The following is a 43,702-nucleotide window of genomic DNA, read 5'->3' as shown; positions in this document are numbered from 1 at the left end:
CGTCCAGAAATAAAAAACCTGTATCCGATAATAAGCCCCCGAATTTATCCGTGGGGTCAATGCTTCCATTCTTTAATTCTTTAATCTAAAATCTAAAATCTAAAATCGATTGACCGAAAGCATTCAGGATACAAGCCCCCGGATTCATCCGTCCAGAAATAAAAAACCTGTATCCGATAATAAGCCCCCGAATTTATCCGTGGGGTCAATGCTTCCATTCTTTAATCTCAAATCTCAAATCGATTGACCTAGGCAGCGACCGGAAACAAGATAAATCCTACAATTAAAACTGTAGGGGCAATTTCACAATTGCCCCTACCTTATTATATTAAGCTTTTTAAGCACCAGAATTTGATATAGCAATTGGCGATCATCCTACGGCAAAGAAGCGTTTTTCAAATCTACATTTGCCATATTGGCATTCTTTAAATTAGCACCTGTCAAGTCTGAACCGTTCAAATTCGCACCGTTCAAATTTGCATTGGTCAAATTTGCATCCCGCAAGTTGACTCCCTGTACGTCTATTCCCGACAAACTGCCACCTCTGAGGCTGACGTTAGATAAATTCGCTATAGACTGGCGAGCATTTCTCAGGTTCGCACCTGCCAAATTGGCACTTTCTAAATTTGCACCGATTAAATTAGCGCTGGTGAGGTTGGTATTTTTCAAAGTGGCAATCACTAAACCCGCCAGACTCAGATTAGCGCGGCTCAAATCAGCATCCTCCAAATTAGCCCCGTGCATTTTAGCCCCAATTAAACTCGCACCTTGCAATTTAGCTTGTTTCAGATTTGCTTCATTCAGTTTGGCTTCGTTCAAATTTGCACCGTTCAAATTTGCACCGCTCAGATTCGCACCACTCAAATCTGCGCCAGTCAAATTTATACCAGCAAGCTGCGCTCCTGTCAAGTCACATCGGCTACAATTTTTAGTTTCTAATAATTGCTTGACGTGTGATACGTTTTCTGCCTTTACTCCCGAGGCACAACCGATCGCAATCAGCAGCCCTGTTGTTGTTAAAATTCCAAGTTTCATATACCCACCCTCAGCAATATCTCTCTCTAATAATATGCCACATTATTAAAGAGGGTTGGGTGATCAGTCTCTTTGATAAACTGTGACAATCATCACCCTGTTGTGCACAAAATATGCAATAATTATTGACGTTTCACCTCCTGGAAATTCTTGTAAAGAATTATTGCTTTTTCAGGAACCAAAAAGGAAAAGATTGCGTCGGTTCGAGACGGACGCCGGTGATGCTGTTCTGAGCAAATGTATAGTCCTTATCCTGCCAAAGAGGGATGAAAGGTACATCTTTACCCAGTATGTCTTGAATTTCGGCAAATATGGCTTTGCGGGTTTCAGGATTTGTTTCTTTGCGCTGCTTGTCGATCAGTTGATTTACCCGATCGCTATAATAAAACGAACCCTGACCTTGACTTTGACCCTTGGAGCAGCCCTCAGCCTCGGAACCTGTCGCACAATCTAAAAACGGGTGAATGTAATTGTCAGCGTCAAAAAAGTCGGCAGACCAATCCACTAAAACCGCAGGATAAATTCCCTTCTCTATGTTTTGAAACAAAGTCGGAGATTCCACGCTGTTAATTTCTACCTTCATTATCCCGTCCATTTTGAGTTTAGCTTGCGCCTCCATCATGCTCAGCACTAAAGCTCGTTTTGTGGAAGCCGAAGCATACCAAATTGGCAGAACGAAAGGATTGGTGGCCGAGTATCCCGCTTTCGTTAAAAGTTCCTTAGCCTTTGTCGTGTTGGCATCACCGTAGAGTTCTTTAAAAATTGGTTTTTGAACGTCGAAGTTTGTGGGTATCAGACTGTAAAGCGGTTGTGCTTGTCCCCGCAGTACGCGCTCGTTAATCACCGGGCGATCCATCACTGCTGCGATAGCCTGTCTGACTTCTAACTTGTCCAACGGTTTAGACTTGGTATTCAGCGTTATGTAATTAACCGTACTGCTTTCCCCCGCGATTTCCTGCCATTTCCCTTTTTTTGCTCCCTGGTCCAAGCTTTGAACTTGATCTGCATCCAGAGACAAATAAGCCACATCAACGGCACCAGTCTGAAAAGTATTGAACAAATTTGAGGAACTAGAAAGCAGCAAAATGTCAATTCCTTGATTAACGGGCTTTTCCCCCCAATACTTGTCAAACACGTCAAACTTGAGAGAATCGCTGCCGTACTTCGCCAGCTTGTAACGTCCAGTTCCCACAAACGTATCGGGTTTAAATTTACCCTGTCCAATCTCGTATGCTTTCGGAGAAACAGCACACATACCGGAAAATGTCAACAGGGAAGGAAAAGCAGAAAAAGGCTTTTTGAGTTGAAAAGTTAATTCGTATTCGCCCGTGGCTTTTACCGATTCTACTGCATCGCTCAACAACATAGCCGGACTGCCACCATTTTTGATAAACCGCTGCAAGGAAAATTCCATTGCGGCGGCGTTAAACGGTGTGTCGTCGTGAAAAATAACGCCTTGACGCAAGGGGATTGTATATGTCAATCCGTCTTGGCTAACTTTTGGCATTGCTGTCGCTAAGTGGGGGATTAACTCTGTAGTTCCCGACTTGTAAGTGTAGAGAGTGTCGCCCAAATTTCGCAGCAATTGTCCTGATAAGGTTTCGTAACCGTCCGCAGGGTCGATCGTCCGCAATTTTAAGGTTGTGCCAATAGTAATCCGGTTATTAGCATTTTCGCCGCTCGCATTCACCGATCGACGTGATCCCTGTCCACAACTTGCAGTTAACAAGCAGCACAGAAAGAACAGAGCTATCGCTTTAATCACTGAAGGTTTTATATGTATTCTAGGCTGCTGCTTGTTGATTCCCATCGTCTTTTTCTGACACTCCAAATTACTGATTATATTATCAGGACTTACGCACTGTTAGACTAGAAACCGGATTTATTGATAGATTCTCCTGTAATACAAATATCGCTGCCTAACCAGAGCAACTTAAAAGCTGGGTGATGTTCGCTCGGTTTGAGATCCTTCGGCTCAATTTTTATAGCTTGCTGGGCGATGACTGTTATTGCTAAGAAGTGCGGCGATCGTCTTAATTAATTTATCCGGTTCGATCGGCTTTGCCAGATGTCGGTGAAATCCAGCTTGCAAAGCTTGCTGTTGATTAAACTCGCCCGCATAGGCAGTCAGGGCGATCGCGGGAATCAACCCACCCCGTTCTGGCGGCAGAGCTCGCACTTGCCGCAACAGCATATAGCCATCCATCCCCGGCATTCCAATGTCGCTCAACAGGACATCTGGCTGAAAATTAGTCAACGCTGTGAGGGCTTCTTGAGGAACAGCAACAGTCAGTACCTCTGCACCTGCATCTTCTAGCAAAAAGGAAATCAACTCTCGCATATCCGGCTCATCATCTACCACAAGTATCCGCATCCCGGATAACGGTTCATCCGCAGTCGATCGTTCCGAAAGTCCTGCAAGAGAGTTTTCGTGTCTTACCTTCGGTGATAGAGGCAGTCTTACGGTAAAGGTAGCTCCTAACCCTTCACCGCGGCTATCTGCCCCAACGGTGCCACCGTGCAGTTCGACTAGATGCCGCACGATCGCCAGCCCCAATCCCAAGCCACCAAACTTGCGGGTTGTCGCACCATCTTTTTGCCGGAAGTGGTCAAACACGTAGGGTAAAAACTCCCGTGCGATGCCCATCCCTGTATCCGCCACCGTAATTTGAGCGTGATTGCCAACACGAGTCAAATTCACCTCAACGCGCCCGCCGGCTGAAGTGAATTTGACCGCATTGGAAACAAGATTCCAGACAATCTGCTGCAAACGGCCCGAATCCCCCAAAATTTGTCCGATCTGAGGATCTAACACAGTCCGAATATCAATGGATTTGGCAACTGCCGCCAAATTGACAGTTTCGATCGCCGATTCCACAGTTAAAGCTAAATCGACTGGACGAATATTAAGACTGAGCTTGCCTTGGAGAATTTTCGAGACATCAAGCAAATCTTCAATCAGTTCACTTTGCAGCTTGGCATTGCGTTCGATCGTTGCTAACGCCTGTGCAGTTTTCGCAGCATCCAGCTTGCCAGTTTGCAGCAGCTTTGTCCACCCCAAAATGGGATTGAGGGGCGATCGCAATTCATGGGACAGTACAGCTAAAAACTCATCCTTGATGCGATTTGCCTGTCTTAGCTGTTCCGCTTGCTGCTGGAGTGAAGCGTTCAGGTTTGCCCGTTCCAGAGCGATCGCGATCTGGTCACAGATAGATCCCAGCAGATCGATTTCTGCAGGCGTAAAGTGCGTCCGAGTCAGACTGGCAAATGAGAGCGTTCCTAATAACTGCCCTTGAGCGATTAACGGTTGACCCGCGTAAGCCGTGATGCCCATTTCACTGGCGGCTTTACCATTCGGATGAGTGGAGAGTTCGGCTTGATTCAAGACAAGTTGCTGCTGCGTTTGGGCAACCAGTCCACAGAGATATTCCCCTAATTCGATCCATGCGCTCGCCTGCGCTGTTTCTTCAGAGATGCCATCGTAGTTTCTCAAATGCAACATCCGGCGGTTGTCTTTTTCTTCCACCATGAAGTTGTAGTAAGAGTGCAGATCGAGTTGCGCTGCAAGTTTGCCGAATAGCGTGTCCATCAAAGCCAGAGGCTTTTCTGTCTGCATCAGATCGCGGGTAGTTTCATACAGCAATTGCAGTCGCTCACTTGCTTGCCGTTGTGGGGTCTTGTCCTGCATGATTTTGACAAATCCCTGCGGACAATCCGCCTCATTAAGCAGGGGCATCATCAATCCACTGGCCCAAAAGCGATTCCCATCTTTGCGGACGTGCCAGCGTTCGTCTTCGGCCCGTCCTTGCAGTAGAGCCGTTTGCCTCTCGTACTCGGCTTGTCCTTGTTCGTTATCTTCGGGTGTGAAGATCATCCGAATCGAGCAACCAATTACTTCTGTCTCGGTATAGCCCAACAACCTTTCTGCCCCTGAGTTCCAACTGGCAACGGTGCCGTTAAGGTCGAGGGTGAAGATGGCATAATCTTTGGCGCTTTCAATGATCAGACGGAGGCGGGATTCACTCTCGCCCAGGGCTTCCTCAGCTTGTTTGTGGTCTTCAATATCAACACAGGAGCCGATGTAGCCCAAGAACTCACCTTCCAATCCGTAGCGAGGAACACCTTCATCCATAACCCAACGGTATATGCCATCACAGCGTTTCAAGCGATATTCCATCTTGAACGGTTGACGGGCATCAAAGGCAGTCACATACGTTTCTAAACATTGATCGAGGTCGTCGGGGTGGACTCCTTCTGCCCAACCATTGCCCCTTTCTTGCTCGATCGTCCGTCCCGTAAAGTTTAGCCACGGGAGGTTGAAGTAATTACAGAGTTTATCGGTGCCCGACATCCAAATCAGCACAGGGGCGGCATCTGCCATCAGCCGGAACCGTGCCTCACTCTCCCGTAGTGTGGCTTCGGCTTGTTTGCGATCGGTGATATCGTTGACCAGTGTTACAAACCCTTCAACTTTTCCCTGGCTATTGAAGCGGGGAACATAGGCCGCATTGATATAACGGGTTTCACCATCTTTGTAGGTAACTTGGGTTTCAAAGGTTACTTCCTGTCCTGCCAAGACTTGCTCAACATAAGGACGAATCCCTTCATAGGCAGTTTCGCCTAAAACCTCTTGAAGGTGCTTGCCATAGATTTGCGCTGCCGGATGTCCAAACCATTCTTCATATGCTCGATTGTGGAAGCGGTAGCGTTGGTCTGAGTCTACAAAGGAGATCAAGGCAGGCACGGCATTGGTAACTAAACGAAGTTCTGTTTCTCGTTGTTGCAATACCTCCTCAGCAAGTTTTCGATCGGTAACATTTCGGAAATAAATGGTAATCCCGTTCGCGGCAGGGTAGGTGCGAACGTCATACCACCGATCGTGATCCGGATAAAACGCCGTCACTGAAAAAGCCACGCGCTCGTTTGCCACGCGCCGATGAACCCGCTCAAACTCGCTGCCCTCGAGTCCTGGGAATTCTTCCCAAAAATTCTTCCCAATCAGATTGCCCGGAGTGCAATCTAGCAGAATTTCCGCTGACCGATTCACGTAAGTGAAACGCCAATTCTCATCAAGGGCAAAGAATCCATCATCAATACTCTCCAGAATGTTCCGACTCTGCTCTTCGCTTTGACGCAACGCTTCTTCGGCTTGTTTGCGATCGCTGATGTCGATTAATACGCCGCGCGTCGAAATAATTATGCCCTCAGAGTTGTAGGCGCAATCACCCTTTGCCAAAATCCAACGAACGGTGCCATCTGCCCAAAGCGTCCGATATTCTATTTCAGTATGCGGTTGATTCGCTTTGATCTCACTGAGGACGGTGTGAACGAATGGGCGATCGTCGTGATGCACCGCTTCTAAAAACACCTGCACCGACATTGCCGTATCCACGGGTAAACCAAACATCGCTTTGGCTATGTCCGTAAAACTCAGCGTGTCAGTTTCTATATCCCAATACCACAAACCCAAATTGCCGCCTTCGGAAGCCAGTCGGAGCTGTTCTTCGCTCTCACGCAACGCCTGGAACGATCGATCGCGCTCGAAGGCGATGCTGGCAACTTGGGTGCCGAACTCCGCGAGTTTATGTTCCCAATCCGTCGGCCTCCGCGCCTCGCTAAAGCAAAGCATCAGCGACCCCAGAGGTAGATTGTCCTGCATGAACACGGGCTGAGAATGACAGGCTAGAATGCCATGAGCCACGCATAAATTTCGCCATGCTTGCGACCAGCGATCGTCCTTGGCAATGTCGGCGCAGGTCACGGGCTGACCGCTATACACTGCTTCGCCGCAGGTTCCAATGCACAAATCGTTAATCGGAGCATCTTGGAGTCCTTCACCAAAAGACGGTGGAAAGTCTGGAGTAATGGATCTCTTAAAAGTCAGCCGCTGAGCATCCGCTAGCACGAAGCCCGCGCGGGTACCCGGATTCAGCCTTGATAGTGAGTCACACACGGCTGCCAGACAGTCGTCGAGTGGCTGCCCGAATGCGATCGACTCCAGCAGTCGTTTCTGCTCGATTAGGAGGAGTTCCGCCTGTTTGCGATCGGTAATGTCAGCAATTAAAACGGTCAGTCCACGGGGCGAAGGGTAAATTCGATAGTCATGCCAACTCTTTCCAGGTGAGTAGAGATAATCAAACTGGAGCAGCGTTTGTGCGCGCATTGCCCGATGAAACTGCACGTAAGTATCGGTGTCAACAGCAGCCGGAAATAGCTCCCAAACGTTCTGACCCAGAATCGCTGACCGCGGCATTCCAACCATTTCACAGTAGCGATCGTTGGCATAGGTGTAGCGCCAATCGCGAGCGAGGATGTAACACCCATCGTTGATGCTAGAAAGTACCGTTTCTAGCTGTTCTTTTGCCTCCGTCGCCGCAGCTTGTGCTGCTTCGCCCTGGACCTTTTGTTCTAGTTCCATTGCCTCCTGTAAAGTTTGCAAGGCTGCTTTCGCGTTTTTTATAGCAGTGCGCCATGATAGATTGAATGAAGCGATCAATCCTGTCGCGATCAAAAACATACCCAGCCGAAAAATTGTCTCTACATTAACTATCTGTAAGGAATAGAACGGCTCAATAAAAAAATAGTTGATTGCCAGCGTGGATAAAATTGTTGCCAGAAACCCAGCCCCGAAACTGCCATACCACGCACTCACCATCACCGCGATGAAAAACAGCGGCGTCGTGGTTGGGTAGAGCCACGGTAAAAGCGATCGGGTTAGCGCCAGTGCCAGAGCCACGGAGAGGGTCGCGACACCATAGGGAAGTAGTCGAACATCTCTGAAAATGCTGTTGATTTCCTCTACACTCACCCTTTGTACTCCTTATCCGAAAAATATCTTGCTCGCAGCGCCTTACTGCATTCGCGAAGCGTTGCATCTGACGAATTACCTAACTCATCCAGCCATATCTAAATTTGCTTGAGTGCCAAGCGAGAAGGCGTAGCGTGTCCATTTTCCCAACGATTAATCGTGGGAAAGGTCATCCTTAATTCATCCGCCAACTTTTTCTGAGACAGGTTCAGCCCTGGCCACCGTTCTCGCACCAAATTACCGATCGCTGGTTTTTGCGCCCTAAGCCGTTCTATTTTGAGAACCCTCAGAAGTAACAGGTATAAAGCTGTTTATATTTTACACTTTTGATAGGCCCTGGAGGTCAATCATCTCTCTCAAGATAGGTTTTAGTTGTCGCGGCTTGAACATATAGAGGCTTCAGCTTACCAACGCGTGTCCATTACCGGGGACAATTCGGCTTTTCTTGAAAGTCTCTGACTTGTACCCAAAAGCTCGATTGTCGATCGTGCTGTGGCTGATTTTAAACACGGGACAGGCTTCGGTTTTTTTCATCGCAGAAAGCTCTATGGCCTGGGATGACTTTGTGACATAGTAGATCGTAACTGTATGGTTTGGTCGTGAGGGGAGTGAACGCTATTAAGACGAGGGACTATCTATAGTATCTTTCCTAACAGCCTTGGCGACTGTTATATTATTTCGATTTAACCGGATTTGATATGAATCATGATTCATGACTCCGCTCAAAAATGGATACTTGCTTTCCGACAGGAGTCGTAAGCCGCTCAAAATGTTAGACCAAACTTTAATCTCCCAGATTCATCTGTGGAGTAAATCTAAAATCTACAATCTACAATCAACTAAATGCCTTTGAGTAGCGATCGCCAATCCCTACACCGTTTCAGGTAAATGCGAGCTACATGATCGCTGGAATTTGTTCGCAAACACTCTTCAAATAATTTTCCCGCTTCTCGGAATTCCTTGCGCTCGCACAGTAACATAGCTTCATTATATAGAGCCAAATTTGCTAGCTTTGCCGACAGAATTTCCGGGGGATCAGCATCAAATACCTCATAGACTACGACATATTGAGATTTTCCTTTTACCTGTACTTTATCCACAATCCTAATAGCATAATCGTTCGGATTTCGCAACCGTTCCAAAGTCTGCTGAGAAATTAGCAGAGGAACGCCGTAATCTTTGGTTAATCCTTCAATGCGAGATGCTAAATTAACAGCATCGCTAATCACAGTGCTATCCATTCGGCTTTTACCCCCAACTGTCCCCAGCATCAAAGAACCAGAATTGATGCCAATTCCAATTTGAATCGGGACGTAGCCGACGCCTTGACGGTATTCGTTGTAATTTTTCAGGATATTTAGCATTGCAATACCCGCTTTCACTGCATCATCGGCAAAGTCGCTAAACAAAGCCATAATTGCATCGCCGATGTATTTATCAATAAACCCGTTATTGCTAGTAATGGCAGGCTCCATCCGCGAAAGGTAAGCATTGATAAATTTAAAATTTTCTTGGGGAGTCATAGTTTCGGAAAGCGTTGTGAAGTCGCGAATATCCGCAAAGAGCACGGACATTTCCTGCTGCACTTGGTCGCCTAAATGGACATCTATAATACTTTCATATCCCAACAAATTTAGAAATTGGTGAGGCACAAATCTACCGTAGGCATCAGTTAACTCTGATTCGGCATCCAGGGATTTTTCTAAATTTTGGTTGAGGTCAAATAGTTTCTTAATAAATAAATGGCGATCGGCTTCAGCTTCTTTGCGTTCCGTAACATCTTGAAAAACAGCGATCGCAAAAGCAACTTTGCCACCCTCGTCAAAAATTGGCGTTCCCCAAATCTCTAGGGGAACTTTCTTGTCTGGTCGATGAATTTCCAGATCATCAGCCGTCGCGTTTTCGCCCCTCAAAGCTCGGACGATCGGCAACTTCTCGAAAGGGTAAATAGTCTCAGTTCCCGCGATATAAATTTGATAACTTTCTGACAAATCCTCCACTGAATTTAAGGACAAAACTCCTTGACAGAGTAACTGCTGTCCGGCGTGATTTACGTAGTAAGGTTTGCCTTCAGAATCCAGCACGAGCACACCTATGGGAATCGCTTCGAGAAATTGAGCCAGCTTGATTTCGCCTTCGCGGACCGCCTCGAATGCGCGAGAGCGTAACTCAGTTTCAACCGTATCGGAATGTTCAGCAGTAGTTTCCAGCAAGATTTCCAGATCCGCTTTTTCCTCCTTCAAGTCTTCCACTTGCTGGCGCAATCTTTCTATCTCTAAAAGTAGCTGTTCTCTAGATGGTTGTTCTTCCAGCATAACTCGAGAATTTGCGCCTCGACTAACAAAAAATTGCTTAACATCTCGCACCCTAAAAGTAATCGTGTTTTTATAGAAAATCCAACTGCAAACCAGGCATCAGGCGCTGAAAATTCCTCAAAGATTTACCGTGCCAAGCTATGCTTTGAGAGCCTTGTACCGCCATTTGCACCCTAGCTGTTTTGCGGATCTCGATAATAAACTTCGATAGCATATTGATGCCAGAACTGTTCAAAAATTCTAACTGCTGCAAATTGAGGGTAATTTTCGTCGGTTCCAAGTCGGCAACCTTCGTCAGAAACTGCGCTATCGGCGCGTACTCTGCAGGCCCGCTCAGCCTTAGAGATCCAATAAAACTCACTGTTGTCGTTGTTGGATCGTAACAGATCTGGTAATCTTCTGTATTAATTTCCATAGCCACAAAAAAAACTTCCTTAGATATTATCGATCGCCAGCGTTGCTTATACTGTTAATTGCACCATAGTTGTCACCGCAATTACTTCCGGGTCTTGCTGCACAGTCTGGAATTTCCAGCCAAGTTTGGCGGTATAATCGGTGAGCATGGTCAACAAACCCAATCCAGAATTGGTACAGTTGTCGTCAGCAGCATTTTTTTCCAGCCGCTCAATGTAAAGTTCGCTGGGTTCGGAGGTCAGCAACTGCTGAATATAAGCCTGAAACTTGTCCACAGCTTGCGGAGAGATGCTGTTAGCAACTGAGAAAATCACTCCGTCGCTCTCTAATTGCAGTTTAATATCGATCGGGTACTCCGAGGTTTCATCATTAAACTTCATGGCATTTTCCAATAACTCGTTGGCAATGTAGCTAACAGCGCTTTTTATTTCAGCTTGTCTTTCAATTGTCGAGGGTTCATCTTGGTTGCCCGGGAAAAAAGTTGTCATGTAGTCAGCCAGAAAATCCGCCGACAAACCGTTGTTACGCCACCGCTGCTTGAGAGGAACCGAACTCGGAGAAAATCCAATTATTAAGTATTCTTGGCTAGCGGGCTGCTCGATGAAATCGCCGAAAATCTGAGTCATATCGATGTGATAGCTAAAGTTTGAGATGAGGGGCATCACTGAACATATTTTAAACTTTAGAAGGGATATCCAAGTAGTTATTTTTGTTTGAGAACCAGCAACGTGATGTCGTCAAAAACTTTTTCTTCGCCGATGTGCGATCGCACGTCCTTAATTACAGCGTCCCTGATTTCGGCAGCCGAACGCTGCCAATTCATCTCTATTACCTGAATTAACCTCTCTAAACCATAAAGCCCTTTCTCCATATTTTTAGCTTCCGTAATGCCGTCAGTGTACAGCACTACCACATCTCCTGAATACAACTGCACACTTTTTTCAGCAACAAATTCAGCAATATCTGCATCCAGCCCGATCGGGAAACCTAAATCGATCGTATCAAACCTCTGTGCACAACCATTACACCGCACAACAATCATTTCTTCGTGCTGGCCGCTCAACTTCAGCATCCCCTCCTCATAGTCTAGCAAGGCAAGGCTAGCATTTTTGTCGGATTTCATGCGCTGCACATTATCGTAAATTACACTGTTAATAGCACTTAAAAATCTTACTGGGTCTGGTTCATTGTAGGCGAGCAAAGTTCGCACTGCCGTTTGAACCATAATCATTAAAACACCACTCTCCAATCCGTGTCCCGTCACATCGCCAATGCCAATTTTTATTCTACCTTTGTGCTGGAGTACGTCGTAATAGTCGCCGCCTACTTCCTCTGCAGCCTCCATAAATCCCGCAATATCTAAGCCGATAACTTCCTTAAGTTCTCGCTCTTTCGGCAGCAGCATCTGCTGAATTTTGCGAGTAACCTCTAGTTCGGCGCTCATTCGCATATTTTCAGCTTTTAGGCGATCGTTGAGAACGGTAATTTTTTGATTTGCACCAACTAAGGCATCCGCAATCTTGTTAAACGCACCCACAACTTGCCCCAGTTCATCTCTATTATCCAAAATAATTTTCTGGTCGAAATTGCCAGTTGCCATCTTTTTTGACGTTTCGTCAAGAACAAATACAGTTTGCATAACTGCCCTGTAAAAAGACACAAATAGATAAATAACGAGAGCTAATATTATTAACACTAAAATAAAAATTAATGCTCTCCTATTAACAAAAGCATCAATCCGGTGCTGAAGAAGAAAATCTAACTCATTTACAGTTTTGTCCCCGAGTTGAAAACTTGCATTTAAAGCCAAATTGCTTCCAGTGATATAGGCGTAATATTTTAGAGATACAGTTTGATATATTGTTTTATCTAGTTGCTTAGTTAGCTGCTTAACCAAAGAGTTAAACCTTATTAAATCCTGTGTTAATGCCGAGCGCAGATTCCCCTGACGATTATTGCTAAATGCTACCTCCATATTAATTGCCAAATCATCATTGATTTCTCTCAATCTGGTCGAAAGAGTAATTAGTTGCGCTCTTTCCTCTGGTGTGGCATCGGAACTGAGGCTAATTTTTTGAGAAACAAGCCTAATATCTGACAAAATTTTTTCCATTTCTGGAAGCTGACGCCAAGTAGCATTTATTAAATAATAGGTATCCAAATCTGGGTCGGAAATCAGATTGGAAGTATCGCCGACGCGAGCACTCAGCCTATCAATGTCTGTAGCTAAACGTTGATATACAAAATCGTAAGTTTCTAAACTCCACTGGCTGCGGCGAACTTTGAAATTTTGCCAATCTTGATAAATTTTAATAAAATTTTTCCTGGACATTAATAGGTTTCCGAGTTGAATATCGGTATTAACCAGGGATTGAAAGTTCGCGTCCATCTTAGCTTCTAAATCTGCTTTCGTATCTGGTAGGCTTAAATTTGTATTTAAAGGCTGATAATTTAAGACTTGAAGTTTCGGTATGTATTCCCTCAAATGCCGCAGCGGTCGCAGGTATTCATTACCGTAGATTTCTTTTTGAGTAAAATCGACCCTGCTGTTAATTTCGGAAATCAGCAGGTACATGACCAAGGTTAACGGTATTGCAAATAGAAAACCGATTAAGGTAAATTTTTGAGGATAGCTCAGCCGATTCATTAAATGGATTCCCAGAGATTTTCTGTTCATAATCGATAGATTTCAACAATATTGTACTAAAAAAGTAGCGATCGCTACTCAAGTATTTTCGGAGACTATCGCTCTAGAAAACCACAATGCTAATATAATTAATCAGCGATAGCTGATTTAATCTCTAAGGCATTTTCGTCCTGTTGCAACAAATTTTGCGGCATCCCTGTGATATCCTTGGCTCAGCTAGCCTCCCACAGTCTAAAACACGTTTAGCAGTTTTGGAACGCAGAATAGTAATTTGTACTGAGATTATGGGGCAGTATTAGAGGCTTTTAAGAATATTTACTTAAGCATAAATTTTTCTTAATACCCTGAGACAAAAAGTAAAAATTAAGTAATAACTGGGTAGTGCAAGTTTCCTGAAACACAACTGCCACCAGCGAGTAGGAAATACTTGCGCCGCACCAGCAACCAGCAGTCAAGTAGGTTCTGCACAAAGGAACCAATAGCACCAGCAATAGTGTCTAAATAAGTATCTGCAGTTGAGTGTTCAGGAGCGATCGCGCATTGTGTAAAGTGAGGCAGAGGGCGTATGATGAAAAGAATCTCCACAAATAAATTTCCCAACAATAAAAACATAGAGCAAAAGCAGCCCAATCCTGTAATCTTGGCTTTGGTGCTGACAGGAATTCTGGTATGGGAAATGTATCCGGCGCTAAGACACACTGCTGCGGCTAACGCGGGCGCTCTCAAATCTTCCCTTGCCCAGTTGGAAAGGCAACAGCAGCAAACCGCGCAGCAATTTTCCTCAGCAGCGGTGCCCCAAAAAATCAGCTATTCGCTATTGGCACTTAATACTCTAATTTCCGAACCGGGCAATTTGGCCGAGGCTAGAGGCCAAAATCCCCCGAAGCAATTGCCCGCAACCGTAGCAGCAGCAGTTCGCCGAGAGTTGTCGGACTCCACTGGCATTGCTGCTGACAAGTTGAAAGTAACTGAATCGAGCGGACACAATTGGCCGAATACTTGTTTAGGACTCGCGAAAGCGGATGAAATTTGCGGTCAAATGATTGTCGAAGGTTGGCGGGTTGTGGTTTCTGATGGTAGGCAAACTTGGGTTTACCGTACTAATGGTAGGGGAAATATCTTGCGTTTGGAAAAAAAGTTAGCTAGGTAAATTTATCCCTGTGAATTCAAAAATAAACTTCCTTTTGGAACAGGCAAGATGCCTGTTCCACAAAGAGTGAGTTTTTTTGTGGGTGGGGATCACAAACAGGCAAGATGCCTGTTCCACAAAGAGTTTTTTTGTGGGTGGTTTCTTGTTGGCCGTTCATCCTAGCCCGCCCCTTGCTTTAATTTGGGAGTTGGTTTCTTTCGATGATGCCGCCGCCCAACAGTACGTCTCCGTCATACCAAACAGCCGCTTGTCCGGGGGTAATGCTCAACTGCGGTTCGTCAAAAATCAACTTAACTCTCGTACCGCCGGCTTTTTCCTCTGCTTGGGAGGATTCCACAGGAATAATTGTAGCCGGGACGGGTTGCGATCGATATCGAATCTGTACCTGAGCCCGAATCGGAGCCGTCGGCGCAGCCACAGAAACCCAATTCACTTTCTGGACAGTACATTCAGATTCTACTGCCAACTGTCGATCGCCCACAATTACCCGATTGCCAGCAGCATCAAGTTCAATCACGTACAGCGGTTCCGGTGCAGCAATCCCGAGTCCCTTCCGCTGGCCGATAGTGTAGTGGTGCACACCGTCATGCTGTCCGAGCACCCGCCCTGACTTGTCCACAATGTCACCCTTTTGCGGCGCAATGTACTTATCCAGAAAAGCCCGCATCGAACCGTTACTTTCCACCAAGCACAAATCCTGACTTTCCGGCTTATCAGCAGTTGTCAAGCCAAATTCCGCCGCAATTCTGCGAGTTTCTGTCTTGGTAATTTCCCCCAAAGGAAACTCCGTACCCGCCAACAAATCCTGTGTTAAATCATACAAGAAATAAGACTGATCTTTCGCAGGATCGATCGCCCGCAGCAACTGATAGCGACCCGTAGCAGCATCGTAAGTAATGCGAGCGTAGTGGCCTGTAGCGATTTTTTCAATTCCGAGTTCTTCGCGAGCATACTTGAGCATCGGGCCGAACTTCACAGTTTTATTGCACTGCGAACAAGGCAAAGGCGTAACTCCTGCGCTGTAACCCTCCACCAAATAATCGACAATACTTGCCTGAAAGACCTCGCGGCTGTCAACAATGTGGTGGGGAACGCCCAAATCTTCGCAAATTTTAGCGGCATCGACCATTCCCTCAGAGCAGCACTGACCTTTGCCCTTCATCAACCACAGCGTTAAACCCACCACTTCATATCCCTGATGGTGTAAAATTGCGGCTGCTGCGGAACTATCGACCCCGCCGGAGAGGCCTACAACAATCTTGTTCATGGTTGGGGAGAAATTGCTATTTTACCGTTACTTTGTTCGATCGAGCTAATTTATTATACCACAAGTATACTACAACTTGCCACTGCTGCTGTTAGCTGAAATTTTAGCACTAATATGACTATTCAAAAATTTGTTGTCACCGCCGACCAAATGCGGCAAATAGAAACCAGAATCTTTGCTGCTGGAATGCCAGCCGCAGCTTTAATGGAAAAAGTCGCGGGACTGATTGCTAGACGCATTCAGGCGCTTTTGAAAGCGGAAGGAAGTTCGGCAACTAGCAGTGTACGGGATTTAACGGATAGAAGAAAAAGGGAAGAAGGGAAAAATCTTGTTAATTCTCAATGGCCTGTTATCGGGGTATTGGTTGGGCCGGGACACAACGGCGGCGATGCTTTGGTTGTTGCCCGCGAATTGCACTTTCAAGGATTTCAAGTAGTTATTTACTGCCCCTTTTCTAAACTCAAAGAGCTAACAAAAAATCACGCTGATTATGCGCGTTCTTTAAATATTCCATTTGTTGATAAAATAGAACTGCTGAAAAACTGCGATTTACTCGTAGATGGTTTATTTGGCTTTGGATTAGAACGAGAAATTACTAACCCCACAGCCGCCGCTATTGACGAAATAAATAATTTAAATATTCCCGTTTTGAGTATAGACATTCCATCGGGAATTCATACAGATACCGGAGAAGTTTTGGGGACGGCGATCCGGGCAAAACATACATTATGTTTGGGCTTGTGGAAAATGGCATTTCTGCAAGATAGAGCGTTAGAATATATCGGTCGTTCCGAATTAATTGATTTTGATATTCCCGCAGCAGATATTGCAGCAATATTGGGCGAAACGCCAGCAATACAACGCATTACAAAAGCCTCGGCAACTCAGCATTTGCCGTTACCCCGATCGCCAATTTCGCACAAATACACCAACGGTCACTTACTAATTATTGCAGGTTCCCGCCGCTACAGCGGAGCCGCAATTTTGGCAGCATTGGGAGCAAGAGCAAGCGGCATCGGAATGCTGTCAATTGCTGTTCCTGAGTCGATTAAATCGATGTTGAGCAGCCAGTTGCCAGAGGCATTAGTTATAGGATGTCCTGAAACCCACAGCGGTGCAATTAGCGAATTGCCAGTAGCAATTGATTTGAGTACCTATGATGCGATCGCCGCAGGGCCAGGTCTGACATTGGAAGCGGCAATAGCTGTAGAATCTGTACTGGAGAGCGATCGACCTCTGGTTTTAGATGCTGACGGTTTAAATATCCTCGCTCAACTCGGCACAGTCCCGATTTTGTCCGAACGCTCAGCACTGACAATTATCACGCCTCATCCAGGCGAATTCAAGCGTTTATTTCCCGAATTAGCCGAGCAAATCGGCGACGATCGAATTGCCGCAAGTCAAGCAGCAGCTCAGCTTTGCGGCGCAACGGTATTGCTCAAAGGAGCCAGAGTTTGCATAAGTTGGAAGTATGAGGGCGATTCCCTACGGGATAGCTATGCTTCACGTACCATCACCTACCTCAATCCCGAAAGCACCCCAGCCCTCGCCAGAGGCGGCAGCGGCGACGTTCTCACAGGCTTGTTAGGGGGACTATTAGCAAGTGCGATCGCCCGCAAATCCCCTCCCAAATCAGTTGCTACAACAGCAGCTTGGTGGCACGCTCAAGCCGGAATCATGGCTGCTAAAGAACGGACGGAATTAGGAGTAGATGCCTTTACTTTGACACAGTATTTAATTCCAACATTGCGAGACTTTGCTGAGTAAACAATCAACATGAGTTGGTAGGGCGCGTACTCCGCATCTTTGTATTTGGTAGGTGTGCACCGCGCACCTTGGCATTTTGTAGGGTGTGCACCGCGCACCTTACCCCTTGGTTTGTATTGACAACGGAAGTCCTCCTAAAAATATTACAACTTGCATTCCTTACGACAAACCAACGAGTAACTCAAACGAGTGACACTCACATGAGTGACACTCCAAAAAGTGACTGTGCATCCACAAATCCCACCAGTTATACCTGAAATATCAAAGACCAAAACTTAAATATTGAGAGGAACCACATTATGTACACCGAAGAAAGAAGCTTGAACAATGAAACTATGGCTCTCGTCGCCGATACTAATGCTCAATCAAGTCTTGCATTTGCTGAAACCACGGGAGTAAACAAACCCACTTTACAAATGGGTTCAACAGGTCAAGCTGTTAAGGAACTACAACAGCTTTTATATCATTGGGCATATTATTTCGGCCCGATTGACGGTATCTTCGGCGTTCAAGTTCAAAACGCTGTCAAAGGGTATCAACACCGCGTCTTTTTAAAAGAAGATGGGATTGTGGGCCCTATCACTTGGGAAGCACTATACTCTGGTGCACCTGTGAATATGCCGATCGTCATGAAGGGCAGTTCTGGTAATGCTGTTAAAATTGTTCAGAATGTCTTGAAAATCAATGGATACTATTTCGGTTCGATTGACGGATTCTTCGGGGCGATGACAGATGTAGCAGTGCGACAATTGCAACTCAGCAAGGCTTTACCGCAAGATGGTATTGTCGGCTATAGAACTTGGCACGCCCTCAGCAAGTTACCGCACTAATGACGGGTTGGATTCACTTTCAGTCATCGCCAACAATTGGTAGCTCAATTAGGGATTTAGGCTTTGCCTAAGTCCCTAATTATCGTTAAGGGGAAGGCAGCGCGCGGGAAGGGCCATCGCAAATTCTGTTACCGTTCTCGGCGAGGAAAAATATTCTCGACTTTTCCGTGTTTATTTGTTACTATATCTTAGGAAATTGGGAGTCACAATCCGGTCTATTTCCCTTCAGCTTTAGTTGTAAATAGTTGCACTCATAAAAAAATTATTATTCCGATACTTACCTAACAAGACTTAGGCATGGGGGGCTGATTCCCGGTTTCTACGAAAAACTCCAGGTTTAGTAACGAGAAATCTAGGAATCAACCGGGTTTTTAAGCCAAGCGCACGCAAGTCCCGAACTAGCCTTTGATGAACTTTTCTAATTTGTGAGCCATCTTCTCGACAATTCCCTCTGAAGTATCTGCCGCCGATGATTCAGCTTCAATAAGCTTGACCACATCCTCTGAAAGATTCAGCAACTGCACTAATTTTTGATAAGCTGCGGCTTCTTCTGCGTTAATTTTTGGTTCATCGGGAGTACGAGAACTAGATGAAATCACTTCATAGCCGAGTTGCAAGACTAATTCTTTTTCATCTTGAGTTTCTAGTTGGCCGATCAACTCGTCCAGGGGGATATTTTGCATGATGTAATCCCGCAGTTCTTGTTGCATTTGTTGTCCGTCGGTATCTGGGGCAAACAAACTACAAAAGCGATCGAGCATTAAATTAACTTCTTCTGTCGCGAGTTCGCCGTCAGCCCAGGCCATAGAAGCAACAATTCTCAGCAGATTCATCTGGCGGGGCGTAATTGATGGAGGAGGGGGGGTTTGCATAATCAAAATTGGTTATTGGGAATTGGGAATTGGGGATTGGGAATTGGGAATTGGGAATTGAGCCTGATTCCTTCTGGTCTTTTCTTTCCCGTTCCCCTTCATTTATGTCACAATTTTGATAGAGGAACTCCCAGCCATCCAGTAAAGTTTTGTTTCTGAATAGCCGTGGGCTGTTCCACCGGCATGATCGAGTAGCGGCCAGGCCGGGGCGGCGCGAGAGTCACACGACAAGTCCGCAGTTCGTCTTGGTGAAAAACTGTCACCTCTATTGTGTCCCCCGCTTGATAATCTTTAAGCCTCTCGCCCACTTGTTCTGAATTTACCCGAAAACCTTCGATCGCCAGCAACTCGTCCCCAGCATCAATTCCTGCCAATTGTGCCGGAGATCCTATTTCGACAAATTTCACCATTTCCCGTCCGTTTTCGGCTCCCAACGTCCAACCAATGCGAGGTGTTTGATCACTTTCATCTACCCAAATTTGCAGCCCGAAAGGTTCCAGATATTGGTTGTAAGGCAACTCTTCTGTGCCGTCTATATAGCGCGCGAAAAAGTCGCTCAAATCGATGCCGGCGACGGACTCGATCGCACTTTGCAACTCTTCGGGAGTAAAGCCTATTTCTGCTGGCAGCGAATGAGCATTTGACTGTCCGTTTGATGTTTGATGCGCCGGCTTGGCGTCTGTTCCCGACTTCTGTTTTAAATTGCCGTTTTCAGGCGAATTAGCATTGCCAAACTGCTGCCACATCAAACGCATCACATCGTCGAGCGATCGCTCATTGCCGTGTCTGGCTCGAATCAACAAATCGAGCAAAAACGAAACAACTTCCCCTTTCAAATAATAGGAAATCTGCGAATTATCGCTGTTAGCATCCCGGCGATAAAGTTTAATCCAAGCATCCCAGCTCGACTCGCTGACCGGCTGCACGCTCCGCCCCGGAGTCGTCTGCAAGCGAGTGATTTCCTTAGCCATACTTTGGAAATAACCTTTCACGCTGTAGATACCAGCTCGAAAAGGAATAACCAAATCGTAATAACTGGTAGTGCCTTCAGAGAACCATAAAGAAGGAGTGTAATTTTCTTTTTCGTAGTCAAATACTTCCAGAGCTTTCGGTCGAATGCGCTTGACATTCCAGAGGTGAAAAAACTCGTGAGCTACCAACTGAATAAAGCGTTCATACTTTTCCTTAGCCCGAAAACCAAAACGCGGATAGTTGAGAGTGCAACTCTCCTTGTGCTCCAAACCGCCAAAACCAGAGCCGGACAAATGCAGGAAAAACACATAGCGTTCGTAAGGCAAACCGCCGAACATTTTTGCCTCGACTTCGATCACTTTTTGGATGTCTCGAATCGCCCGCTCTGGTTCTAAATTCCCTTTTCCCCAAACAACTAGCTGGTGGGGTTTTCCCATCACTTCAAACTCGTACACTTCGTGATAGCCAATCTCAAAAGGACTATCGACAAGGGTGTCAAAATCCGCAGCAGCAAAAGTAAGATTTTGCCCATAAACAGGCGGCAAAGTAGTAACGGTGAGCCATTCGGGCTGCGGTGGCACAACGGTCACGGTGTAGGAGTTACTCTCAAAACCAGGCAAGAAAAAGCACAAAGCCGCCGGATTGAAATAACCGTGAGTCGAGTCTAAATGATTGGTTCGCACTGTCAGTTCGTTGGCAAAAATGCGGTAGAAAACCGTGACATCTGACACCGAATTTGTCTCGATTTGCCAGTGATTTTTGCTGAGCTTGCACCAAGGTAAAGCTCGATCGCCGGATAGCGAGCTAAAATCTTGCAGGTGGCGGGCGTACTCTCGAACCAAATAAGAACCGGGAGTCCAGACAGGCATTTTTAAATCCAGAACCGGCTCCGACCAACCTTGCACGCGCAAAGTCACTTCAAACAGGTGGGATTCTGGATTGGGCATCGCCACCGAATATTGAATTGTCGGTGCTGTTAATTGCCCCTGACGGTTGTCGGCAGCCGACGAGGTATCCAAAGAAGTAACATCAGTCATTGACTTGCCAAATTAATCAAGTGCTTGAGGTTGATCAAATGGATAGTTTGGCGGTCTGGATCGATTTTGATCCAACCTTTACTATCGAGTTTTTCCATAATTTTGCTGGTTTCATCTAGGGTGATATCTGTGACATCAGCTAAGTCTTCATAAGGAATATTGAAGATCTCTTTGCCCTCAGCAGTTTTCTGACCGTAGTTTTCTGCCAGCTCGACTAAAGTATTTGCTAGTTTAACCGCTGGCTGGCGGTTTCGGAGTTGATAGCGGTGATTGGTTTGGCGGAGCCGCCGCACCATTAGTTGCAGCATCCGGTGGTGCAATTGCGGGTCTTTAAACAGGGTTTGGATAAATCGCTGAGCTGTGACGCTCAGCAGCCGCACGGGTGATAGAGCAAGTACGTCATTTGATCGGGGAGATTCGTCCAGAATGGCCATTTCGCCGAAGAAGGCACCCCGTCCTAAAATAGCCATTGATACAGCTCGATCGTTTGACAAGCGCCGAACTTTTACCCAGCCAGACACGACAAAGTAAATCGCGTTGCCCCAAGAATCCTCCATCACTACAGCTCGGCCCGGGGGATACTCATGCTTGACGGCATTTGATAGCAGCCCTCCCAAGGTTTCTGGGTTAGCACCCTTAAATAGAGGGAATAGCTCACTGAAAGCTTCTGTCTTCATGCAAACTCGCGGAGGTGGGAAATATGATTAGGCGACACCCAACAGCTAGGGAACGATCGATGTTTGGGAACACAAACAATCCGTTGCTCCTTTAATTGATGATAAGGGTGCAGAGGCCCGGTTCACGTAAAATTGGCAGATTCTTTAATCTTAAACGGGTTTACAAGCCTGCCACTGCCTGTTGAACTTTGCCCAACAGAGGTTCTATGTATTCTGGCCAGCCGATCGCGATTGACTGCGTGTGGGCCAGAGTCTCCGGCTCGATCGCATCTGCCGTCCACCTCAGCGGTTGACCTTGCAAGTCGCAACAAACCAATCCGGCTGCTTTGGCTAGAGCCAGAGGGCCGGCGGTATCCCAAACTTTAACTCTGCCGTTGAGATACAGGTACAAACCGGCTCTACCGAAGATAACTTCCATCACTTTTAAGCCAAAGCTGCCCAGTGAGTAAAATTCTGCTCCGGGGATGCTGTGGGCGATCGCCTGGGCGTAGTTTTTTTGGTCTTTGTCTCCGAGAACAATTTTACAATTTTCCGCTGTCGGAGCCGGGGGTTTGCACAGCGCGATCGGCTGCGGCGCTTGGGTTCCCCCACTTTGGAACAATCCCCAATCTTTGCCACCAAAATACATTTGGTCAAAAGCCGGGGCGTAGAGCCAGCCGGCCACCGGTTCTCCTTCAAGCAGCAGCCCCACCATCGAAGCGTAGTGCAATTTTCCCCGAATAAATTCTTCAGTCCCGTCGAGGGGATCGATGCACCAGAGGCGCTGGTAATTGGCGCAGTAAGCTGTTCTGGAGGCCGCGTTTTCCTCGGTGATCCTGCCGTCTTCAGGAAACAAAGCGCTAAATGCGGCCGATAGTTGTCGGTCTAGGTATTGATCGATACTTGTCACGTAGTCGTTGGGCCCTTTCTCGGAAACTTCAAAAGGTTCGGCTGCTAGCTTGTAAGCTTCTTGACCGCTCTCGCGCAGGGTGTAGCGAATTTTTTGGTCTTGCTCTGGAGAAATATACATGAGGTTAAACATAAATGCTTCAACTAACTTCAGCATAAAAGCTTAAGTCCTTTGAATCGATGGGCGCGTGTCACTGTTTTTGACTCATACAGGATTTGCGCGCCGGTGCCGAGAAACCCGGTTTCTTTACCATCTGGGCTGTTGCTATACAAGCCCCAGACAGAATTGCGCGACGCCCAACTCGGCAAATGCCCCCGCCACGTCCTGCGAACCCTCAGAGACCGCTTAAATGCCACCGTCCACGCCGGATGGCGAAGCGATATCGTTGAGCGACAAGCTGCGATCGAAAATTTCTTCTAAACCCGAACATTGGGCCGCCGCCGGCAAGTTGTCCCAGCAAGTCAGCAGCGACGACTTGATATTTTGTACGGGCGAGGACATTGGGATTCCAGTGGCGGCGGTGTGTGGCGAATCGCCCGTGAAGCGTAGCTATCCCGTAGGGAATCGCCCGAAAATTGTTGTATATTTCCACAATATCGATCTGCCACGCGGCCACCTCGCCCTGAAACTATTTCGTTTGGCTGACAAAATTGATGTGTTCATGGCCTGCGCCACCCCTCAAGCTGACTTCCTCCGTAGTTATTTAGCTATACCTGAATCCCGCATTTTAGTGCTTCTAGACCAGACAGACACTCAGTTTTTCACACCGGGCCCCGTTTCTGCCGAGAAAAAGCGGCAAACGGTTGTTAGCGTCGGATTAGAAAAGCGCGACTACCGACTCTTAGCAGCAGCAACTGCTGACTTAGATGTTGAGGTAAAAATTAGCGGTTTTTCTAAAGATGCCAAAGCTTTATCGCAAGCTTTCCCCGATACTATGCCAGAAAATATGTCGCGCAAATTCTACGAATGGCCAGATTTAGTGCAGCTTTACCGGGATGCAGACGTAATTGCAGTTTGTTTGGTAGACAATAAATATGCTGCTGGAGTGCAGGCTTTACTGGAAGCAATGGCTTGCAAGCGACCGGTCGTCATTACTCGGACTCAAGGTATGGTCGATTATTTAGCGGCCCCGGATATTGCCAAAGTGGTAGATGTGGGAGATGCCGCAGGTTTGCGCGAGGCGATCGTCCATTTGCTAAAAAATCCTCAAGAAGCTGAATCTCAAGCGCAGCGGGGCTACGAAATGGTTGTGAACCAGCACAGCAGCGAACGTTATGTCGATGTTTTAGCCCAGAAGTTGCGATCGCTTTAATAAAAGTGTATGGTGCGCTTCGGCGCACCATAACTCACGCCTGGAGGATGCACAATGCACACCTTACTGCTATAGATAAAAAGCCAAACTATTTATTACCCAAGTCATATTTAAAAAATCATGAATTATGAGTGTCAGTTACTAATTAAATCTCACAGCATTTACGTCGTTAGTAAATAAACCGGGTTGTTAAAACATAATCGAAAGCCTTAAGGAAGTATTTTCGTTCATCAAACCCGGTTTCTGTACCTAGAAATGTTTCACTCAAAACTCACAAATTAAAACTATTAAGATTCCCGTCCACTCGCCCACTTATCCCGCCATTTCACAGTCCCTTCCGAAACTAAAACCCAGCGGCGACAAACCAGATTTTCTCGCAGCGGCGACTGTCCTTCCCGTAGCAGCGCATACTTATAAGAAATCAACTTCCCCGCACTTTCATTAAAAGGAATTTCCCCAAACCAAGTATTAGTATTGATATACTCCAACGGGTAACCCTTACTAATATCCCAATTCCCCAATTCAGGACAATCTCCAATCACCACAATTCTTTCACCAGGTTGAGTTCTAACGCTGTTAAGCTGCGCCCGCACAATAGTTTTCGCCTTAACTCGCTCTCCGACGCGACTAAAAATCATTACTTCCCGCGCACCCAGCTCTAAATTGTACAGCATCCCATCTTTAACTTCAAACTTACGGCGCGATAAAACCTCCGTATGCTCTCCATCAGGCAGCTCAGTATCAACCTCTTTAACTGTAACAGCATTGCCACGATTCATCGCTACAAACACCACCGAATCGCGATAGCGGCGCACGTAACAATAAACATCAGCAGTTAGATATTTTTGCCACTGACTCCCCATCGAAATAGCTGGATTCAGCCGCCGTAATCCTGACAGCAAACGCACAGCTCGGTAAATCGGCGAATCAGTATCCCACTTGTCCATCATCGGGCGGTTGTAGGGGTCATTCCCCCCATCTGTATCATCGTGCAGATACTGTTCGGTGCCGTAATAAATGCAGGGAATGCCGCGAGTCGTCATAATTAAACATATCGCCAACTGCAGCATTTCGGGATCGGGATTCAACGACTGAAACCGCGGCATATCGTGGTTGTCAATAAAAGTAATCAACTCCGTCGCCCCGTAGTAGCGGTGATCCAAATTCAGTACATCTTGGACTAACTTAAATCCCGCCTCCGCACCCTTTCCCAATACTTCTCGAATTGCCACGCACAGACCAAAATCTAAAATAGTCATCCCCGACTCGTTGGCAAATTCCACAGAACGATCGTTTCTAGGGTCGCTGTAAATCCATTCGCCAAAAATGAAAACATCAGGTCTGTGTGTTAAAATGTCAGCATTAAATTCCTGCCAAAACCAAATAGGCATATGCTTGACTGTATCAACCCGCAAAGCATCAACTCCTCTGTCCAGCCATTGTTTAATTGCTGACTTAATGTAATTGCGGTATGCAATATTGTTTTCGTTGAAAGTTGCTAAACCCGACAGTTCGCAGTTTTGGACTTGCCATTCATCTTCCCAGTTTTTGACTGCCCCGTAGTGGTGATACCAGTTATCTTCATCGTCATTAAAGTCAGCTATTTTTACGCCGTCGTCGTATAGTTCTCCTTTTTTTCCACTAAAATCTGGGTTGCTGTGATTGCAGACAATATCGAGTACGAGTTTCATATTTCGCTGGTGTAACTCGTCTACTAACTTGTCAAATATGGTATTTTTAATTTCTTGTGTTTGGTTGATAGAAGGATTGTCGCCTTTGGCAATAAAGCGGGGATTGAGCCGCTTGAAATCTTTAGTCCAGTAGCCGTGAATTGCAGCTTGTTCGACAAATAATGCTTCTACTTGCTCGAACAGTGGAGTCAGCCAAACTGCGCTAACTCCCATATCTTTTAAGTAATCGAGTTTGTCGATAACTCCCTGCAAGTCGCCGCCCCAATATTTGCCCCAATCTTTGCCTTCTGGATCGTAAAGTTCTGGGTTTGGGCCTTCGTTATTTTCGGGGTCGCCGTCGTAAAAGCGATCAACTACAATGAAATAAATTGTTTCTTGTCGGAATTCAATGTCTCTGGTGTAGAGGAATTCTAAATCCAGTTCGCTTTCTGGCTTAACTTCTTCTACCAGAGACTCAATTTTGTCTTCGGATTCTGTAACTTCGTATTGAGAGGAAGTTTGATTCGGAGTGACTGATGTCATGAGATGTATTTTTTTATATTGTAAGATTGGTCAGTTATTCGGAGCTAGAGTCGGAGATAGCTTTCCCCTCTGACTGACTTTTACAGCATCATACGGAATTTACTCGTTTAATGAAATCTTCCTTTAGACGGAGGGCAGACTCATCCTTGAGCATTAAGTGGATGAGAGTTAATATTTAGCGTAATTCTCTATCAAAGAGGCAGAGCCTCAAAAGCCTGCGCTACCATGCTGAGCCTGGTAACCAGAAAAGGTGTACGGTGTACTAATTGTGCGATCGTACTTTTACCCTTCCTTTCATTCCTCCCACCAATTTTGGATATATTCAACACTCAAACCAGTAGTTTGACTAATAGTTTGATTGTCAAGGACATTGAGAAGTTGCCTAGCAATTTCTAGAGCCTTTTCTCTCATTCCTAGCGCGACTCCTTCTTCTCTACCTTCTGCGATGCCTTGTTCTCTGCCTTGTGCAATCCCTTTTTCAATTCCCTTGAGCAAAACACCTTGCTGATCGAGAATAAACATTTCGCGTTCTTCTAAATCGGCAAACTCCTCTGGATTCACATTAGTTTCATTAGCAATCGCAAAGGCTTGCTGTATTTCCAATACTGTTTCCATTGTTGACGGCACTATTTCCAAGCTGGGAGCATTTCTCATAAAATAAATCCACTTGTCAGTCAAAGTTTCTAACTCATCCAATTGTTTATTGAATTTGGGCAATTCTATAAATATTAGTTCAATCTCTGGAGCGACATAAGCAAATAAACTTTTTTTTACTTAAACACAAAATGAGGAATTACTTGTTTGTCATTATGAAACATTTCAAAATCAGTAATTGTCAAAGCAATTACAGGTTTTCACTTAAAGTAACCTTGACTGCGAATCAGTTGAGTTGAGTAAGTTTTCGCAGCATTGTAAACCACCCTTTTCGCAAAAAATGCTACATTTAAAACTTGCCTTTCGATAATTACAGTTGCGCCTCCTGCAAGCTGGGCTTTGACATCCAGCTAAGAGTCTTTGAAATATGGAACTCTCGATCTTAAATACGGGTCGATAATTTCTAGGTCGGCGATGGTGGGGTTGCCATCATAAATCATGGCATTGAGAAAGCTGATTAAAATAGGTTGGCTTTCCTTGGAGCCGAATATTTTTTTGAAGGCAAACTCGATTTTGGGGTTAATGAATCTCACGGTCAATCTCTTTTAAAATGACTTACCGAAGAAGAATTCAGAATTCAGGAGCCAGAATCCATTCTGGATTCTGTGCGACACGATCGAGAATCCAGGTTTAAAGCCCCCGATTTTAATCGTGGATCACAAAAATTTCTTTCCGTGACCGTTACCCCTGACCTCAGGCATGGGTATTCTGAATTCTGAATTCTGTCTTCTGACTCCTTCTCATGTATTATTTTAACCCAGGGAGAAAATCGGTTGGATCTGTTAGGATTTGCAGCTATATCGTTTGTTCTGCAACTCTCCGGGGTGGGCGAGTTGCCAAGATATCGGATATTCTATCCAAGCTTGAGCGGGGGACTCCATCAGCCATTAGCCCTTGCTCTATGTTCTATTCTGTCCAATCGACTTGTCGAATCTCTTCTAGGGTCAGCTCCAAACATTGCGCGATTTGCTCATCGCTCAATCCTACTGCTTGCAAGGGTTGGATGGCCTCCATTTTCGCCTCCGGCTTTCCTCGCAAAAAATCAGGCGACTCTTCCTGTGACGTGCATATATTCAGTGAGCCGATTAAACTGGACTTCCCCCATAAAAATGTACTAACAGTCCTAAAACTCTTAGCCAATAAAGGATGCAACTATGGAGCTGAAAAATTGTACCCTTTTATAAGCAATAGCTGACGCAGGTGATCGCGCTCCTCTCTTGTAGATTCAATATAATTCCCGATCACAAACAGATATGAATCTTCTACATGGGTATACAAGTTTTTACTCAACAATTGAAACCTTTGTGATGAGAGGCTTTTGAGCCTGTGTAAGTATACTTGCAGGGGAAGTTCAGATTTAAGTAAGCTCAGCTAAAAAAACAGAATACCCAGAACCACGACTTCTTTAAGTGCTACGGCGATATAAAAGAAGAGCATTTTACGTTTACAGGACTTACGCAACTGGCACAGGTTGGGCAAGTGCGAGCGCCATCAGGCAGCGTCGCCAACAGTAACTCATCGGGGGTAGAGAACTCCGTGAGAGGTGCTTTGAGAGTCTCAAAAGCCTTGCATGTAGTTGCGCTCGTTAAATCTGACAGGAGTGACACAACTGGCACATGGCAAGCGAGCGCTCTCATCCTAACTGTGTGGTGATGACTGACTGTAACCTGGGGAAAGAGCTAGCAAGTGTGACCCGAGCGCGATGAAAGCCGTACCATCTGCTTTCTGCGTGAAGTTGCGAGCGAGCGTACAATATATAGCGTGTCAAAATTAAACTGATTGGCACTCTCAATAGTGGCGCTCGGAATGTTTTAATTATTGTCGGCATGAGATTTACCAAACTTAACTACTGTCAATATTTATTAAGCAGTCAAATCAACTATACGCTAACCCATTTGGCAGAGCATGTAGAAACAATCAGCCATTCCTGTAGATTAATCGGTATTTGAGAAAAGAAAAACTTACCCCTAAGTTATTATGGGAGAATGTGGCACCCCAGATTGCAGCTCATGTTGACGGTTATGTGATCTTTGATGATACAGTATTAGATAAAAGATACAGCGAGGATATTGAATTAACCCGCCGACAATATAGTGGTAATGAACATAAAGTAATCCCAGGTATTGGATTAGTTAATTGTGTGTATGTCAATCCTGAAACCGGAGATTTTTGGGTAATAGATTATCGAATTTATGACCCTGATGGGGACGGGAAGACCAAAATAGACCACTTGTTAGAAATGCTCCAAGGGGTAGTATACTCAAAGGACTTGGCTTTCAAAACAGTCTTAATGGACACATGGTATGCTAGCCAAAAAGTCATGGAAGCTATTGACAAGCTAGGCAAAATATATTACTGTCCGTTAAAGAAGAACCGATTGGTTGACGACACTCAAAATCAAGAAGATTATAAATCGGTTGAATCTTTAAGTTGGACGCCATCTGAACTAGAGTCAGGGAAAGTCATTAAAATAAAAAAGTTTCCCAAATTCAAGAAAGTGAAATTATTCCGAGTAATTGTTTCCACCAACAAGACGGAATATGTCGCGACTAACGACTTAACTCAGTCAGACACAAATGACGTACAAAAAGTGTGTGCCATTCGTTGGAAGATTGAAGAATTTCATCGAGAAATCAAGCAATTAACAGGAATAGAGGCTGGCCCGTGTCGAAAAGCTCGGATTCAAAGAAATCATATTGCTTGCGCTTTACTTGTATGGGTAAGGCTTAAAAGTTTAGCCGCTCAGACAGGTCGAACAATATATCAAATCAAACATGGGCTGCTATCAAATTATTTAATTGAGCAACTGAAACGCCCCCAGATTCCGATGTCTATTGTCTAAAAAATCTGACAATAAACTGAAAGCAGTTTTTATTAAGAAAGCTAACAACCGCGCTCAGACGGTTGGTTGATGAGTGCCGTCCCGATCGAGGGACGGCACTCATCAACCAACCGAGAGTAAAGTTTGGAACTTTTGGAGAGGCGATCGAAGCATTTGTGACAGTTGCGTAAGTCCTGGTTTAATTAGAGCGACCTACTTATCCGAAAAAAGAGCGATCGCCCGACATCCAACCCAACCCTAGCTAATTACAGCCACCGCAGACTCTGGCACCTGAGAATGCTCCACCCGAAAAACATTGGCGCTCAGATTAGCAACAACTTGTTTCCCCTGCTGCGTCAGTTCCAAATAGCCGATCGCATCCTTCACATACCGATAAACCACATTCCAATAAAACTTCGGATAACCATCCCGCAACTCCCCCGGATTCTGATAGCCCAAAACCCGATTTTGCCCAATCTCCTCAAACTCGTAAAACAGCGCCGCAATCTTTTGCAAATATCGCGGATCACTCAACTGACCAATTAAATCAGCAGCCCGAACTAAACCCGGATAATTTACAGTATCTTGATAATCTTCATCAGCAGGAACTGGGAAACGAGTCAGCTCAATATTACGCTTAACCAGCTCAGCATCAATCAGTTTGTGACCGCCAAAACGCTCGTCAATAAACATTTTTCCGCGATCGACATGATAAGGCATTAAACTAGCATCCGTCGCCCCCGGCGGCAGCGTTAATTTCAGGTCGCCTATTCCCGTCGCATACAGTCCTAAATCTGTTCTATCTTGCCTGCAAACACCTTTAACATACCCGATATCGTGACATAGCAAAGCAATGTGGAAATGCAGCCAATCTTCGCAGGAAACACCCCCTTCGCGGATGTGTTTCCCACCCAGAATTGCTTGTCCCACCAAGGTTACTAAAATAGTGTGTTCGACATTATGGTAAAGAGCATCGCTATTGGCAATATTTTCTAAAGCCATACTTGCCACCCAAGCAATAATCTCGCCATAGTCAGATTTAAACCCGCCGTAAGTGTGGCGGTAGCCTTCAATCAGACGATTGACAAAAGCCTTAATCAGCAGTTCAGTTGCGTTAAACATATTCACTTCCCTGAGCCCACGTAGATTATTAAATTATTTTTATAGTTATTGTTTTTGCTGCTACCGTTTGATGTTATTTCTGGCTTAAGCGCCACGATGGATACCCACTCCTATCGAGAGGCATCCATTGATATTATCAACAATTATGGCTTAAATTATGGCTCTGGCAACTACCAGAGCGACAGACCCCATAAATAATTGATATCAATGGGCGATCGAGGTATGACACCCCTCAATCAGCAGTACGGTGTTACATCTTCCGCGCATACGTCAGTCGATTTTAGATTTTAGATTGACTCCACAGATACATCGGGGCGCGGGAAGTAGGATCTAAAATTTTGGGTTGCTCACCACTGTTGTCGGAAACTTCTCTCTGTTTTGGCTGACCCCGCCCAAAAACGAGAGCTATCGAAAGCTTAACCCCATTAATTCCTCCTACACAAGATTAAGCTTGCACATAGGCGGTATGTAGAAAAGATGGTGTCCCAATAACTGGATATCTCTCTCACAAGAACACCGTGCGAGTATAAGTTGGCACACCACTGAGTTACTGGTTGCTCTCTCACTGCAATGCTACCGAGCCACTGTCCCACTGGTTGCACGAGCCGATCGCGAAAAGTTAAGTCTTGGCACTGATTTTCCGGGAAAATATTTATAGTCAAGTTCATGATTGATCTCAGTAATCATTACTAACAAAAACTTATGAATCACCCGACTTAATCCTCAACGAAACCCACTGTTGCTCCGGTGACCTGAATAAATTTTATCCGTGACACTCGCCGCCCCCCAATGTGATGCGAAGAACCGCATTTGTGATTTAAAACTTGCTCAAGTGTGAGACAGATCACGCCCCCTGTTCCCTACAGAATGTATATTTAGATAGATGGCAATAAAATAAGACAGCATAACTTGCAACCCTCCGTCGCAGCTTCCCCCTCCCATAATCTGCGCTCTAATGCTCTGTATACTTACTAATATAAGGTTTCAGGCAATGATTAAACAAAAACATAAATATGCCGACCTTCCTCAACTTCCCCACACAGATACCGTGTTCCAAAAACTCCCTGTAGAAGTTAGAGAGTGGGCCCAAAGCTTGCCTTGGAACCAACGGCGCTATGTCTTGTCGCTCTGCTACATATTGTGTGCATCTACTCCCGACTTCCAAGCAGAATTTTTAGATGATTATACAGCCGACGGTTTAGTCTCAAAAATGTTTGAAGATGTAGATACTCTACACCGAGTCAAAGAGTATTTAATCAGATTTCGAGTCAAAAAACAATTAAACGAATCAGATTTAAGAAGCTACATCAAACAATTTTATATCCACTCAGCTCAACAATCGCGGCGAGAAACTGACCAATATTTAGAATCTGCACTCCGCTTCGTCTTGAGTACAGAAGAACGCAATAATGTTTTTAACTACATTTTGGGCTTTGAATTTATTAAAATTGTGTTTCAAATGAGCTGGTTGCAACACGAAAGATTAGCGAGACTACAAAAAAATCAGTCGCAGTTTATTGAAACCTATATTAAGCCGATTCAACACGCACACAGAGTTAATGGCATAATTCTACCGAAAGATGAGAGAATTTTTTTTGCCAGACGCACCTATTACGTTCAACTGCCTAACATTTCCTACAAAAAGCTCATTGAGTTAGTCCTGGCAACTTTTACTACAGAAATGGTGAGTAATTGCGGATTTTCTATCAGCCGCCACTCTCAAGCTCTGCGTTTTGACTGCGATTACATTTATGATCCAGAACCAGAAGAAGAAAGATTTCCTACTGACTTGCAATTTATTCATTGACTTTAGGTAGTAATGTGTACCATAGGTTGCTTTTTTCTCTTTACTTTTAGTTTGGCGTTGCGTACAGGAGAGTTTTTGACACATGGCACTTCGAGTCGGTAAGTTAAAACCGAGTTTTTCAGCCGGATTTGATATAAAATTAGGATGGCTGGATCAATTAACCTTCTGCTTGCATTTCTTCAATTTCAAACCAGCTAACTATCACTCCCGCGAGCGGAATAGGGAGAAATATGCCTAAAAGGCCTGCTGATCTCGCGCCTACTAACAGTGCAAAAAACACCACTACCGGATTGAGGTTAAGGGAATTTTGCATGAGTCTCGGCTGAATAAAGTTGTCTTGAATTTGCTGCAAAACAATGCAAGCTACCAATACTTTTAAAGCTAGCCACACATTTTGAGACAATACAATAAAACACACTAAGCTAATTCCCAGCGTCGCTCCGATTCCCGGAACTAAATCAAACAATCCGACAAGAAATGCTAAAATTAAAGGAAATCTCACATCTAACAGCAGGAAAATTACAAAGCTTGCTGTTGTCAAAAATAACATTAACAGAATTTGTGCCTGAAAAAAACCTAAAAAGTTTCGCTCTATTGTTAAACTTAAACGTCTGTGCAGGTGTCGAGGTATAAATTTTAGAACTAACAGCCACAGCCTCTCTCCATCAAGTAACATGAAAGAAGCCACCACAATAATTAATATTAAATTCAATAAATTGGTTAACAATACTTGTAAAAAAGCAATACTCGAAAAAACTCCAGCCAAAGCTTGATTTCGCAGTTGTTCCTCAATAACTCGCAGGTTAACTTGCAGGTTTCTCGCCCGCAGGAATGCTTCGATGCGGTCGGACAGAGGCGCCAGAGCATTCACAAATTCAGTCATGCTGTCAATTAATTGCTGCCCTTGAGATAAAAGAGTGACGCCTACGGTGACGGTGAGACCGCCAAAAACTAAAATGGTGAGCAAGACAACGAAGGCGACAGCTAAACTTCGCGGTAAAAATCTCTGGAGATTTCGCACCGGATAGTTGAGCAAAAAAGCCACGAGTGCAGCAATCGTGAAAACCGCGACTGCTGTTTCAAAGTAAGCTAAAAGTTGCAGTCCAGCCCAACCAGAAGCAAATAAAAGTAAAAACCGGACTAAGGCTAAATTGCTTAGCATATTCCAAAAATTGGGAGGGGTTTTCTCTGGCTCTTTCACAGGGATTTTTAGGGGTTAATAATAGCTCAAAAATATTGCAGAGTCCTCTTTTAGAATCGCACCCAAGATATATCAGCGGCTATCCCCCTCAAGGCAGAAAACAGATGTCGAAGGAAGAAGGAATAGGCGAGAAGGAATAGGGAAGAGGGAAAAAGGAATAAGCGAGAAGGAATAAGTTAGAATAAAGGCAGTAGGAAGGCAGCAGGCAGAAGCTAGAAGCAAGGCAGTAGGCAGTGTTTTCTAACTTCTGTCTGAGGCAAGGGTGCGTTCTGATCACCATAAGTTTGATCGTCACGAATGCCGAATGAAACACGCCCGCGATCGAACAAACAGCCTTTCTGAGTCTAAAACCGCCTCGCCAACTCTTTGGGATGGCAGTACTTGTCGTGCCAGCCCGATCGCAACTAACACACAAACGCTCAAACTTGCCGGCGCCTAAAAACCGGGTTTCAGTGCCAGTCGCGAAAAATTTCAACTGTGCCTTGTGGAAGATAGTATGAACGGCTCAATTTTTGGGATACTAGAAACTAGCACTCAACTTAGCTGAGGAATAAACGTGCTGCTATCAAAAGGCTTTGAAGTAGAAATGTATACTGGCACTCCCCAAGGTGAGGTTGTCGGTCTCTCCGATCGCATAGTTGCCGATCTAGAGGGATTTGTGCGGGAGCCTGATAGCCGCAATGTGGAGTACACGACCGCCCCGCTGTCGAGCTACGATCGCCTGCTGTGCGCCTTAGTCAAGCCGCGAGTCCGGCTGCGCGAGTATCTCAAACAATTGGGCGACTATACCTTGCTGCCGGGAAGTACCTTGTCTCTCGGGGGGAGCGATCGATTTTACAGATCCGATCCCAACAACCCCTACCACACATACATAGAGCAAACCTACGGCACCAAAGTCGTCACCGCCAGCATTCACATCAACATCGGCATCTCCCAACCAGAAATGCTGATGCGCGCCATCCGCCTCGCCCGCGTCGAAGCACCGCTATACCTCGCCTTGAGCGCCTCTTCCCCCTTCCTCGATGGCGAAGTAACGGGCTATCATTCCACTCGGTGGGGTTTGTTTCCCAAAACTCCCGCCATCGTCCCCCTGTTTGAAAGTCACAAGCATTACATCCAGTGGACAGAAGAACAGCTAGAACTCGGCACCATGCAAAACGTCCGCCATTTGTGGTCTGCCGTGCGACCAAATGGCGATCGTCGCCCCTACTGTCTCAACCGCCTCGAGCTGAGAATTTGCGACCTCGAGGTCAATCCTCTGGCTTTGTTAGCCATCACTGCCTTACTAGAAGCTCGCATTTGGCAGATGATGGAAGACCCCAGCTTAGACCCCTTAGAAGTCAGCACCTTACCGGCGGCCACCCGCAACCAAGACTTAGTTGCTCTCACAGACGCCAACGAAATTGCTGCATCCCGGCAAAGTTTGGATGCCGAACTTACCCACTGGCAAGACGGCAGAACTATTCTGGCACGAGATTGGATTGAGGAAATTTACCGCGAAGTGTGGCCTCTAGCCAAAAAACGCGGCTTTAGTTGCTTTCTCTCGCCACTCAAAAAGATTCTCCGGGAAGGCAACACGGCCCAGCAGTGGTTGAAGCTACACGAGGGCGGTTCGGACACCCGCAGTATTATTCTGCAAGGGATTCAGGGGATGGCTCACCAAGAATGGGAGCTAGAAGACAACTTGTGCGCCCAGTTAGTTGCCTGAAGTACCCGCCGTTATTATAACAGGGGCTTTCACTAGCCCCCTGGCTATGCGTACTCAGCCAATACAAATAGCCCGAACCTCTCGGTCAATCGATTTGAGATTTTAGATTTTAGATTAAAGAATTGAAGCATTGACCCCACGGATAAATTCGGGGGGCGAGTTTCATCGGATACAGGTTTTTTATTTCTGGACGGATGAATCCGGGGGCTTGTATGCTGGATGCTTTCGGTCAAAAGTTGCAGAGCGCCGTCGAAAAACAAATCAGAATATTTAATCAATGGAGCTCGACAAAGGTTATAAATAAAAGCTATAAGGTATATATACCTTGGGGTAGTTTTATAAATTTCCCAATAGCTGTATTTTAGGCTTTTAATTAGCTTCATGCCCCAACTTGTCTTGATTCACCCGCAAATCCCCCCGAATACTGGCAATATCGCCCGCACTTGCGCTGCCACAGGCACGGAACTGCATTTAGTGGGCCCGCTGGGGTTTGAAATTAGCGATCGCTACCTGAAACGGGCCGGCTTAGATTACTGGCCCTACGTCAACCTCCACTGCCACGAAGACTTAGCGGCTTTTCTTGCCTATCGGCAGCAGCGCGGGGGACGATCAATCGGATTCAGCACTGGCGGGCGATGCAATTACGCGCAATTCCAATTTCAGCCCAGCGACTGGCTGATGTTTGGCTCGGAAACTGTAGGCATTCCCCAATTCGTCTTGGATGCCTGCGACGCCACAGTTTTTATTCCTATGAGCCAGCCTGGAGTCAGGAGTTTGAACCTCTCCGTCAGCGCCGCTGTGGGTTTATTTGAGGCTAAACGACAGTTGGGCGAACTCGGATAAATCATTATCAACACATAAATATATAGATATTTAATAGGTGTAGCAGGCTGCCTAATCTTATTTTAAATATAAGAAATTTGTATCAAAGGGGTAAAAATGTAGATAGCTGACATTAATATATTTTATTCATTCAAAAACAGATTGTTATCGGCAACACCAAATTACTCACAAGATGATTCAGCAATAAAAACGGAGGATTTTAGCGATTTAGGGCGTCAGCGAGCACCAGCTTGGGTCTGAACCCTATATCTAGTAAATATACGGTTGTAGGCTGTCCGGAAATTAGCATAAAGTCAGATAATAGGTAAGAGTTCAGAGCCTTACCGGAACGAAGATTTTATGTATTCGTTCTAGCTATTGCGGTGTAAGGCTTGTGGGGTTAATTGCAGCAGGTTTGACCGAGAATTTAAAAATTTCTGACGGTTTGAGCTTGTCTAAATTAAAAAAGCAAGGTAATCTGGCCTAAGCATGATAGCTGTCAACAATCAGAATATTTTTGCTTGTTGATTTAAATTCAGCGTCATGCGATCCCCTTGAGTGTTTCCAAGGACAGTTAGCGCTTCTCAGTAGGAGGTCGTTTTTTTGAAACGAACATATCCCCAAATTAAGCCTGCTCAGGCTAGTGAAATCGACAGAGATGGTTCTGCGGAACCGTCCAAACAGACAACGCTCAGCACAGGCAGAGTTCGCTCTCTCGCCACGCTCGGGCTGGCAATATCGGTAGGTGCTTCTGGCATCCTGCTACCGAGAAATGGAGACAGCGCTCGCGCGTCTGAACTCGCACCGACATCAGAATCCACCGCTGAAGTACAGCCAGTATCGGCCAACGGGCCCGCTACCTCCGCACAAGTTGATGGTTCCAGGGCCCAACAGCCCGGATCACCTTCTGACCCGGTGGCGGTTAAGGTGCAACAGGGGCAAAGCCTTTGGGAGCTTTCTCGGGATTATGAAGTTGAACCGTTGGCACTAGCCACTGCCAACGGCATGAAACCCGATACCATACTCCAAGTAGGCCAACAGCTCAGAATTCCGACTGCGACGGAAGCCACACCACAACAGAACGCCGACAATACCGCCTCGGCTTCGCTAGAACGCGCAGGGACGGTCAATCCCGAACAAGAGTTAAATCTGACTGGCTCCGAGCCGGATAGTGCAGCCCTGACAGCGCTGCCATCAACCGTAGCGACCCCGCTGGTCACGAAGGTACCGGAACAAAGTTTGATCGACATCCCGAATGCAGACGGGGCGATCAACAGTTTGAAAAAACAGGAAAACCGCACCACTGAATCGGGTCGAACCCTGTTAGGGTCTGAGGGGGGAGCAAATTTATCTACACCTGCAGCATCTTTGCCGGAGTCAGCACCGACGCTGACCTCCCCCGGATATGCAACTGGGACAACTCCTGACCTAGGGGCAACACCTGTAATTCCCAATGCCGTCGGTCAAGCAGCATCGCCCGATCGAGCATTCGAGTCAATTGAACAGTCTTGGGCAACACCCAGTTTGCCCTCGGCTGTGGTAGTCCCCCCTGCGGGAAGTACCGCCGCGCCGGCTGAGGTTCTCTACAGCGTGCGTCCGGGAGATACGGTAGATGCGATCGCCAAAGGTCACGGCGTATCGCCCAAAGATCTGATCTCCGTCAACAAGCTCGGCAACCCCAACTTGCTGAATGTCAATCAACGGCTCAAAATTCCCCCAGTTGGGTTAAAAAATCCAGGGGTGGAGGCTGCAGCCTCTTATTCTGCCTCCAACTCTACATCTGTCTGGGCGGCGAGTTCGGTTCCCGCATCTTTGAACCCCAGCTCGTCTACCTCGGAAATAGCCAGTCCTGGCGTTGCAGCACCGGCGCCCAAAGTGCCTGTTGTCTCTCCCCTGGAGAACCTGGAAGGTCTGAACAATATTTCAGCGCCGATGGTTCCCAAAATTAACAGCATTCCGCTGACTCAAGTTTCCCAAACCATTAGCGATCCACGGAAGCTGGATCTTCAAGGCGAACCAACATTTACAGGTGCAGTTGACACCAGTGCTCTGCCTGGGTCAGCCAGTGCAACTGCTACCACCATCGCTACGGGAACATACCCGCAGCCGATCAGCTTCGTGGCCAATACTAGCGCCCAGGGTTCAAATGCCGATCCAACTAGCGCTTTACCAGAGTCGAATTCGGAGGCTCTCCCTACCACAGAAGCTCTCAACCCTTATTCCGAACGCTTGAGGGCAGAAGTTGTCAGGCTGCGAGAGGAATATCGTGCCTCGCGCAATTCGATCGGCGCCAATGCGGTGTCCCTGGCTCCAACTGACGGGCCCTCGGTCAACCCGTCTGAGGATATGCCAAGTGTCAATCCATATCTCTACACCCCCGACTATACTGAGGCGGTGCAGAAGGAAATCAGCAGACCGCCATCGAGAGCCTGGTCTGAGCAGGTTCAGAAGCAGCAACAAGAGCGTTTAGACCCCGCTCGCGCAGCGGAACTGCAACCGATAAACCTGACGCCGACCTCTGCTGGGCAGGGGCCTGTGGTAGCCACTGCTCCTTTGGGAGCCGACGGTTACGATCCCCTAAGCAACCCGTCTTTGGGACGCATGGTTTCTCCGGAACTGCCTCCGCTTTCTAACCCTGATACTTATCTGCCTAACGGCAAAAAACAGTCGGCTAACGGGTTTATTTGGCCGTCTAAGGGCGTTCTTACTTCTGGCTACGGCTGGCGGTGGGGACGGATGCACAAAGGAATTGATATAGCAGGGCCGATCGGCACGCCAATTGTGGCAGCATCAGACGGGGTGGTTACCTATGCTCAGTGGAACGACGGCGGCTATGGGTATCTGGTGGAAATTACCCATCCTGACGGCACTGAGACTCTCTATGCCCACAACAGCCGACTTTTGGTGCAACAGGGTCAGAAAGTCGCTCAAGGGGAACAGATTTCAGAAATGGGCAGCACTGGCTTCAGTACCGGGCCGCACTTGCACTTTGAAATTCATCCCGCCGGACAGGGTGCTATCAATCCAATGGCTTTTCTGCCCGACGATGCCTCCAGCGCTTCTCGGTAACGACTGGTCGAAAGTTATGGGTTTTGAATGATTACCAAAACTCATAACTTTTACTGTAAGTCATTAGAAATAGTGTTGCGTGAAAACAAGACATAGCTAGCCCTACCGTGCTACGATAGTAAATCGTGAAGTAGATTTGGCTCAGTGGCGCAGTGGTTAGCGCAGGGGACTCATAAGCCCAAGGTCGCAGGTTCAAATCCCGCCTGAGCCATTATTTAATCAAAAAAATCGCGCTCTCAATTTTGAGAGCGTGTTTTTTTGATTTATCTAGAACATACTTGTAGTCGTTATGAGTATGATATATTTGTAACAGTTCGTAAAAAAGGAAACAAAATCTATGACCAGTGAATGCCTCCGGGTTGGTCAAGCTGCACCCGATTTCGCAGCAACAGCCGTAGTGGATCAGGAATTCAAGACAGTTAAACTGTCAGACTATAAAGGCAAAAAGTATGTAGTCCTGTTCTTCTACCCCTTGGACTTCACCTTTGTGTGTCCGACTGAGATTACAGCATTTAGTGATCGCTTCGAGGACTTCAATAAAATCGATACCGAAATCCTCGGCGTATCCGTTGACAGCGAATTCTCTCACCTCGCTTGGATACAAACAGACCGCAAATCTGGCGGTGTTGGCGACCTCAACTATCCCTTAGTTGCTGACCTCAAAAAAACAATTAGTTCAGACTACAACGTCCTCGACCCAGAAGCAGGCGTTGCCCTCAGAGGTCTGTTCATCATCGACAAAGAAGGCATCATCCAACACTCTACTATCAACAATCTTGCCTTCGGCCGCAACGTGGACGAAACTCTCCGTACTCTGCAAGCTATCCAACACGTCCAGTCTCATCCCGATGAAGTTTGTCCCGCCGGCTGGCAGCCCGGTGACAAGACCATGACTCCCGATCCTGTCAAGTCTAAGGTATTCTTTGCTGCGGTTTAAGCAGATTATATTTGTAGGGACACGGCAGTGTCGTGTCCGTACCCGCAGCGGCATTCATTTAACCGGATTTTTAATTAGCAATTAGCAATTACCCAATTAGGAAATATGCTGACTTCTACTAATTTTAGCGACTTGTTAAATCAGCGGTTTTTCCAAAATTTATTGCCTGTTCCGGCGACTAATGTTCTGAACCTGGGACAGATGACGCCAGATTTTGAATTGCCGGATATTAATAATGGCAAATTGGTGCGGCTGTCGAATTATCGGGGCGATAAGCCGGTAGTTCTGGCTTTTACGCGGATTTTTACTGAAAAGCAATATTGCCCTTTCTGTTTTCCTCACATTAAAGCTTTGAATGAAAACTGGGAAAAATTTGCCGATCGCAATATAGAATTACTGATGGTTGCCAGTACCGACGATCGCCAAAGCCAAATTGTGGTTAGAGATTTAGGCTTGAAAATGCCTCTGCTGTCCGATCCAGGCTGTCAAGTTTTTCGGGCTTATCAAGTCGGTCAGGCTTTAGGTGCTCCTTTGCCTGCTCAGTTTGTTCTGGATGTAGATGGAAAACTTCTCTTCAAACATTTGTTTTCTTTCATAGACCACAATGCTAGTGTGGACACTTTGCTGCAATATGTTGATCGGTAAGGAAACCGCTGCTGTGTCCTAATTTGGAGTTTTTCACCGCTGATGTACGCTGGTTTAGGCCCATCAGCGGGATTTTTTCATCGGTTGACACTGGCTGCGACAGATCTTTAGTTATAAATACTTATTGTGCCAATTGCGATGGCGGAATGTTGCTATGTTCGATCAACATTAATCTAGGCTATAGCTTGAAGGTACTTAGTACAAGTTTAAGCCGATGTCGTCTCCCAAAGATCGATCGAGCAAAATTGAATTGAGCGTCTTAGCGTCGCATCCTGAGTTGTTGACAGGTTTAGAAGCCTGGTTGTGGCTGGGCTTGCTTTCGCCTGCGGAGGTTGAGCAATTGTGCCGACAGTATTTAGTCTGCCCGCTTCCCGATCGCGCTGTAGACCTTTCTGAAATTGACGGCCCGCGAACTCCTATTAACGAGCCAAAAGTACCTGCCTTATCAACGCCTCAAGCCTTACCTAGCAGCAGAGAAAGCGTTGCTAGGCCCACAGAAACTACTCAAACCCCTAATTTTATCGCTCAAATTTTGCACTCGCTAATGGCCGAAATTAGCGTGGTGTGGCTGTTGTTTTTAGGAGTGTTCATGGTAGTTGTCTCCTCTGGAGTCTTAGCTGCCAGTCAGTGGGAAAGATTTCCAGCCGCCGGACAATATGGAGTTTTGTTAGCTTATACTTTAACTTTTTGGGCGATTAGCAGTTGGGCAAACAGACAGCATAATTTGCACTTGACTGCTAAAACTTTGCAAGAAGTGACGCTGTTGCTAGTGCCGATCAATTTTTGGGCAATGGATACTTTTGGATTGTGGCGGTATCCTTGGGATTGGGCGGTAGCAATCGCAGCGGCACTTATTTTGACTTGGATAACTGCCCGGATTATAAAAGATCAATATCAAAGCTTTTCAGGAAAAAACATCACTCGCTCGATCGCATTAAATCACTTGGGATTGAGTTATTTGCATTGGGGGTGGGCATTGGCCGGCTTTTCCGTGGGTGCCGTTTATTTAGGTACAGTGGGAACTGCTGCTGCTAGAGTTTATCAAGTTCAGCAACAACGATTGCAATCTCTCCAACGTGGGGGAAATACTGAAACATTCCCCGCTGCTTTCAGTTTGAGCAGAGATTTTTTGACTTACAAAAAAGCGGCTTTAGTAGCTTATTCGTTAGGAATTTTACTGGGTCGGGCGATATTTGTCAAGGATGTAAATATCGCTGAAATGGGTTTAGCTTTGGGAATTTGTGGCGTGCTTTTAGTATGGCTGGATTGGCAGCAGCCCCTCGCATCTGGGACTATTAAAAACAATATATCCGACCACCCAAATCCCTGCAATTTTTTTAAATGGCAATTAGCGGGAATGGGTTTGTTGGGTTTGGGATACCTGGTTTGTTTTCGCGACATTCCGCTACAGGCGATCGCAGTTAGCGGATTGGCTGTTTGGTTTTTTTATAACCGTTTAGTGCGGTTTTGGCAAAAGTTTGATTTGCTAATGCTTGAGGGGGTGGGACTTCAGAGTATTTGGCTGTTTTGGCGAGTGCTTCCTTTAGGGATTAAAACACAATTTGTTGCCTTTTTAACTCAGCTTACAAACTCTCAGAACACTCCTTGGGCTTTTTGGGGTGTTCTGCTGTTGCCTTATTTAATTTTAATGGTAAGTGTGGCGCAGTGGCTCTACCGCAAGCGAAAGTTTCAACTTGCCCGTTTTGGCGAAAACCTTGCTCTCGGTTTGGGGATTGTTTTAACTGTTATTAGTTTAGTCAATCCGTTTTGGCGATCGCTCAATTTATTGGTATCTACTTTAATTTTAGGTTGGATCACTTGGAAATACGTAATTACCGATAATTTTCGGCGAGTTTCGAGGCCGGCTTCTGCGGCTGAACAACAGGGAAATCCGGCAATTTTGGTTCCCATAACTCACATTATGGGTTTAGGCGCGCTCGCTTCGGCAATTGACTTATTTTTTCCCAACCAACCACCCAATATTTGCTCGGCCATATTATTGATTTTTATGGCGGCGGAGTGGGTATTTTTTGTCTGGATGAAAGCGGCTAATTTCCGCGAAAATTCTGCCTTTTTTCGCTGGCATCCTGCATGGTTCCAAAGTTCCTGGTATCTGGGCTTAGTATTAGCAGGATTCAGCTTTATATTGTTGCAAAAATATTTAATTGCGGGTACTGCCACTCATCGCCCTCAGTGGAGTTTGCTCTGGCTGGCGACTCCTTTGGCTTTGACTGCTGTTGCTAAATATACTGAGGTTTCTCACAAACGAGTTGCCAGTACCTTTAGTGCGCTATCCTTAATATTCGCACAATTTCTAATTTTTACTTTTCCGGGATATCGGTTAATTGGTTTTGGCTTGGCAGCCGGATTAATGTTGGTCAATACTTACTACTTAGTAGAGCTACCAGCGGCTGTGATTGGAGTGGGGTTTGGCTTGAGTTTCGTAGCGGCGGCGATCGATCAATTAGGTTTTGTGTCGGGTTGGGATTGGGGAATTGCCGGGGCGATCGCTCTTTTGTCTCTGTGGTTGCTTCGCAGCATAATAGTTCGTTTTTCCAGGGGTTTACCTGAGCCTTCTCAATTAGGTGAAATTTACGAGCGAGCTTTAGATGGGTGGGCAATTTTACTGGCAAGCTTGCTGTTAACAACTATTACTTTTTATTCCTATGGACTCTACGCCGCCAGTAGCTTGAGTTTCCCGCCTTCTGCTG

At 46.0% G+C, this 43,702-nt stretch carries 29 protein-coding genes, 1 tRNA gene and 2 pseudogenes (1 of these 32 running past the window's edge); 14 read left to right on the top strand and 18 right to left on the bottom strand.

Annotated elements, in window-relative coordinates; genetic code table 11:
• Positions 1-375 precede the first annotated feature (375 nt).
• The 8 genes from QUA04_RS03870 to QUA04_RS03835 all read right to left on the bottom strand — a co-directional run bounded on the left by QUA04_RS03870 (position 376) and on the right by QUA04_RS03835 (position 13,249).
• Positions 376-1,035, bottom strand: coding sequence for a pentapeptide repeat-containing protein (locus QUA04_RS03870; RefSeq protein ID WP_333253940.1), 660 nt, complete (start codon positions 1,033-1,035; stop codon positions 376-378).
• 160 nt (positions 1,036-1,195) lie between these two features.
• Positions 1,196-2,845, bottom strand: a complete 1,650-nt coding sequence (locus QUA04_RS03865) for an ABC transporter substrate-binding protein (protein ID WP_333253939.1) — start codon at positions 2,843-2,845, stop codon at positions 1,196-1,198.
• A gap of 165 nt (positions 2,846-3,010) precedes the next feature.
• The gene (locus QUA04_RS03860; protein WP_333253937.1) at positions 3,011-7,843 is read right to left on the bottom strand and encodes a PAS domain S-box protein; all 4,833 of its coding nucleotides are present in this window, start codon (positions 7,841-7,843) and stop codon (positions 3,011-3,013) included.
• 98 nt (positions 7,844-7,941) lie between these two features.
• A complete protein-coding gene (locus tag QUA04_RS03855) occupies positions 7,942-8,076 on the bottom strand; it encodes a helix-turn-helix transcriptional regulator (RefSeq protein WP_333253935.1) in 135 nt (44 codons plus the stop codon).
• Positions 8,077-8,682: 606 nt separating this feature from the next.
• Positions 8,683-10,158: an adenylate/guanylate cyclase domain-containing protein gene (locus QUA04_RS03850; RefSeq protein ID WP_333253933.1), complete on the bottom strand. Its 1,476-nt coding sequence runs from the start codon at positions 10,156-10,158 to the stop codon at positions 8,683-8,685.
• A gap of 70 nt (positions 10,159-10,228) precedes the next feature.
• Complete coding sequence (locus QUA04_RS03845; RefSeq protein ID WP_333253931.1) at positions 10,229-10,573, bottom strand: slr1659 superfamily regulator; 345 nt, start codon at positions 10,571-10,573, stop codon at positions 10,229-10,231.
• A gap of 46 nt (positions 10,574-10,619) precedes the next feature.
• The gene (locus QUA04_RS03840) at positions 10,620-11,198 is read right to left on the bottom strand and encodes a DUF6272 family protein (RefSeq protein ID WP_333253929.1); all 579 of its coding nucleotides are present in this window, start codon (positions 11,196-11,198) and stop codon (positions 10,620-10,622) included.
• Positions 11,199-11,275: 77 nt separating this feature from the next.
• Entirely contained in the window at positions 11,276-13,249 is a 1,974-nt protein-coding gene (locus QUA04_RS03835; RefSeq protein ID WP_333253927.1) for a PP2C family protein-serine/threonine phosphatase, read from the bottom strand.
• Positions 13,250-13,784: 535 nt separating this feature from the next.
• Here QUA04_RS03835 and QUA04_RS03830 point away from each other — a divergent pair.
• Positions 13,785-14,369: a hypothetical protein gene (locus QUA04_RS03830; protein WP_333253925.1), complete on the top strand. Its 585-nt coding sequence runs from the start codon at positions 13,785-13,787 to the stop codon at positions 14,367-14,369.
• Positions 14,370-14,544: 175 nt separating this feature from the next.
• On the opposite strand, the gene mnmA is transcribed toward QUA04_RS03830, so the two are convergent.
• Positions 14,545-15,636, bottom strand: a complete 1,092-nt coding sequence (gene mnmA / locus QUA04_RS03825) for a tRNA 2-thiouridine(34) synthase MnmA (protein WP_333253923.1) — start codon at positions 15,634-15,636, stop codon at positions 14,545-14,547.
• 114 nt (positions 15,637-15,750) lie between these two features.
• Between mnmA and QUA04_RS03820 the strand changes: the two genes are divergently transcribed.
• Both QUA04_RS03820 and QUA04_RS03815 read left to right on the top strand, forming a co-directional pair.
• Positions 15,751-17,403, top strand: a complete 1,653-nt coding sequence (locus tag QUA04_RS03820; RefSeq protein ID WP_333253921.1) for an NAD(P)H-hydrate dehydratase — start codon at positions 15,751-15,753, stop codon at positions 17,401-17,403.
• Between the two features lie 299 nt (positions 17,404-17,702).
• On the top strand, positions 17,703-18,233 hold the full coding sequence (locus tag QUA04_RS03815; protein ID WP_333253920.1) for a peptidoglycan-binding protein: 531 nt from the start codon (positions 17,703-17,705) through the stop codon (positions 18,231-18,233).
• A gap of 398 nt (positions 18,234-18,631) precedes the next feature.
• Here the strand turns inward: QUA04_RS03815 and QUA04_RS03810 are convergent, their stop codons facing one another.
• From QUA04_RS03810 to QUA04_RS03795, 4 genes are all read right to left on the bottom strand, one after another.
• Positions 18,632-19,105, bottom strand: coding sequence for a TerB family tellurite resistance protein (locus QUA04_RS03810; RefSeq protein ID WP_333253918.1), 474 nt, complete (start codon positions 19,103-19,105; stop codon positions 18,632-18,634).
• A 107-nt stretch (positions 19,106-19,212) separates the two neighbouring features.
• The gene (locus QUA04_RS03805; protein ID WP_333253916.1) at positions 19,213-21,114 is read right to left on the bottom strand and encodes a M61 family metallopeptidase; all 1,902 of its coding nucleotides are present in this window, start codon (positions 21,112-21,114) and stop codon (positions 19,213-19,215) included.
• The gene (locus QUA04_RS03800; RefSeq protein ID WP_333165702.1) at positions 21,111-21,791 is read right to left on the bottom strand and encodes a Crp/Fnr family transcriptional regulator; all 681 of its coding nucleotides are present in this window, start codon (positions 21,789-21,791) and stop codon (positions 21,111-21,113) included. Before QUA04_RS03800 ends, QUA04_RS03805 begins: the two co-directional genes overlap by 4 nt.
• Positions 21,792-21,951: 160 nt before the next feature.
• Positions 21,952-22,836, bottom strand: coding sequence for an inositol monophosphatase family protein (locus QUA04_RS03795; RefSeq protein WP_333253914.1), 885 nt, complete (start codon positions 22,834-22,836; stop codon positions 21,952-21,954).
• A gap of 69 nt (positions 22,837-22,905) precedes the next feature.
• On the opposite strand from QUA04_RS03795, the gene QUA04_RS03790 reads away from it, so the two are divergent.
• A complete protein-coding gene (locus tag QUA04_RS03790) occupies positions 22,906-23,100 on the top strand; it encodes a hypothetical protein (protein WP_333253913.1) in 195 nt (64 codons plus the stop codon).
• Positions 23,030-23,992 (top strand): glycosyltransferase family 4 protein, encoded by a 963-nt coding sequence (locus tag QUA04_RS03785; RefSeq protein WP_333253911.1) that lies wholly within the window; start codon positions 23,030-23,032, stop codon positions 23,990-23,992. Before QUA04_RS03790 ends, QUA04_RS03785 begins: the two co-directional genes overlap by 71 nt.
• A gap of 287 nt (positions 23,993-24,279) precedes the next feature.
• Here QUA04_RS03785 and QUA04_RS03780 read toward each other — a convergent pair whose 3' ends face one another.
• Both QUA04_RS03780 and QUA04_RS29870 read right to left on the bottom strand, forming a co-directional pair.
• Positions 24,280-26,205: an alpha-amylase family glycosyl hydrolase gene (locus QUA04_RS03780; protein WP_333253909.1), complete on the bottom strand. Its 1,926-nt coding sequence runs from the start codon at positions 26,203-26,205 to the stop codon at positions 24,280-24,282.
• 294 nt (positions 26,206-26,499) lie between these two features.
• Positions 26,500-27,392 (bottom strand): annotated as a pseudogene (locus QUA04_RS29870) (Rpn family recombination-promoting nuclease/putative transposase).
• Between the two features lie 1,293 nt (positions 27,393-28,685).
• Here QUA04_RS29870 and QUA04_RS03765 point away from each other — a divergent pair.
• Positions 28,686-29,701: pseudogene (locus QUA04_RS03765) on the top strand (IS701 family transposase).
• Between the two features lie 237 nt (positions 29,702-29,938).
• On the opposite strand, the gene QUA04_RS03760 reads toward QUA04_RS03765, so the two are convergent.
• Both QUA04_RS03760 and QUA04_RS29865 read right to left on the bottom strand, forming a co-directional pair.
• Positions 29,939-30,802 carry an Npun_R2479 family HD domain-containing metalloprotein gene (locus QUA04_RS03760; RefSeq protein WP_333253906.1) on the bottom strand — a complete coding sequence of 288 codons (864 nt, stop codon included), beginning with the start codon at positions 30,800-30,802 and terminating at the stop codon, positions 29,939-29,941.
• Between the two features lie 435 nt (positions 30,803-31,237).
• Complete coding sequence (locus QUA04_RS29865) at positions 31,238-31,342, bottom strand: Mo-dependent nitrogenase C-terminal domain-containing protein (protein ID WP_445242283.1); 105 nt, start codon at positions 31,340-31,342, stop codon at positions 31,238-31,240.
• A gap of 451 nt (positions 31,343-31,793) precedes the next feature.
• On the opposite strand from QUA04_RS29865, the gene QUA04_RS03755 reads away from it, so the two are divergent.
• Complete coding sequence (locus QUA04_RS03755; RefSeq protein WP_333253903.1) at positions 31,794-32,609, top strand: cobyrinic acid a,c-diamide synthase; 816 nt, start codon at positions 31,794-31,796, stop codon at positions 32,607-32,609.
• A gap of 157 nt (positions 32,610-32,766) precedes the next feature.
• Here QUA04_RS03755 and QUA04_RS03750 read toward each other — a convergent pair whose 3' ends face one another.
• Positions 32,767-33,810, bottom strand: coding sequence for an AI-2E family transporter (locus QUA04_RS03750; protein WP_333253901.1), 1,044 nt, complete (start codon positions 33,808-33,810; stop codon positions 32,767-32,769).
• A gap of 556 nt (positions 33,811-34,366) precedes the next feature.
• Here QUA04_RS03750 and gshA point away from each other — a divergent pair.
• From gshA to QUA04_RS03715, 7 genes are all read left to right on the top strand, one after another.
• On the top strand, positions 34,367-35,518 hold the full coding sequence (gshA, locus tag QUA04_RS03745; protein WP_333253899.1) for a glutamate--cysteine ligase: 1,152 nt from the start codon (positions 34,367-34,369) through the stop codon (positions 35,516-35,518).
• Positions 35,519-35,899: 381 nt separating this feature from the next.
• Positions 35,900-36,361 carry a tRNA (cytidine(34)-2'-O)-methyltransferase gene (locus QUA04_RS03740; protein WP_333068971.1) on the top strand — a complete coding sequence of 154 codons (462 nt, stop codon included), beginning with the start codon at positions 35,900-35,902 and terminating at the stop codon, positions 36,359-36,361.
• A gap of 582 nt (positions 36,362-36,943) precedes the next feature.
• Positions 36,944-39,409 (top strand): peptidoglycan DD-metalloendopeptidase family protein, encoded by a 2,466-nt coding sequence (locus tag QUA04_RS03735; protein WP_333253896.1) that lies wholly within the window; start codon positions 36,944-36,946, stop codon positions 39,407-39,409.
• Positions 39,410-39,547: 138 nt separating this feature from the next.
• Positions 39,548-39,620: transfer RNA gene (locus QUA04_RS03730), tRNA-Met, on the top strand.
• Positions 39,621-39,746: 126 nt separating this feature from the next.
• On the top strand, positions 39,747-40,346 hold the full coding sequence (locus tag QUA04_RS03725) for a peroxiredoxin (RefSeq protein ID WP_333253894.1): 600 nt from the start codon (positions 39,747-39,749) through the stop codon (positions 40,344-40,346).
• 105 nt (positions 40,347-40,451) lie between these two features.
• Complete coding sequence (locus QUA04_RS03720; protein ID WP_333253891.1) at positions 40,452-40,991, top strand: redoxin domain-containing protein; 540 nt, start codon at positions 40,452-40,454, stop codon at positions 40,989-40,991.
• 214 nt (positions 40,992-41,205) lie between these two features.
• On the top strand, positions 41,206-43,702 hold the 5' portion of the coding sequence (locus QUA04_RS03715; protein ID WP_333253889.1) for a hypothetical protein. The gene runs 1,553 nt beyond the window's last position; 2,497 of the gene's 4,050 nt are visible here — the first part of the coding sequence; its start codon is at positions 41,206-41,208; its stop codon lies beyond the right edge, outside the window.

The organism is Microcoleus sp. S13_C5 (assembly GCF_036700845.1).
GTDB lineage: Bacteria > Cyanobacteriota > Cyanobacteriia > Cyanobacteriales > Microcoleaceae > Microcoleus.
Note: the sequence above shows the minus strand (reverse complement) of the source record. Positions and strands in the feature narration are given on the sequence as shown.

Excerpts from the sequence above, each read along its gene's own strand:
- QUA04_RS03720 (WP_333253891.1), top strand. The coding sequence starts at position 40,452 with ATGCTGACTTCTACTAATTTTAGCGACTTGTTAAATCAGCGGTTTTTC.
- QUA04_RS03725 (WP_333253894.1), top strand. The coding sequence starts at position 39,747 with ATGACCAGTGAATGCCTCCGGGTTGGTCAAGCTGCACCCGATTTCGCA.
- QUA04_RS03835 (WP_333253927.1), bottom strand. The coding sequence starts at position 13,249 with ATGAACAGAAAATCTCTGGGAATCCATTTAATGAATCGGCTGAGCTAT.
- QUA04_RS03795 (WP_333253914.1), bottom strand. The coding sequence starts at position 22,836 with ATGCTGAAGTTAGTTGAAGCATTTATGTTTAACCTCATGTATATTTCT.
- QUA04_RS03845 (WP_333253931.1), bottom strand. The coding sequence starts at position 10,573 with ATGGAAATTAATACAGAAGATTACCAGATCTGTTACGATCCAACAACG.
- QUA04_RS03840 (WP_333253929.1), bottom strand. The coding sequence starts at position 11,198 with ATGACTCAGATTTTCGGCGATTTCATCGAGCAGCCCGCTAGCCAAGAA.
- QUA04_RS03780 (WP_333253909.1), bottom strand. The coding sequence starts at position 26,205 with ATGACATCAGTCACTCCGAATCAAACTTCCTCTCAATACGAAGTTACA.
- QUA04_RS03870 (WP_333253940.1), bottom strand. The coding sequence starts at position 1,035 with ATGAAACTTGGAATTTTAACAACAACAGGGCTGCTGATTGCGATCGGT.
- QUA04_RS03755 (WP_333253903.1), top strand. The coding sequence starts at position 31,794 with ATGATTAAACAAAAACATAAATATGCCGACCTTCCTCAACTTCCCCAC.
- QUA04_RS03760 (WP_333253906.1), bottom strand. The coding sequence starts at position 30,802 with ATGTTTAACGCAACTGAACTGCTGATTAAGGCTTTTGTCAATCGTCTG.
- mnmA (WP_333253923.1), bottom strand. The coding sequence starts at position 15,636 with ATGAACAAGATTGTTGTAGGCCTCTCCGGCGGGGTCGATAGTTCCGCA.
- QUA04_RS03785 (WP_333253911.1), top strand. The coding sequence starts at position 23,030 with ATGCCACCGTCCACGCCGGATGGCGAAGCGATATCGTTGAGCGACAAG.
- QUA04_RS03865 (WP_333253939.1), bottom strand. The coding sequence starts at position 2,845 with ATGGGAATCAACAAGCAGCAGCCTAGAATACATATAAAACCTTCAGTG.
- QUA04_RS03740 (WP_333068971.1), top strand. The coding sequence starts at position 35,900 with ATGCCCCAACTTGTCTTGATTCACCCGCAAATCCCCCCGAATACTGGC.
- QUA04_RS03815 (WP_333253920.1), top strand. The coding sequence starts at position 17,703 with ATGTACACCGAAGAAAGAAGCTTGAACAATGAAACTATGGCTCTCGTC.
- QUA04_RS03820 (WP_333253921.1), top strand. The coding sequence starts at position 15,751 with ATGACTATTCAAAAATTTGTTGTCACCGCCGACCAAATGCGGCAAATA.
- QUA04_RS03810 (WP_333253918.1), bottom strand. The coding sequence starts at position 19,105 with ATGCAAACCCCCCCTCCTCCATCAATTACGCCCCGCCAGATGAATCTG.
- QUA04_RS03805 (WP_333253916.1), bottom strand. The coding sequence starts at position 21,114 with ATGACTGATGTTACTTCTTTGGATACCTCGTCGGCTGCCGACAACCGT.
- QUA04_RS03850 (WP_333253933.1), bottom strand. The coding sequence starts at position 10,158 with ATGCTGGAAGAACAACCATCTAGAGAACAGCTACTTTTAGAGATAGAA.
- QUA04_RS03800 (WP_333165702.1), bottom strand. The coding sequence starts at position 21,791 with ATGAAGACAGAAGCTTTCAGTGAGCTATTCCCTCTATTTAAGGGTGCT.
- QUA04_RS03830 (WP_333253925.1), top strand. The coding sequence starts at position 13,785 with ATGATGAAAAGAATCTCCACAAATAAATTTCCCAACAATAAAAACATA.